The sequence below is a fragment of the Streptomonospora alba genome (genome assembly GCF_000826685.1).
GTDB lineage: Bacteria > Actinomycetota > Actinomycetes > Streptosporangiales > Streptosporangiaceae > Streptomonospora > Streptomonospora alba.
This window is the reverse complement of the sequence record NZ_JROO01000032.1, coordinates 115,344-170,248: the sequence shown is the minus strand read 5'-3', so window position 1 is coordinate 170,248 and position 54,905 is coordinate 115,344. Positions and strand designations below refer to the sequence as shown.

The following is a 54,905-nucleotide window of genomic DNA, read 5'->3' as shown; positions in this document are numbered from 1 at the left end:
CGAGCGAGCGTGCGGTGCGCCCCCCGGGGCGTTCCGCACGCTCGCTCGGCGCGGACTACTCCTCGGGGTTGATGCGCCGGTTCAGCTTGCGCAGGAACTCCGGGTCGTCATCCGGGCCGAGTGGACGATCGCGGTCGGACGCCTGGTTGAAGTCCGCGGGATCGAGGTGGTCCAGCGAGGTGCCGTCCGCGGACTGCCCCGCGGGCTCGGGCGCGTCCGCCTCCCGCGGGCGGCCCAGGAACAGCCAGAGCAGAGGGCCGACCGGTGTGAAGAGCGCGATGACGATCAGCCAGAGGATCTTGGGTAGATTGCGTACTTCCGCAGCGGGGGTGGTGAGCGCGTCGAAGAACGCGTACACCCAGACCGCGATCGTAAGCAGCGTGATTAGGCCAGCGAGCCACACCATGGTTTCAGCCTATCCGGGATGGCTTACGTGTGCGCCGTCTGCCGAGGGAGCCCTGTGCCCGGCGGGAGCGGGGCCGCCAGAGGGCTCCGGGGCGGACGGGGCGCGTTCGGACGTGCGGCGGTCAGGGCGTGGACTCGGTCGGTTCTCCGTGCAGCAGGGCGCGGACTTCGGACTCCCGGAAGCGGCGATGGCCGCCGGGGGTGCGGATGCTGCTGATGCGCCCCGACGCGGCCCACCGAGTCACCGTCTTCGGGTCGACTCGGAAGAGGGAGGCCACCTCTCCTGGGGTCAGCAAGCGTTCGCTTCCTCTTTCCACCTTCACAATCCCCCTTCGGGCCCGCCAGTCGACTTGGGGGGAGGCGGGCGTTTGATCCCCTAGTGTGCATGAGTGGGTGCGTTTCCTCCCAAGTTTTCGTAAAAACAGGGAGGAACCGGGGTGATGGACCCAATATGTGACCGGAACGTAACCTCCAATTCGGAAGTCCGGATCCCATTGGTCCCATCACGGGTTGCCCTTCGCAGCCGGGAGAGTCGTGCCCCGCCGCACCGGGGGTGCGGCCGGACGCCCGCGACCGGCCCGTACCCTGGCATTGAGCCGGACCGCGTGGATTCGCGCACGCCCGGCGCGGGTGCTCGGCGCCCTCGGCTGCTTCGCCCAGACACAATCTATTGCCGAATGATCCGTTGTGAGGCGGTTTTCATGCGTAGCGTCCTCGCTTATACCGCGGCGCGCCTGCTGCTGTTCGCGGTGGCCTTCGCCGTGCTCTATCTGCTGGGCGCCCGCGGGCTGCTCGCCGCCGCGATCGCGGTGGTGGTCAGCGGCCTGCTGAGCTACGTACTGCTGTCCGCGCAGCGCGACGCGATGTCCTCGACCATCGCCGGCGGCATCGCGCGGATGCGGGGTGTCAGGGCGCGCCTGGAGGAGGGCGCGGCAAAGGAGGACGACGTGCAGCAGGCCGGCGCGGCCGAGGCCGGGGGCGGGTCGGACGCCGAAGGCGACGCCGTGCCCCGGGATGCCGCCGAGCCGGCCGAGCGGGGGCAGCAGGCGGTGCGGGACGAGCGGCCCTCCGGCGAGGACGGCGGCGGGGAGGAGCCCCGCTCCGGCGCCCCTCAAGAGGCCCGCTGAGCGCCCGGCGAGCCGCCGGGCGCCCGGCCGCGGGCTCGGCCCCTCAGAGCCGGGGCCACGGCAGCGGGAACATCCCCAGCCGCCCCCGGTAGGTTCCGGCCAGCCCTGTGGTGTCGCTGCCGACGTAGAGCCCTTCCGGCGCGGACGTGAGCGCTTCGGCACCGTGCCCGCGCTTACGGCCCGGGTTCCACGCCAGGGCCCGACCCGTGCGCGGGTCGAGCGCCGCGATCCCGCTGCGCTCCACGGCGCCCGGACCGGCGTCGTGGTCGCCGTCGGGGTTGTCCATCCAGCGCTGGTGACCGCCGACGTATACCGCCGCCCCCGTGGCTTCGACCGCGTACAGCGAGTCGCCGCCGGTGTGGTTGACCCAGGTGGGTTCGGCGCCGGGTCCGGCGTAGGTCTCCCACCGTGCCGCGGTCTTGCACAGTCCCGGCTTGTTCTCGGGCCCGCCCGCGGTGACCACCGCGAAGTACGAGCCGTCGGGCGCGAAGTCGATCCTGCGCATGTAGGTGTGCAGGCGGCTGTAGTCGCACGGTGCCGCATAGGACTCGGTGGACCAGTCGGCCAGAGCGGCGGGCCGCGCGGCCGTGTCGATCACCGCGATCTGGTACCGGCGCCGGTCGTCGACCCGGGTGAAGGTGCCCGCGGCCACCAGGCGGTCGCCGCGGGGCGAGATCGCGAGTTCGTGCACGCGAAGGCTCCCGCGCCGGGCCTCGCCGGGGGAGACGTCGAATCCGGGATCGGGCGCGCCGGTCCGCCGGTCGACGCGGGCCAGTCCGCTGCGCGGCGCCCCGCCGACACTGTCGAAGCTGCCGCCGAGGTAGAGGTGCCCGCCGTAGGCGTCGGCGCGATAGACCGAGCCGCCCGCCACACCGGCGTCGAAGGAGTCCACGGGATCGCCGTCGCCGGTGGACAGCAGCGCGACACCGCGCAGGTTCTCGCCCTCCACGCGGTCGAAGCGGCCCGCGATGTGGACGGTGCCGCCGCCCGGGCCGGGTACCGCACTGGTGACGGTGCCGTCGACGTCGGGTGCGAAGTCGTCGCTGATCTCGCCGGTGCTTCGATCGAAGGCGAAGACGTTGTGCCGATCGACCGTCTCGTTCCGGTCGGGGGCGGCCACCCGGTCGAACCGTCCGGCCACGACCACCAGGTCGCCGACCGGCGCCACGGCTTTGACTCGGCCGTCGAGGACGTGCGGCGTCGAGGAGACCGGCTGCTCGTCGACGACTCCGCCGTGGCGCACGCCCGCCCAGGCCGCGGGCTGGCCCAGGACCGTCGGCCCGACGAAGGCGGCCGCAGCCAGTGCGGCGGTCAGCGCGGTGCCCGCCCGTCGGCGGCGGGCGGAGGACAGGGAGCGGCGCGGCGCGGGGCCGCCGCCATAGTGGTCGGTGGACACGGAACTGCCTCCAGGTGCTGCTGCGGACGCGGAGGCTGCGGCGGCCCGCGGGTGCCTGCGGACGCGCCGCGCCGTCGGCGCATCCGCCGATCGGTACGAAAAGGCACTGTATCGTCACGCAGGGTCATTGCGCGGGGGATCGTGTCCACCGCGTGCCGCGGGCGTGCCCGCGCACTCCGCACCGCGCCCTAAGGTGGATCCATGACCCGCGCTGAGCTCGACAAGCGGCCCGCCGACGTCGCGAGCATGTTCGACGGCATCGCCGACCGCTACGACCTCGTCAACGACGTCATCTCCCTGGGCCAGGACCGCCTGTGGCGCCGCGCCACGGTGCAGGCCGTCGACGCCTACAGCGGCGAGCTCGTGCTGGACCTGGCAGCGGGCACCGGCACGTCCTCGGAGTCCTTCACCGGCAAGGGGGCGCGGGTCATCGCCTGCGACTTCTCGCAGGGGATGCTGCGGGTGGGCGCCCGTCGGCGCGGGGGCGCCTCGCGCCGAGGTGTCACCTTCGTCGCCGGCGACGCGCTGGCCCTGCCGTTCGCCGATCAGACCTTCGACGCGGTGACGGTGTCGTTCGGGCTGCGCAACACCAACGACTGCGACCAGGCGCTGCGCGAGCTGCACCGGGTGACCAAGGTCGGGGGCCGACTGGTGATCTGCGAGTTCAGCCATATCCCCGTCGGCGTGCTGGACCGCGTCTACGGCACCTACCTGATGGGCGCGCTGCCCCGGGTCGCGCGGCTGGTCACCGAGAAGACCGAGCCCTACGAGTACCTCTCCGAGTCGATCATGGACTGGCCCGACCAGCGCGCGCTCGCCCAGCGGCTGATCTCCGCCGGCTGGGAGTCCGTGGCCTGGCGCAACCTCAGCTTCGGCGTGGTCGCACTGCACCGGGGATACCGCCGCCGCTGAGGCGTCGCCTCCGATCAGCATGGCGGCAGGTGCCGGCGGAGCTCCTCCCAGGTGTCGTGCACCAGGACGGTGCGCGGGTCCTCCCGCTGCGCGACGGCGCCGGGCTCGCCGTAGAACCACCAGTCGGGGTAGGCGAGGACCAGGTCGGCGGGCGGCGGCCCGACGCGGTGCGGCGGGCGGTACGGGGCGAAGTCCAAGGGCCCGCGCCGGTCTTCGGCGCGCAGGCACGTGCGGTAGGTGACGGGGGAGGCCGCCACCTGCTCCCGGAGTTCGCGGGCGAGTGCCGCCGCTTCCCGCGCCGGGTCCGAGGCGGCGGCCTGGTGGAATCGCCGGGCCGCGTCGCGGACCATGCGGCGCCGGTGCCACAGCAGCGCGTGGTAGGCGGCGACGTCCGCGCTGCGCACGGCCGGGGGCACGGCCAGGGCGGCCCGCACCGCCCGCAGCAGGGGAGCGGCCGCGGGGGCGGCGGCACGGGGGGTCACCGGGCCGCCGACCCGTCGCCCAGGCGCCGGGCCAACTCGTCCAGGGTGCGGGCCCGGAGCAGGCGGCCGTCGGGGCGGGTGCCCTCGAACACCGGCCCGATCTGGTCGGCGGTGTAGCGGATCGCCCACGCGCGGTGACGGAGGCAGAGCTGCGTAAAGCGCTCGTATTCCTCTGTCGTGAGCCGGTGCGGTGTGTACTCGCGCTGGCGGGGGACGGTCGCCATGGTCATCCCACCTCCAGCAGGTCGCCGTGGCCGACGGGGGCGGGAGGCGCGGCGGGAGGCGCGCCGATGGTCGTGCCGAGGTCGGGCCGGCGGGCGAGGAGCGCGCGGGTCAGCGTCCGCAGCTCGGCGAGATCGTCCTCCGGAGGGGGTTTCTTTCGGGCTTCGTGCGCCTCCAGCCACGGATGCACGATCCGCCGCCGCTGGAACAGCTCGTCGAACGCGACTGTGGTGCCGGGGCTCGTCGGTCGTACAGGTGGCGGTGGGGTCGGTGGGGGCGGCGGTTCGTACGGGCCACCACGCGGTTTCGAGGGCTCGGGTACAGGCGCATACAGGCGGACACGGCGGCGAGTCCAGTCCCTCCTGGTGAAGGTTTTCGTCATGCTCACGCTTGCCAACCTCCATTGTGACTTCGGGCGACTACTAAGAGAAACCTCTTGGCTACACACATCATCAACTGAAGTTTTCGATTTTTCAAGCCGAACATAGAAATCGATGGGCAGTCATGGTCCCGTTACAGTGGGCGCATGCAGCGCTCCCACAGCCCCTCCGTGCGTCGTCGGCGCCTTGCCGCTGAGCTGCGCAAGGCCCGTGAGTCAGCCGGTTATACCGGCGCCGCTGCGGCTCGCCGGCTCGGCTGGCCGCACTCGAAGCTGACGAAGATCGAGGGAGCCCAGCAGGGGATCAAGACCGGAGACCTCACTGCGGCGATGGACCTGTACGGCATCGCTGACGACGACACCCGCGATGCCATGCTGCGGCTCGCTCGGCAGTCGAAGGAGCGCGGCTGGTGGTGGAAGTACCGCGACATATTCGGGGAACGCGCGCTACCGGACTGGGAGGCCGAGGCCTCGGGGATCCGGTGTTGGCAGGCGCAGTTGGTGCCGGGCCTACTTCAGACTCCGGAGTACATCGAGGCGGTGTTTCGCGCTGGGGACGCCCACGATGACTCGCTCGTGGACCGTCACGTCAAAGGGCGGCTGGAGCGGCAACAGATCCTCCACGGTGTGCGGCCGCCGCGCTTCTCCGCGATCCTGGACGAGGGGGCGCTTCGTCGCCGCATCGGTGGCAGAGACATCCTCGTTGAGCAGTTAGAACACCTGTGCAACATGGCGACGCGACACAACGTGGATCTGCGTGTCCTGCCGTTCGAGGGCGGCGAGCACCAAGCGTCGAACGGGTCGTTCACGATCTTGGACTTCCCCGACCCTGCTGACATACCGGTAGCTTTCACCGAGACCGTGACAGCTAGCCTTCTGGTGGAAGAACCGGCCGAGCTCACTACGTACAACACGGTTTGGGCGAATGTTCAGGGCGCAGCGTTGACGGCAGCCCGGTCGGCGGAGTTCATCCAGCAGGTGATCCGAGATGTGGCCGAGTCTCGATAGAGGACGAGTGGTACCGATGGAAGAGCTGCAGTTCCGCAAGTCGAGCTACAGCGGGAACCGTCAGGACTGTGTAGAAGTCGCGTGCCACCCGCAGGTGGGGGCCGCTTTGCGGGACACGAAGCGCCGAGAGGACGGCCATCTGGAGTTCCCGGCCACCGAGTGGACGGCGTTCCTGAACGCGACCCGATCGGAGAATCTGTGATGGCGATCGAGAGTCTCGCCGAACAGCTGGAATTCCGCACGTCCAGCTATAGTGACCGCGTCAACTGCGTGGAGGTGGCCGACACCCCCGGCGCCACCGCGGTCCGCGACTCCCAGCACCGCAAACTCGGGCACTTGGAGTTTCCTACGAGCGAGTGGACTGCATTCGTGTCAGGGCTTCATAGCGACCGGTTCTGAGTCGGCCGGCTTGTGCCGAAGGCTCTTCCGCTCCATGTGGCCTTCTGGAGCGTGGATGTAGACGAGGCACACGCCGGTGCAAGACTGGGATCCGATGAACGAGGGGATCGAGATCCGGCCGCGCGTGGACGGGGACGTCGACGCGTGCGCCCGACTGCTTGTGGAGGTGCACGAGCGCGACGGGTATCCCGTCGAAGGAGTCGCCGATCCCCACGGGTGGCTGGTTCTCGGGGACACCGGACGCGCTTGGGTCGCCGTAGTGGAAGGGAACGTAGCCGGACACGTCGGCCTCGGTCCCGCCGGTGACGGCGGCGCGGTGGAGCTGTGGAAAGCTCGCTACGGCAGCGAGGAACGTCCCTTCGCGTCGATCGGCAGGCTGTTCGTCGCGCCTGCCGCGCGGGGGAGGGGAGTCGCCCGCGCGCTGCTGGAGCGTGCAGTGAGCGCCGGCCGCAGGCAGGGTCGGCAACTGGTCCTCGAGGTGATGGAGAAGGACCGGGCCGCGATCCGCCTCTATGAGCACCTGGGGTGGGAGTGCATCGGAAGGCTCGACCACGTGGTCGGAGCGGGTGCGCGAGTTCCTGCCCTGGCCTACGCGCTGCCCGGCTGACGTTCCGCAAGCCGTCCGACAGCAGCGGTCGCGGCCAGAATTGCGTCGAGGTCGCCGCCCCCGGCGCCACTGCCGTCCGCGACTCTCAGCACCCTGGTGACGGCCATCTGCTGCTGTGGTGGCGGGTTCCCGGTGGAGGACCTCGGCGTGTACTCGGCGGCAGGCCGGCGTCGGCGCCTGTCGCCGTACGACGCGGAATGAACGGGCCGATTTCCACCATCAAATTAGGTTTGCCTTGCTTTACTCGAATGGTGGTTCTGTGTCTGGTTTGTCGCCGAAAGCGGCGAAACAAGATGAATGGGCCCTGGGGGTCGCCCCAGTAGCGGGAAAGGTCTAGACTCTGGATCACACGGGTTTGTGAAGGCCTTCACAAGCCTGCGAGTCGGAAGTAACACCCCTGACCAGCCATGAGCCAGCCACAAGCCAGCCGCAAGCACCGTGCGGCGCACCCCCGAGGCGCCACCGCGCCATGCATGCCAAGGACCAACTCGTGAGCGAGACTGCACCCGCCCCTTTGTCCGGCCGGAGCCGGCCCGAGGCCGAGGCCGACGTCATCGTCGTCGGAGCCGGCCCGTCGGGCTCCACGGCCGCCTACTACCTCGCGCAGGCCGGGCTCGACGTCCTGCTGCTGGAGAAGACCGCCTTCCCCCGCGAGAAGGTCTGCGGGGACGGGCTCACCCCCCGCGCCGTGAAGCAGCTCACCGCGATGGGTGTCTCCCTGGACGACAAGGGCTGGATCCGAAACCACGGGCTGCGCATCATCGGCGGCGGCGTGCGGCTCGAACTGCCCTGGCCCGACCTGGCGGAGTACCCCGGGTTCGGCCTCGTGCGCACCCGTGAGGACTTCGACCAGATCCTCGTCGAGCGCGCCGTCTCGGCCGGCGCCCGGCTGCTGGAGCGCACCAACGTCCGCGAGCCCGTCATCGACCCGCGCACCAACCGCATCGTCGGTGTCACCGCCACCGACCCCGACCGCGAGCCCGTCACCTACCGCGCACCCCTGGTGGTCGCCGCGGACGGCAACTCCTCGCGGCTGTCGGTGGGCATGGGCATCCGCAAGCGCGACGACCGGCCCATGGGCGTGGCCGTGCGCACCTACTTCACCAGCCCGCGCCACGACGACGACTACCTGGAGTCGTGGCTGGAGCTGTGGGACAAGAGCCAGGGCCGCGACGTCCTGCTGCCCGGCTACGGCTGGGTGTTCGGCGTCGGCGACGGCACGAGCAACGTCGGACTGGGCATCCTCAACTCCACCTCCTCCTTCCAAGGCGTCGACTACCGGGCGCTGCTGCGCCGCTGGACCGAGAGCATGCCCCCCGAGTGGGGCTTCACCGAGGAGAACCAGCAGGGCAAGATCCGCGGCGCCGCGCTGCCCATGGGGTTCAACCGCGTGCCCCACTACGCGCGCGGACTGATGCTCGTGGGCGACGCCGGCGGCATGATCAACCCGTTCAACGGCGAGGGCATCGCCTATGCGATGGAGGCGGGCCACATCGCCGCCGACGTCATCGCCCAGGCACACGCCCGCCCCACGCAGCAGTCGCGCGAGCGCACCCTGCTGAGCTACCCGCGCATCCTCTCCGACACCTACGGCGGCTACTACACGCTGGGCCGCTACTTCGTGAAGATGATCGGCAATCCGGAGCTGATGAAGTACGCGACCAAATACGGATTGCCGCAGCGCACCCTGATGCAGTTCGCGCTGAAGATGCTCGCGAACCTGACCGAGCCCAGCCGCGGCGACGCCATGGACCGCGTGATCAACGGCCTGTCCAAGATGGCGCCGGCGGCCTGAGGGCGAAAGGGCTGACACATGAACACCGTTCAGCGACCGCACCGCCGCTCGCACCGCTACGTGAACGCGTTCACAAGCGCGCGTGCAGCGGCGCCGCCCGCGCGCCGGGCGCCGAGGCACGCACGCACAACCGGCACTGAGGGGAACGCCTAGCCATGGAGCTGTACGCACCCGTCTTCGTCCTCGCAGGCATCGGTGCCGCGTTCGTCGCAGTCTCGATGCTCGTCGGTTCCCTCGCCGGGCCCAAGCGCTACAACCGCGCCAAGCTGCAGTCCTACGAGTGCGGCATCGAGCCCACGCCCCAGCCGGCCGGCGGCGGACGCTTCACGATCAAGTACTACCTGACCGCGATGCTGTTCATCGTCTTCGACATCGAGATCATCTTTCTCTACCCGTGGGCGGTCCACTTCGACGAACTCGGTGTGTTCGGGCTGGTCGCGATGGTGCTGTTCCTGGTGAACGTCTCCATCGCCTACGCCTACGAATGGCGCCGCGGCGGACTGGAGTGGGAGTGAGCGCCCGGGCGCGCCCGCGCGGCCACCGGGCGGCGGCGGGACGACAGACGGGAGACGGGACTACGCACGGGAAAGGGGGTTCGCCGGATGGGGATTGAGGAGAAGCTGCCGAGCGGCATCATGCTGACGACGGTCGAGCAGGCCGCCGGACTGATGCGCAAGAGTTCGATGTGGCCGGCCACGTTCGGACTGGCCTGCTGCGCCATCGAGATGATGTCGGCGGGCGGACCGCACTACGACGTCGCCAGGTACGGGATGGAGAAGTTCGGCGCCACGCCGCGCCAGGCCGACCTCATGGTCGTGGCGGGACGGGTCAGCCAGAAGATGGCCCCCGTCCTGCGCCAGATCTACGACCAGATGCCCGAGCCGAAGTGGGTCATCGCGATGGGCGTCTGCGCCTCCAGCGGCGGCATGTTCAACAACTACGCGATCGTGCAGGGCGTCGACCACATCGTTCCGGTGGACATGTACCTGCCCGGCTGCCCGCCGCGACCGGAGATGTTCTTCGACGCGGTGCTCAAGCTGCACGACAAGGTGCAGCACGAGAAGCTCGGCGCCCACCGCAAGCGCGAGATCGAGGAAGAGGAGGAGCGCCGGCTGCGCCGCGAGCTCCCGCTGGTGGACGTGAGCGAGGTGTCGGGCCGGTGAGCGTCAACGGCAACGGAAACGGCCCCGACAGCGGCGGCGAGCAGGAGGAGAACCTCCCGGCCCGCGCCGGCGAGGAGCGGCTCGCCGCGCCGGTCGCCCGCGCCGGCATGTTCGGCGCCAAGACCACCGGCGACACCTCCGGCTACGGTCGGCTGCTGGTGCGCAAGACGCCGCCCCAGGCCTCGGAGCGGCCCTTCACCGACCCCGACGACCCGCGTACCGCCGCGTTCGACGGAGTCGCCGACGCTCTGGAGCGGGCGCTGCAGGGCGAGGGCGCACCCGGCGTCCGCGCTGTGGAGCGGGTCCTGGTCGACCGCGGCGAGATCACCTTCCACGTGCGCCGGGAGCATCTGCGCGAGGTCGCCCGCCTGCTGCGCGACGACCCCGACCTGCGCTTCGAGCTGTGCACAGGCGTCAGCGGCGTGCACTACCCCGACGACACGGGACGCGAGCTGCACGCCGTCAACCACCTGCGCTCGCTCACCCACAACACCGAGATCCGGATCGAGACGGCCTGCCCCGACGCGGACCCCCACATCCCCTCGATCGTCGAGGTCTATCCCACCAACGACTGGCACGAGCGCGAGGCCTGGGACTTCTTCGGGATCGTCTTCGACGGGCACCCCTCGCTCACCCGCATCGAGATGCCCGACGACTGGCACGGCCACCCGCAGCGGAAGGACTACCCGCTCGGCGGGATCCCGGTCGAATACCGCGGTGCCACCATCCCGCCGCCGGACGAGCGGAGGTCATACCAATGACGTACGTCACAGAGGACTACATCGACGCCTCCGGCGGCGACTGGGAGGAGGTCGTCGCCAAGGCCCAGAGCAGCGGCGCCGAACGCCTCGTGATCAACATGGGCCCGCAGCACCCCTCCACCCACGGCGTGCTGCGGCTGATCCTCACCCTCGACGGCGAGACCTGCACCGAGGCCCGGGTCGGCATCGGCTACCTGCACACCGGCATCGAGAAGAACATGGAGTTCCGGACGTGGACGCAGGGCACCACGTTCGTGACCCGCATGGACTACCTCACGCCGATCTTCAACGAGGTGGCCTACTGCCTGGCGGTCGAGAGGCTGCTGGACATCACCGACCGCATCCCCGAGCGCGCCAACGTCATCCGGGTGCTGATGATGGAGCTCAACCGGATGTCCTCGCACTTCGTGGCGATGGCGACGTTCGGCATGGAGCTGGGTGCCACCACGATCATGACCAACGGCTTCCGTGAGCGCGAGATGGTGCTCGACATCTTCGAGCTCATCACCGGCTTGCGGATGAACCACGCCTACATCCGTCCCGGCGGCGTCGCCCAGGACCTGCCCGACGGCGCGGTGGAGCAGATCCGCGAGCTGCTCAAGGAGATGCCCAAGCGCATCACCACCATGCGCAAGCTCCTGGACGCCAACCCGCTCTACCTCGCGCGCACCCGCGACGTGGCCCACCTGGAGCTGCCCGGGTGCATGGCACTGGGCGCCACCGGCCCCATGCTGCGCGCCTCGGGCCTGGCCTGGGACCTGCGCAAGGCCAAGCCCTACTGCGGCTACGAGAACTACGAGTTCGACATCCCCGTCTCCGACGGCGGCGACGTCTACGCCCGCTACCGGGTGCGCATGGCCGAGCTGGAGCAGAGCCTGCGGATCGTCGAGCAGTGCCTGGACCGGTTGCGGCCCGGGCCGATCATGGTCGACGACGCCAAGATCGGCTGGCCCGCCCGCCTGGAGCTGGGCGACGACGGCCTGGGCAACTCGTCCGAGCACATCGCCCACATCATGGGCGGCTCCATGGAAGCGCTCATCCACCACTTCAAGCTGGTCACCGAAGGATTCCGGGTGCCGGCCGGGCAGGCCTACGCCGCGGTGGAGAGCGCCAAGGGCGAGCTGGGCTGCCACGCCGTCAGCGACGGCGGCACCCGCCCCCACCGCGTGCACTTCCGCGACCCCTCGTTCACCCACCTGCAGGCGGTCGCGGCCATGTGCGAAGGCGGATCCGTGGCCGACGTGATCGCCGCGGTGGCCAGTATCGACCCCGTGATGGGAGGGGTGGACAGGTGAGCAGCACCTTTAGCGAGGAAGTCCGCGCGCGACTGGAGGTCGACGCCAAGGACGTCATCGCCCGCTATCCGCAACAGCGCTCGGCCCTGCTGCCGCTGCTGCACCTGGTGCAGGCCGAGGAGGGCTACGTCTCCCAGGCCGGCATCCGGTTCTGCGCCGACCAGCTGGGCCTGACCACCGCCGAGGTCACCGCCGTGGTGACCTTCTACACCATGTACAAGCGCCGGCCCGTCGGCGACTACCACGTCGGGGTGTGCACCAACACCCTGTGCGCGATCATGGGCGGCGACGAGATCTTCGCCGGTCTCAAGGAGCACCTCGGCGTGGGCAACGACGAGGCGACCGAGGACGGCCGCGTCTCGATCGAGCACGTCGAGTGCAACGCCGCCTGCGACTTCGCGCCGGTGGTGATGGTCAACTGGGAGTTCTTCGACAACCAGACTCCCGAGTCGGCCAAGCGACTGGTCGACGACCTGCGGTTGGGCAAGGACGTGCGCCCCACCCGCGGCCCTGAGGGGCTGTGCACGTTCAAGGAGGCCGGCCGCCTGCTCGCCGGATTCTCCGACGGGCACGCCGGCGAGGGCACCCAGGCGGGCGAGCCCTCCCTGCAGGGTCTGCGCCTGGCACACGAACGCGGCTGGGCGGCCCCCGAGCCCGGCGCCGCCTCCGACAGGCGGACCGGCGACGAAGGGAGCGCCAAGTGACCACCCTGACCCCGGTCCTCTCGGCCAACTGGGACCGCCACGACTCCTTCACCCTGGAGGGCTACCGCGCAGACGGCGGCTACGAGGGGCTGCGCACGGCGCTGACCATGGAGCCCGACACGATCGTGGACCTGATCAAGTCCTCGGGGCTGCGCGGCCGCGGCGGCGCCGGGTTCCCCACCGGGATGAAGTGGGGGTTCCTGCCCAAGGACAACCCCAATCCGCGCTACCTCGTCGTCAACGCCGACGAGTCCGAGCCCGGGACCTGCAAAGACGTGCCGCTGATGCTGGCCAACCCGCACTCCCTCATCGAGGGGGTGGCCGTCGCGGCCTATGCCATCCGCAGCCACCAGGCCTTCATCTACGTGCGCGGCGAGGTCCTGCACGTCATCCGCCGACTCAAGCAGGCCGTCGAGGAGGCCCGCGAGGCCAACCTGATCGGCCCCGACGTCCTCGGCAGCGGATTCGACCTGGACGTGGTCGTGCACGCGGGCGCCGGCGCCTACATCTGCGGCGAGGAGACGGCGCTGCTGGACTCGCTGGAGGGCTACCGCGGCCAACCGCGCCTCAAGCCGCCCTTCCCCGCCGTGGCCGGGCTCTACTCCTCGCCCACGGTCGTCAACAACGTCGAGTCCATCGCCAGCGTGCCCCTGATCGTGCGCCACGGCGCCGAGTGGTTCACCGCGATGGGCACCGAGAAGTCCGCCGGGTTCGGCTTCTTCTCGCTGTCGGGCCACGTCGAGCGTCCCGGGCAGTACGAAGCCCCGCTGGGCGTCACGCTGCGCGAACTGCTGGACATGGCCGGCGGCGTGCGCGCGGGGCACAGCCTGAAGTTCTGGACCCCCGGCGGGTCCTCCACTCCGATCTTCACCGACGAGCACCTCGACACGCCCCTGGACTTCGAGTCCGTGAGCGCCGCCGGATCCATGCTGGGCACCCGCGCCCTGCAGATCTTCGACGAGACCACGTGCGTCGTGCACGCCGTCGGCCGCTGGATCGAGTTCTACGCCCACGAGTCCTGCGGCAAGTGCACCCCCTGCCGCGAAGGCAACTACTGGATGGTGCAGGTGCTGGACCGCCTCGAACGGGGCGAGGGCACCGAGGCCGACCTGGAGAAGCTGCTGGACATCTGCGACAACCTGCTGGGCCGCGCCTTCTGCGCGCTCGGCGACGGCGCCGCCAGCCCGGTCATGTCCTCCATCAAGTACTTCCGCCAGGAGTACATCGACCACGTCACCCACGGCGGCTGCCCGTTCGACCACCGCAAGGCGACGGTGTGGGGAGGCACGGCATGACCGCATCTTCAGCGGCAGCAGCGCCGGCGGCGCCGGCAGGAGAGGAGGAGCAGTGACCGTCACGACCAACAGCGCCTCGGGCGGCACCCCTGCCGCGGAGCCCGAGGACCTCGTCACCGTCACCATCGACGGCTTCCAGATCCAGGTGCCCAAGGGGACCCTGGTCATCCGCGCGGCCGAACTGCTGGGCATCCAGATCCCGCGCTTCTGCGACCACCCCCTGCTCGACCCGGTCGGCGCCTGCCGCCAGTGCCTGGTGGAGATCCCCGACGCCGGCAACGGGCGGGCCATGCCCAAGCCGCAGGCCTCCTGCACGATCACCGTGATGGAGGGCATGGTCGTCAAGACCCAGCTCACCTCCGAGGTCGCGGACAAGGCCCAGCGCGGGATCATGGAGTTCCTGCTGATCAACCACCCGCTGGACTGCCCCGTCTGCGACAAGGGCGGCGAGTGCCCCCTGCAGAACCAGGCCATGTCCAACGGCGGCGGCGAGACCCGCTTCCTGGACACCAAGCGCACCTTCCCCAAGCCGATCGCGCTGTCCACGCAGGTGCTGCTGGACCGCGAGCGCTGCATCCAGTGCGCCCGCTGCACCCGCTTCTCGGCGCAGATCGCCGGCGACCCCTTCATCGAGCTGCTGGAGCGCGGCGCCGACGAGCAGGTCGGCATCGCCGAGGGCGAGCCCTTCCAGTCCTACTTCTCCGGCAACACCGTGCAGATCTGCCCGGTCGGCGCGCTCACCGGTGCCGCCTACCGGTTCCGGGCACGGCCCTTCGACCTGGTCAGCACGCCCAGCGTGTGCGAGCACTGCGCCGCCGGATGCGCCCAGCGCACCGACCACCGGCGCGGCAAGGTCACCCGGCGCCTGGCCGGCGACGACCCGCAGGTCAACGAGGAATGGAACTGCGACAAGGGCCGGTGGGCGTTCAAGTACGCCAGCCAGCCCGACCGGCTCAGCCATCCGCTGGTACGCGACGAGGACAGCCGCGCCCTGGAGACCGCCTCCTGGCCGGAGGCCGTGACCTTGGCCGCACGCGGTCTGGCCGGGGCACGCGACCGCGGCGGCCGCGTCGGCGTGCTCACCGGCGGGCGGCTGACGCTGGAGGACGCCTACGCCTACGCCAAGTTCTCGCGGGTGGCGCTGCGCACCAACAGCGTCGACATGCGGGCCCGCCCCCACTCCGCCGAGGAGGCCGACTTCCTGGCCGCCCGCGTGGCCGGGACCGGGCTCGGCGTCACCTACTCCGAACTGGAGACCGCCCCCGCGGTGCTGCTGGCCGGCTTCGAACCCGAGGACGAGTCGCCGGTGGTGTTCCTGCGGCTGCGCAAGGCCCGCCGCAAGAACGGCACACGCGTCTTCGCCGTGGCCCCGTACGAGAGCCGCGGCCTGACCAAGGCCGGCGGACGGCTGATCCCCACCGAGCCCGGAGCCGAGTCCGAGGTGCTGGGCGAGCTGGGCGACGTCGACGAGGAGGCGATCCAGGCGCTGCGCCAGACCGGCGCGATCATCATGGTGGGTGAGCGCCTGGGAGCGATCCCCGGCGCGCTGTCGGCCGCCGCGCGACTGGCCGACCGCACCGGCGCGCGCCTGGCCTGGGTGCCGCGCCGCGCCGGCGAGCGCGGCGCCGCCGACGCCGGCGCCCTGCCCAACCTGCTGCCGGGCGGGCGCCCGGCAGCCGACGCCACGGCCCGCGCCGAAGTCGCCCGTACGTGGAACGTGGGTTCGCTGCCCGACCGCGAGGGCCGCTCCACCGCCGAGATCATCGAGGCCGCGGCCTCCGGCGAGCTGGAGGCGCTGCTGATCGCGGGTGTGGACCTCGACGACCTGCCCGACCCCGAGGCCGCCCGCACCGCGCTGGCGCGCGTGCCCTTCATCGTCAGCCTGGAGATGCGGGCCAGCAACGTCACCGACCGCGCCGACGTGGTGCTGCCGGTGGCCGCCGTGGCCGAGAAGGGCGGCACGTTCGTCGACTGGGAGGGCCGGCGCCGCCCCTTCGGCGATGCGCTGAAGAAGCCCGGCCTGCTGTCGGACCTGCGGGTGCTGTCCGCGGTCGCCGACGAGATGGACGTGCACCTGGGACTTCCCGACGACGCCGCGGCGGTGCGCGAGCTCGACGAGCTGGGCTCCTGGTCCGGTGAGCGTGTCCCCGACCCGCTGACCCGCTCGGCCCGGCGCCCCGCGCCCGGCAAGGGCGAGGCGGTGCTGTCGACGTGGCGCCAGCTCCTGGGCAACGGACGCATGGAGGACGGCGAGCCCTACCTCGCGGGCACGGCCCGCCCGGCCCTGGCCCGGGTCTCGGCCGCGACCGCCGCCGAGATCGGCCTGGCCGACGGCGGCCTGGTGCGCGTCAGCGGCCCCGCGGGCGCGGTAAGCGTGCCCGCCGTCGTCGAGGCGATGCCCGACCGGGTGGTCTGGCTGCCGGAGAACGCCCGCGACTGCGACGTCCACCGCGACCTGGGCGCCGCGGGCGGTTCTGTGGTGTCGATCGCCGCCGACTCCGGCGGGGACGGAGCCGACAGCGGCTTCTCCATAGCGAAAATGTCCGCGACGAGTGCGGGGAGCGATCTCCTGTGATTGCGACGGCGCAGGCCGGTGCGGCGGTGCCCCTGGCCGCCGAGGCCCAGTTGGACGCCTTCGGCTCCGATCCCTGGTGGATCACGCTGATCAAGGCGCTGGCGATCTTCGTCTTCCTGATGGTCTGCGTGCTGATGATGATCATGGCCGACCGCAAGGTCATGGGCCGCATGCAGCAGCGCCACGGACCCAACCGCTTCGGCCCGCTGGGGCTGCTGCAGTCGCTGGCCGACGGGGTCAAGCTGTCGCTGAAGGAAGACGTCATCCCCCGCGGCGTGGACCGGCCGATCTACATCGCCGCTCCCATGATCGCCGCGGTTCCGGCGTTCATGGCCTTCTCGGTGATCCCGGTCGGGCCCGAGGTCTCCCTGTTCGGGGTGCAGACCCCGTTGCAGCTGACCGACCTGCCCATCGCCGCACTGGTGGTGCTGGGCACCGCGGCCGTGGGGGTCTACGGGATCGTGCTGGGCGGCTGGGCCTCGCAGTCGCCGTATGCCCTGCTGGGCGGGTTGCGCGCCTCGGCGCAGGTCATCAGCTACGAGATCGCGATGGGCCTGTCCGTCGTCGCGGTGTTCATGTTCTCGGGCACCCTGACCACCTCCGGCATCGTCGAGGCCCAGCAGTCGGTGTGGTTCGCGGTGATCCTGCTCCCGTCGTTCCTCATCTACCTCGTCACGATGGTCGGTGAGACCAACCGGCTGCCCTTCGACCTCGCCGAAGGCGAAGGGGAGCTCGTCGGCGGGTTCATGACCGAGTACGGGTCGATGAAGTTCACCATGTTCTTCCTGGCGGAGTACGTGAACATGGTGACCGTCGCCGCGGTGTCGGTCACCTTCTTCCTCGGCGGCTACCTCGCACCGCCGCCGCTGACCATGTTCTGGGCGGGCGCGAGCGCCGGCTGGTGGCCGGTCCTGTGGTGGCTGCTGAAGTTCATGTTCGTCATGTTCCTGTTCATCTGGTTGCGCGGCTCGGTGCCGCGGATCCGCTACGACCAGCTCATGCAGCTCGGCTGGAAGATCCTCATCCCGGTGCAGCTCGTGTGGATCACCGCGGTGGCCTGCGTGCGCATCCTCGTCAACGAGGGCGCGCCGGCCGGCGTGGTGGCAGCCGTCGTCGCGGCGTTCGCCGTCGCCACCGTGGCCGTGCTCGCGGGGTGGGTGCGCTCGGCGCGGCGCCGGCGCGAGACCGAGGCCGCCGAACGCCGCGAGGAGCTGCGGAACATGCGCGACGACCCCGCCTACGGAGGATTCCCCGTGCCACCGGCCAGTGCCCCCCACTACGGCAGCAGCGTGCCGGCCGAGGGGCCGCGATACGCGCCCCGTGCCCCCGACGACAAGCGTGAGGAGGTTACCGGTGCTTGACTGGCTCAACCCCGTAAAGGGGTTCGGCGTCACCTTCCACACCATGTTCACGAAGGTGCCGACAACCAACTACCCCGAGGTCAAGCGCGCGACCGCGCCCCGCTTCCACGGCCGGCACCAGCTCAACCGCTGGGCCGACGGTCTGGAGAAGTGCATCGGGTGCGAACTGTGCGCCTGGGCCTGCCCGGCCGACGCCATCTACGTGGAGGGCGGCGACAACACCGACGAGGAGCGCTACTCCCCGGGTGAGCGCTACGGCCGCGTGTACCAGATCAACTATCTGCGCTGCATCCTGTGCGGACTCTGCGTCGAGGCCTGCCCCACCCGGGCGCTGACCATGACCAACGAGTACGAGATCGCCGACGACGAGCGCGAGAGCCTCATCTGGACCAAGGAGCAGCTGCTCGCGCCGCTGCTGGAGGACATGGAAGCGCCCCCGCACCCCATGCGCCTGGGCGAGACCGAGGAGGAGTACTACCGCAACGGCGCCACCCCGGCCCAGGCCGCCGAGGTGCCCCGACCCGAGGGTGAGGCGAGCAGGTGAGCGCCGACATCCTCGCCGGCGCCTCCGCGGCGCCGGGTACTCCCATCGGGGGCGGAGAGGCCACCGCCTTCTGGATCCTCGGCACGGTGATCGTCCTCGCCGCCGTCGGCGTGGTCTTCAGCCGCAAGCCCGTGCACTCGGCGGTGCTGATGGCCGTCGTCATGCTCGGCCTGGCGTGCTTCTACGGCATCAACCAAGCGCCGTTCCTGATGATCGTGCAGATCGTCGTCTACACCGGCGCGGTGCTGATGCTGTTCCTGTTCGTGCTGATGCTCGTGGGCGTCAGCTCGGCGGACTCGCTGGTCGAGACACTGCGCGGGCAGCGCGTGATGACCGCGGTGGTGGCGCTGTGCTTCCTCGGCGCGCTGGCGACGGGGCTCACCCGCATCACCGCCGTGACCCCCGTCGGCCTGGACGCGGCAGTGGCCGCGGCGGGCGGCAGCGTCCCCTGGATCGGCGCCGAGGTGATCTACCGCTACATCATCGCCTTCGAGGCCACCGGCGCCCTGCTGATCACCGCGGTGCTGGGCGCGCTCGTGCTCGCCCACGTCAACCGGATCAAGAAGCGGCGCACTCAGCGGACGCTGCAGCGCGAGCGCATCCGCGGCGACCACCCCACCCCGATGCCGGGCCCGGGCACCTACGCGCGGCACAACGCCATCGACATGCCCGCGCTGCTGCCCGACGGGTCGGTGTCGGAGCTGTCGCTCAACTCGGTGCTCACCGCACGCGACCCCAGCATGCAGTCGGGCGTGCCCAAGGACTTCCAGCTGGGATCCATCCCCGAGGCCGGCAGCGCCTCCGACTCCGCGGCCTCCAAGGAAGCCGACCCGCTGGGCGCCGGCGAGCCCGGCGAGCCCGGTGAGCCCGGCGCGGACACCGAGGAGGCCGCCGGCGACGGCGACGCCAACGGACAGGAGGCCCAGAGCACATGGACCCGATGAACTACATCGTGCTGGCCGCGATCGTGTTCACGATCGGCGCCATCGGCGTGCTCGTGCGGCGCAACGCCATCATCGTGTTCATGTGCGTCGAGCTCATGCTCAACGCCTGCAACCTGGCGTTCGTCGCCTTCGCCCGCATGCTCGGCGACATCGAGGGCCAGGTCATCGCGTTCTTCGTGATGATCGTGGCCGCGGCCGAGGTCGTGGTGGGCCTGGCGATCATCATGCAGATCTTCCGGACCCGCAGGTCGGCGTCGCTGGATGACGCGAACCTGCTCAAGCACTAGAAGGCGACGTGGCTGTGTCTGAGATAACCCTCGCCGCCGAGCAGCACGTGACCGCTGTCACCTCCCAGGCCAGCGGGGCGGTCTTGTCCAACGCCTGGTTGCTGATCGCGTTTCCGCTGGTCGGCGCCGCCATTCTGCTGCTGGGCGGTCGGCGCACCGACAGCTGGGGCCACTGGCTGGGCACCGCCCTGCCCCTGGCGAGCTTCGGCTGGGCGGTCGCGGCCCTGTTCGAGATCCTGGCCGCCGCACCCGAGGAGCGCAGCTTCGCGGTGCCCGTCTACACCTGGTTCTCCGCGGGCGGGTTCGACGCCGAGGTGGGGCTGCTGCTGGATCCCCTCTCGATCAGCTTCGCACTGCTGATCACCGGTGTCGGCTCGCTCATCCACATCTACTCGGTGGGCTACATGGCCCACGACGAGCGGCGGCGGCGGTTCTTCGCCTACCTGAACCTGTTCGTCGCGGCGATGCTCGTGCTTGTGCTCGCCGACAACTTCGTGCTGCTGTTCCTGGGCTGGGAAGGGGTCGGCCTGGCCTCCTACCTGCTGATCGGGTTCTGGCAGCACAAGGACTCCGCGGCGGTCGCCGCGAAGAAGGCGTTCCTGGTCAACCGCGTCGGCGATATGGGTCTGCTGATCGCGGTCATGATCATGTTCACCACCTTCGGCACCGTCGCCTTCAGCGGCGTCTTCGACGCCGTCGGCCAGGCGGGCGCAGGGACGGTCACCGCGATCGGCCTGCTGCTGCTCCTGGGCGCCTGCGGCAAGTCCGCCCAGCTGCCGCTGCAGTCGTGGCTGCTGGACGCCATGGAGGGCCCCACGCCGGTCTCGGCGCTCATCCACGCCGCGACCATGGTCACCGCCGGCGTCTACCTGATCGTGCGCGCCGGTCCGGTCTTCGAGGCCGCGCCCGCCGCCCAGGCGACCGTCGCCGTGGTCGGCGCCGCGACCCTGCTGGCCGGTGCGGTCATCGGGTGCGCCAAGGACGACATCAAGAAGGCGCTGGCCGGCTCCACCATGAGCCAGATCGGCTACATGACCCTGGCGGCCGGACTCGGGCCGATCGGCTACGCCGCCGCCATCGCCCACCTGATCACGCACGGCTTCTTCAAGGCCGGGCTGTTCCTCGGCGCCGGCTCGGTCATGCACGGCATGAACGACGAGGTCGACATGCGCCGCTACGGCGGCCTGCGCAAGGCCATGCCCGTCACCTTCGCCACGTTCGGGCTCGGCTACCTGGCCATCATCGGGTTCCCGCTGCTGTCGGGGTGGTGGACCAAGGAGGGCATCATCGAGGCCGCGTTCGCCTCCGGCGGATCGGTGGGCATCGGACTCGGCGTGGCCGCCCTGGTGGGTGCCGGGCTGACCGCGTTCTACATGACCCGCGTGATGATCCTGACCTTCTTCGGCGAGCGCCGCTGGGCCGAGGACGCGCACCCGCACGAATCGCCCCGCTCCATGACGGCGCCGATGATCGTGCTGGCCGCGGGCTCGGTGGTCCTCGGCGCGGTCCTGGTGTTCGGCTACCGCTTCGCGCACTTCCTGGAGCCCGCCGTCGGCGCGCCCGAGGAAGCCCACGAGTTCCACTTGGCCGCCATGTTCACCAGCCCGTCGAGCCTGGCGGCACTGGGCATGCTGGTGGTCGGCGCGGCCGTGGCGTGGTTCATGTACGGCCGGCGCGAGGTGCCCGCCACCGCGCCCGAGCCCGGCCCGGTCACCGCCTTCGCCCGCAACGAGCTTTACGGAAACGCCCTCAACGAAGGGCTGCTCATGCGCCCGGGGCAAGCCGTCACCGCGGCGCTGTCGGCCTTCGACACCAAGGTGGTCGACGGCCTGGTCAACGGGGTCGGCACGAGCGTGCGCGACAGTTCCCGAGGGCTGCGCGGCGCGCAGACGGGCTTCGCCCGCACCTATGCGCTGACGATGCTGTTCGGCGCCGCCATCGTCGTCGCAACGCTGGCTGTGAGGTTCTAGATGACCGACTTCCCCTGGCTCACCCTCGCCATCGCGCTGCCCGCCGTGGGCGCCGCGGCGGTGGCGTCGCTTCCGCGCGAGCGGATCGAGACCGCCAAGCGTGTGACGCTGGGCGCCACCGTGGCGACCCTGCTGGTCGTCGCGGTGATGGCCGCGCAGTTCACCCCCGCCGGCGCCGAGCGTCTGCAGTTCACCGAGGTCTACCCGTGGATCCCGCGCTTCGGGGTCAACTACGCGGTCGGGGTCGACGGCATCGCGCTCGTCCTGATCCTGATGTCGGCGGTGCTGGTGCCGCTGGTGGTGCTTGCGGCGTGGCGCGAGAACGACGACACTCCGGACGGCGGCAAGGGCTACTTCGCGCTGATCCTCCTCCTCGAAGCGATGATGATCGGCGTGTTCGCGGCAGCCGACGTCTTCCTGTTCTACGTCTTCTTCGAGGCCATGCTGATCCCGGTCTACTTCATGATCGGGCGCTACGGCCGCGGGGATCAGCGGCGCGCCGCCGCGGTCAAGTTCCTGCTGTTCAGCCTGCTGGGCGGGCTGCTGATGCTGGTGTCGGTCATCGGCGTCTACGTCTACGGCGGCACGTTCCTGTGGAGCGAGCTGGTCGGCTCCGAGAGCGCACTGGCCGGGATCGACCCGATGACCGCGCGCTGGCTGTTCCTCGGCTTCTTCGTGGCGTTCGCGATCAAGGCGCCGATGTGGCCCGTGCACAGCTGGCTGCCCGCGGCGGCCGGCTCCTCGCGCCCGGGAACCGCGGTGCTGCTCGTGGGCGTTCTGGACAAGGTCGGCACCTACGGGATGCTGCGCTACTGCCTGGAGATGTTCCCCGGAGCCGCAACCTGGTTCATCTGGCCCGTGGTGGTGCTCAGCCTGGTCAGCATCGTCTACGGCGCGATCCTGGCGATCGCCCAGAGCGACATGATGCGGCTGATCGCCTACACCTCGGTGTCGCACTTCGGGTTCATCACCTTGGGTGTGTTCGTCATGACCTCCCAGGGGCAGTCGGGCGCGGCGCTGTACATGGTCAACCACGGCTTCGCCACCGGAGCGCTGTTCCTGGTGGTCGGCTTCCTCGTCGCACGCCAGGGCTCCACGGCGATCGCCGACTACCGCGGTGTGCAGAGCAGGGCTCCGGTGCTGGCCGGGGTGTTCCTGGTGTCCGGTCTCGCGGGGCTGGCGCTGCCGGGCCTGTCCCCCTTCGTCAGCGAGTTCCTGGTGTTCATCGGCACCTACGCCTTCCACCCCGTCCCGGCGATCATCGCCTCCATCGGCGTGGTGCTCGCCGCGCTCTACATCCTGTGGATGTACCAGCGCACCATGACCGGTCCGCTGCCCGAAGGGCTGTCGCGCCTGCGCGACCTGTCCCCCAGGGAGACCCTGGCCGTCGCGCCGCTGATCGCGCTGCTGGTGGTCTTCGGGGTGTACCCGCAGCCGCTGCTGGACGTCGTCAACCCCGCCGTCGAGGCGACCATGCAGTCCGTCGGCGCCACCGATCCCGAACCGGCGATCGGAGAGGCGGAGACGACGGCGGAAGGGGATCACGAGTGAGCCCGACGAGCAAGCGGAGTGGCCGGCGCCGAGGCGGGGCCGGTGTGTGCCGTCCGCGTAGAGCGCGAGGAGCGGTGAGCGAGTGGGGGGCTCGTGTGAGCCCGACGAGCAAGCGGAGTGGCCGGCGCCGAGGCGGGGCCGGTGTGTGCCGTCCGCGTAGCGCGCGAGGAGCGGTGAGCGAGTGGGGGGCTCGTGTGAGCCCGACGAGCAAGCGGAGTGGCCGGCGCCGATGCGGGGCCGGTGTGTGCCGTCCGCGTAGCGCGCGAGGAGCGGCGATCGAGATGAAGGAGCACGCATGATGTCGTCCGCGCAGCTGATGGCGGCTCCGGCCATCACTCAGAACCCGCCGGAGATCGACTACTGGCTGCTTTCGCCGATGCTGGTGGTCTTCGGCGCCGCTGTCATCGGGGTGCTGATCGAGGCGTTCGTTCCCACGGCCCGGCGCCGCGCGGTCCAGCTCGGTCTGGCGCTGGCCGCCGTGGGAGCGGCGTTCGTGCTCACCATCCTGATCACCGGCTCGCTCCCCGAGGGCGAGGCGGGCGTGGGCGTCGCCTTCGGCAGCGTCGCCGTGGACCCCGTATCGGTGTTCCTCCAAGGCACCGTGCTGGTCCTCGGCTTCATCAGCCTGCTGCTGATCGCGGAGAACCGCAGCGGCGAGAGCGCGTTCGCCGCGCAGGCCGCCGCGGTGCCCGGCAGCGAGGAGGAGCGCGAACACGTGATGGCCGGCTCCCAGCACACCGAGGTCTACCCGCTGGTGCTGTTCGCCCTGCTGGGCATGCAGCTGTTCCCGGCCGCCGGCGACTTTCTGACCATGTTCGTCGCCCTGGAGGTCATGAGCCTGCCGCTGTACCTGCTGTGCGGGCTCGCCCGCCGGCGCCGGCTGTTCTCCCAGGAGGCGGCCGTGAAGTACTTCCTGCTCGGCTCGTTCTCCTCGGCGTTCTTCCTGTTCGGCATCGCCATGATCTACGGCTACGCCGGGTCGGTGAGCTTCGCCGAGGTCGCCGCTGCCGTCGACGAGGGCGGCGGGCCCCTGTTCCCCGACGGCGGCGGGCGACCGCTGCTGCTGCTGGGGATCGGGATGGTCGCCGTCGGCCTGCTGTTCAAGGTCGGCGCGGTCCCCTTCCACAACTGGAAGCCCGACGTCTACCAGGGCGCTCCCACCCCCATCACCGCGCTGATGGCCTCCTGCACCCTCGTCGCGGCCTTCGGCGCGCTGCTGCGGGTCTTCTACGTCCCCTTCGGCCCCTCCGCGGCCGACTGGGCGCCGATGCTGTGGGTGGTGGCCGTCCTGACGATGGTGGTGGCGGCGGTGATCGCGGTGACCCAGCGCGACATCAAGCGGCTGCTGGCCTACTCCTCGGTCGTCCACGCCGGGTTCGTGCTGACCGCGGTCGTGGCGGCCAGCCCCGAGGGCCTGGCCGGCGCGATGTTCTACCTGGCGGCCTACGGGTTCACCACCATCGGCGCCTTCGCCGTGGTCACCCTGGTGCGCACGCACGAGAACGGCCCCGAGGCCAACGAGCTGTCGCAGTGGGCCGGATTGGGCCGCACCTCGCCCCTGCTGGCGGGGTCGCTGGCGCTGTTCCTGCTGGCCTTCGCCGGCATCCCGCTGACGAGCGGCTTCATCGGCAAGTTCGCGGTGTTCGAGGCCGCCATGGCCGCGGGGGCGACCCCGCTGGTGGTGGTCGGCGTGCTCAGCAGCGCGGTGACGGCGTTCTTCTACGTCCGTATCATCGTGCTGATGTTCTTCACCGAGCCGGCCGAGGGCGGCCCGATCGTCGTGCGCGCCGGTGCGTTCACCGGTTCCGCGATCGCCATCGGGGTAGCGGCCACGTTCCTGCTCGGCGTCTTCCCCTCGCCGGTTCTGGACAACCTGGTTCCCCAGCCGGGGCAGCAGCAGAGCGAGTCCCTGTTGTCGGCGGTCGAGGGCGAACGGTAGCCGCTGCCACGCGGTGGGTGGCTTTGGCAGCCGATTCAGGGTCAGATAACTTGGCTAGTCGGTTTTGTTCATCCCGAGAGCGCGCGATACGTCCGGTTTCGGAGGTATCGCGCGCCTGCTGACGTGTGGAGCTTCCAGGTGAGCGGTGCTGTCCCGAGCGATTTCCTCGCTCTGCCGAGTATCGACGCGGGTCTCGCCAAGGAGGTCCAGGAAGCTCTGGACGACGTCGAGAATCTGCTGCGCGAGTCGGTGTCCGCCAGCGACCCGCTGATCACCGAGGCGGCCTCGCACCTGCTCTCGGCCGGCGGGAAGCGGTTCCGCGCCACGCTCGTGCTGCTCGCGTCGCACTTGGGCGACCCGACGGCCCCCGAGCTGGTGCGCGCGGCGGCTGTGGTCGAACTCACCCACGTCGCCACGCTCTACCACGACGACGTGATGGACGAGGCCAAGCTGCGTCGCGGCGAGCCCAGCGCCAACCAGCGCTGGGGCAACAGCGTCGCCATCCTCACCGGCGACTACGTGTTCGCGCGCGCTTCGGAGATCCTGGCCGATCTGGGCACCGACGCGGTGCGGATGCAGGCGCGCACCTTCGGGCGGCTGGTCCAGGGCCAGATCCTGGAGACCGCGGGACCCCAGGAAGGCGGCGACCCGCTTGAGCACTACCTGCGGGTCATCTCCGACAAGACCGCGTCGCTGATCGCCTCCGCCGCCGAGTTCGGCGCGATGTTCTCCGGCGCCGGGCCGCAGATCACCCGCACGATCACCCGCGCCTGCGACGCGCTGGGAATGGCCTTCCAGCTGGCCGACGACATCCTGGACGTGACCGGCACCTCCAGCGAGTCGGGCAAGGTGCCGGGCACCGACCTGCGCGAAGGCGTGCTGACCCTGCCGATGCTGTATGCGCTGCGCCCTGCCGAGGGCGGCGGCGCGGACGGGCGGCTGCGCGAACTGCTGGGGCGTCCGCTCGACGACGCCGAGACCGAGGAGGCGCTGTCGCTGCTGCGTTCCCACGCGGCCATCGACGAGGCACGGGCCACCACTCGCCAGTGGGCCGACCAGGCGCGCGCGGAGCTGGCCACGCTGCCGCAGGGCCGACCGCGCGAGGCGTTCGAGGCACTGTGCGACTACGCGGTGCTGCGCAGCGGTTGACCGGGCTGACCGCACGCCCACGCCGCCGCGCTCCTCCCGAGCTCGGCTAAAGCGCGGGGAACGAATCGGTCATCGGGCGGCAAGGTCGCCCTAGGTGCCGCATGCCCCCCTTCACCTGCGGGAATCTGCCGATTGGCGGCCCCGGTGCGCCCCGAGCGCTCCGGGCGCGGCCGTACAGGCTCGCAGGCGATACGGGGGGAAGTGAGTCGCCGTGGCAACGACGGAGACCCAGCGGCTGATCGGGCACCGCCTGGTCGACAAGGACGGCGCGGCCGTCGGCAAGATCGGGCAGGTCTTCTTCGACGACCAGACCGATGTGGCGAAGTGGATCACCGTGCGCACAGGCCTGTTCGGCTCGCGCGAGAACCTCGTGCCGCTGGTGGGTGCGGAGATGGCCTACGACTCGCTGCAGGTGCCCTGGTCGCGCAACAAGATCAAGGGCGCGCCGAGCTTCGACGTCGACCAGCACATCTCGGCGGAGCAGGAGGACCGGGTCTACGCCCACTACGGCCTGAACCCCGAGATCCCCGGCCAGCGCATCCCCGAGCAGGCCGCCCGCCCGCGCGGCCGGCACGCGCGCCCCGAGCCCGAGGAGTCCCAGCCGACCGGCGGCCCTGCCGGGGACGCGGACGAGCAGCCGCAGCAGGGCGACCCGCGGACGGCGGCTCGGTCCGGGGTCGCCGCGCAGCAGACCGAGCCGCAGCCGATCTGGGAGCCCTCCGGCGAACGTCCCCAGCCGGGGGAGGCCGAGGCCGACCGGATGTGGGAGGGCGCCGGTGAGTACCCGCAGGACCGCCGCGGCGACGGAGCCTGAGGGCCGCCGCCGAAAGGCGGTGCCTACGCCTTCGGGTCGGTCGTCGGCTCCACGGCCCCGTCCGGCCGCTCGGGCGGCGCGGCGCCCCGGCGGCCGCCCGCCGCGCGCTGCGCACCGGCGTTGTGCCGCAGCATGTCGGTGACGAACACCACAAGCGCACACCACACGATTCCGAAGCCGAACCACCGGCTGGGCGGCATCTGTTCGTTGAACAGCAGCCAGGCGAACAGGAACTGCATCACCGGAACGATGAACTGCAGCAGCCCCAGCATGCTCAGGGGGATGCGGCTGGCGGCGGCGCCGAACGCCAGCAGCGGCAAGGCGGTGACGACCCCCGAGCCCACCAGCGCGGCGGTGTGCCAGGGCGAAACGCCGACGAACGTGCCCGCACCGGTGGCCTGCAGGAACAGGATGTAGCCGCTGGCCGGAAGGAACAGCAGCAGGGTCTCGGCCGTGAGGCTCTCCACCCCGTCCAGTCCGATGAGCTTCTTCAGCGCGCCGTAGGTGGCGAAGGAGAACGCCATCCCCAGCGACAGCCACGGCACGCCGCCGTAGGCCACGCTCAGCACCGCGACGGCCGCCGCGCCGAGCACCACCGCGGCCACCTGAGCGCGGCGCAGCCGTTCGGCGAAGAACAGCACGCCCACGAGCACGCTGACCAGCGGGTTGATGAAGTAGCCCAGCGCCGCCTGGCTGGTCTGGCCGCTGTTGACGGTGTAGACGAACAGTCCCCAGTTCACCGAGATCACCGCGGCGGCCCCGGCGAGCATCGCCAGTCGGCGCGGTCGGCGCAGCAGCGGCAGGAGCCACCGCCAGTGCGAGCGCAGGGCGAGCAGCGCCAGCACGGTCAGCAGCGACCACACCATGCGGTGGGCGATCACCTCACTGGCCCCGGCGGCGGACACGAGCGGCCAGTAGAGGGTCGACAGACCCCACATCAGGTACGCGCCGGCTCCCAGGAGCACACCGCGGTCGGATTCAGGCACGCGGGCAAGCGTAAGCCACGATTCATCCCATGACTATTCGGTTCCATTCCCGATCGGCGGCGACCGCCCAGGACGGCCCTTGGCCCGGGAGGTAGCCTGGAGACATGTTCGGGAAGCAGATGTCCATGGTCACTCCGGAGCAGGCCCTGCCCGGCAGGGACGCCCCGATGCCGGTGCCCCGGCGGCACGAGGTGCTCGGCACCTCCCTGGCCCCGCCCTACCCCGACGGCAGCGAGATCGCCGAGTTCGGCATGGGCTGCTTCTGGGGCGCCGAGCGCGCGTTCTGGGAGATCGGCGCCGGCAACGGCATCATCACCACGGCCGTGGGCTACGCCGGCGGCTACACTCCCAACCCCACCTACGAAGAGGTGTGCAGCGGCAGGACGGGCCACACCGAGGCCGTCCGCGTCGTCTTCGACCCCCGCACCGTCTCCTACATCGACCTGCTCAAGGTCTTCTGGGAGAACCACGACCCCACCCAGGGCATGCGCCAGGGCAACGACATGGGCACCCAGTACCGCTCGGCGATCCTCTTCCACGGCGAGGCCCAGAAGGAAGCCGCGGAGTCCTCCCGCGACGCCTTCCAGCAGGTCCTGACGAACGCGGGCTACGGCGCGATCACCACCGAGATCGCCCCGGCCGGCCCGTTCTACTTCGCTGAGGGCTACCACCAGCAGTACCTCTCCGACGCCAAGAACCCCAACGGCTACTGCGGCCTCGGCGAAACCGGAGCCACCTGCCCGATCGGCGTCGCGACCTCGGATGATGCATCTTCAGGGAGCCCGGTCGAGTAGTACGTCCGAGTACACGCGAGTACGTCCGCGCATGCTCGAATGATGGCTGAGTGATGGCTCAGCCATCATTCGACGATGTTGGGCCATCAGGCGTAAGCACCCAGCACCCGGAATCGGGCTGTGCAGTAGAGGGGCGGCCGCAGCTGCTATCAGGCGGTGGGTTGCCTGGATGCTGTGGGGCGGGTCGTGCCTCCCGGCCAGGCAGCTTTCCCCGGTTCGGTGCTAGGTGGACCTCTGCCTCTCGGGTGCTTCCCAGCGGGCCCTTGCGCTACCTGGCGGGCGGGTCCCTGTTCGTCCGTCCGAGCCGGCACGCGCCGGCAAGGCACGTTCTCCGGCTGTCGCCGAGGACAAGCGAGATGAGCATCCTTTTTTCGACGGCCACACGCCTCAGGTGCGTGTAGGCCGGTCTCTGCGATGCCCTGCGTGCGCAGATTCTTTATGGCCAGCTGTCACAAGGTGACTGCTTTCGCTCTTCCTCTGTCGAGGATGGAAGGACGCGAAGCGGCTTCTGGCAGACGAAGATGGGCGTGGGCGTAAGGAAGAGCAGAGGGCTGATCGGTTCATCCGCGGGGCCACCAAGCTCGTGGTCTGCGGGGTCGCTGTGATCGCTGCGAGCGTTTCCTATCGGCACGCATACGCTGTGGTCACGGATTATGGGGAGAGCGGGGCCACCGCGATCATCCCCTTGACGATAGACGGCCTGGTTCATGCGGCGTCGATGGTGGTTCTCCACTCGGCGAGAGTGGGCGTGAAATCTCCTCCGCTGGCTTGGATACCGCTGTGGCTGGGGATCACGGCGACCTTGCCGTACATCGGGGGTCGGCCCTCTCGGTCGGGACATCGACATCCATGCCGTTCATTCAGATGATTCATCATCTGAACTAGGGTTTCCTTTGATGGCGCGCCGGAAAATTCCGAACCCGGAGCCTGTGCGTCCAAGCGAGAGGGGCGCCAACGTGAAGTTGACTCATCATCTACTATCTGAATGACGGTCAATCACTACCGGGATCCGCGCCGAGCCGGGGACGCAAGGCTCCACCTCGGGACGTACCCGACCCAGGAGATGCAGCGAAGGAAGTGAGCACCGGTGACCAGCCCTTCGACGACGAACTGGCCGAGCCTGCGGGTCTCGGACTGGACCCCCACCCGCGACACCGTGCACATGTGGACCCAGATCGTGGGCAAAATCCGCATGGCCCACACCCCGCTGGTCAACCACTGGTGGCAGGTGACCCTCTACCTCAGCCCGCGCGGACTGACGACCTCCGCCATCCCGTACCGCACGGGATCCTTCGAGATCGAGTTCGACTTCCTCGGCCACCGGCTCGATATCCGCAGCAGTGACGGCGGCGTGCGTAGCCTCCCGCTGCGTCCGATGCCGGTCGCCGAGTTCTACGCCCGGACCCTGGAGATGCTCGACCAGCTCGGGATCGAGGCACCGATCCGGCCGCAGCCCAACGAGGTCGATCCGGCGATCCCCTTCGCCGAGGACCACGAGCACGCCTCCTACGACGCCGAATCCGCTACCCTGTTCTGGCGTCAGCTGCTGCAGGCCGACCGGGTGATCGGCGAGTTCCGGTCGCACTTCGTCGGCAAGGTCAGCCCGGTGCACTTCTTCTGGGGAGCGATGGACCTCGCCTGCACCCGCTTCTCGGGGCGGTCGGCTCCGCCGCACCCGGGCGGAGCTCCCAACTGCGGGGACTGGGTCATGGTCGAGGGCTACTCCCGGGAACTGTCCAGCTGCGGGTTCTGGCCCGGCGGCGGCGAGGAGGGTGCCTTCTACTCCTACGCCTACCCCGCGCCCGACGGCTTCGCCGACCAGCCGGTCGGCCCCGAGGGCGCGTACTACAGCCCCGAGTTCCAGCAGTTCCTGCTGCCCTATGAGGCCGCCCGCACCGCGCCCGACCCCGATCGGGCGGTCGCCGAGTTCCTCCGCACCACCTACGAAGCCGCCGCGAATCTCGGGCGCTGGGACCGCACCGCCCTGGAGGACGATCCCCTCCGGTGGCACGGAGCGCCTGAGGCTTCAGGAAACGCCCCTGCCGCTGCGGGAGACGACGGAGCCTGACCCGGGCCGACCCTGATGACGGAATCCGCCGGGAACCGGTCGGACCACGTGCCGCCCTCGCCCATGCCTCGCTGCTCGCCGCCCGCGACGCCGAGGACACCTCCCCGGCAAGTGACGAGGCGCGATGACGAACGCGCGCGGCGAATCCTCGTCCCCGCTCGCAAGGGCCCGCCGGGGTCGTGTCCGTGCCCGAATCCGTGAATCAGGCCGTGCCCGTGAAGCAGGAAGAGCACCGCATTGTGACCAACACAGAGACCCGTCCGGACACTCTCGTGTGCAGCGACGGCGGCCTCCCCGGTCCCCTGGCCGCGTGTGAGGGCGGCGTTCCGGTCGAGACCATCACCGCCCGTTCCGTCCCCCTGGGCGGACCGCGCGCGATCGCCGTGCGCCGCACCCTGCCGCAGCGGCAGCGCTCTCTGATCGGAGCGTGGTGTTTCGTCGACCACTTCGGGCCCCACGACGTGGCGGCCACCGGCGGAATGGACGTGGCCCCGCACCCGCACACGGGGCTGCAGACCGTCAGTTGGCTGTTCGACGGCGCCATCGCGCACAACGACTCCGGAGGGAACGCCGTCACCATCCTTCCCGGGCAGATGAACCTGATGACGGCGGGAGCGGGGATCTGCCACTCCGAGACCTCCACCCCGGACGCGGCCCGGCTCCACGGGGTGCAGCTCTGGGTCGCCCTGCCCGACGAAGTCCGGCACCGCCCGGAGCGGGGGTTCGAGCACTACGTCCCCGAGCCGTTCGAATTCGACGCGGGCTCGGCGCTCGTGTTCCTCGGTTCGTTGCTCGGCTCGCGTTCCCCGGTGCGCATGTACACGCCGCTGCTGGGGGCCGAGCTCAGGCTGCGCCCCGGCGGTGTGCTCGACCTGCCGGTCGATCCCGAATTCGAGCACGGCCTGCTGGTGGACACGGGTGAGCACGTCACGCTCGAAGGCGTACACGTGCCCAAGGACGCCATGGGCTACACCGGGGTGGGGGCTCAGGCCCTGCGTCTGGCCAACGAGGGCGACCAACCGGCCAGGCTCGTGCTCTTGGGAGGCGCCCCCTTCGGCGAGGAGGTCCTCATGTGGTGGAACTTCCTGGGCCGCACGACGGAGGAGATCAGACGCTACCGGGAAGAATGGCAGAACCACGGCGAGCGGTTCGGTCGGGTGGAGGGCTACGTCGGGCACGGGGGCCCGGGCCGGAACCGTGAGGGGATGTCGCGGATCCCGGCCCCGGAGCTGCCGCCGGTGCAGATGCGCCCCAGGAAGAACCCGCCGCCCCATGCACAGTTCGACGGCTGACCGATCCCACGTGTGCGAGTCCTGTCCGGAGCCGGGAACGGCCTGGGTCGGGGCCGGCCGCCTCCACCGCACCCACCACCGACCGGGCCGAACACCGGGCCCGCCGAAAAGCAGAAGAGGTGTCCGACATGAGCGACCAGCACACGGACAGGACCGGTGCTCCCGTGTCCATCGTGCTCGACCGGAATCGCGCCATCAGCGCCTACACCGTGAGTGTGGACGAGGGAACCCTCGCCGGACGCGCGGACTTCGTCGACCCGCGCCAGGCGTCCGACGAGCGCGTCTTCTTCCACACCGAGGTCGCTTCGGAGTTCGGCGGCCGGGGCCTGGCCGGACTGCTCGTCCGGGAGGCGCTGGCCGACAGCATCCGCGAGAACCTCACCGTCGTGCCCGTGTGCCCGTTGTTCGCCAAGTACCTGAAGGAACACGGCGACGGGTACAAGGCCGAGGGCGGACGGTTCCGTCGACCGAGACCGGCCGACCTCGCCCTGGTCAAGGAGACGGTCGAGAATGCGGGTGAGGCGTGAACGCGGAGCGCCCTTACATCGAAACGATCAACAGCGGGCGGGCTCGAGCCGGCGGAGTCCCTGACCGTGATCGATCCGACCATCGACCGGCAGTCCGTCAACGCCCGTGCGGCCGCCCATCTGACCACCGCCCGAATCTTCGCGGCGGAGTGGGCCGTCGCTACAGCACAGTCCGGCGACAAGCTGGTCGTCGGACTGTGGGGATCCGGACGGGTTGGGGGATCGGCCGCCTGGGCGGCCGGTGAACGGCTGACCGTTAGCCGAGGAAGTCGAGGAGTGTGGAGTTCACCTCGTCGGCGTGCGTCCAGAGCAGCCCGTGCGGGGCGTTCTCGATCTCCACGTACCGCGCCTGGGGCAAAAGCTTGTGGAAGCGGCGTGCCGTGGCGTCGATGGGCAGGATGTTGTCCGCGGTGCCGTGCAGGATCAGAGCCGGCTTGCCGCTGGCACGGACCGCCTCGACATCGGCACGGAAGTCCTCGATCCAGGAGGAGACGACCGCGTAGGCTGCCACCGGAGCGCTGGAGACCGCCACGTTCCAACTGTTGGTGACCGCCTCCTGGCTGATCCTGACGCCGAGGGTCTGGTCGAGGTTGTAGAAGTCGGCGAAGAACTGCGTGTACCAGGCGTAGCGGTCCTCCCTGGCCGCGGCCTCGATGCCGTCGAAGACGTCCTGCGGCACCCCTTCGGGGTTGTCGTCGCGAACGACCAGAAAGGGTTCCAGCGCGGCCAGGAAGGCGAGCTTGGCGACCCGCTCGTGGCCGTATCGGGACACGTAGCGGGCGAGTTCGCCGGTGCCCATCGAGAATCCGACGAGGACGACGTCGCGCAGACCGAGGGTGTTGAGCAGGGTGTCCAGGTCGGCGGCGAAGGTGTCGTAGTCGTAGCCGGAGCCGACCTTGGACGACTTGCCGAAACCGCGCCGATCGTAGGTGATGACGCGATATCCGGCCGCGAGCAGTTCCCGCGTCTGGCGCTCCCAGCTGTGACCGTTCAGCGGGTACCCGTGGATGAGCACGACGGGCTGGCCCGTGCCCTGGTCCTCGTAGTAGATCTCGACCGGGGCGCTGTTCTCGTTTCCGACAGTGACGTAACCCATGATCTGCCTTCTCTCTCAGCGTTCGGATTTCGCGGCGGCAGTGCGTGTTCGCGCCGAAACCGCGTATTCACCGGGCACCTCGGGCCAGGTGAAACCCTGTTCCCGGAACCGGGTCACGTGGAACCGCGTCCCAGGCCGGAGCTACCGAGGTCCTCGGGGTCGTGATGCTTCTGCCTACGCGGACCGGCCGGAGGCCTCCGCGGCACCGCTCGCGAGTCGGTATCCCAGCGCACCCGAAGGGCAGCGCCGCACCACCTCGACCGTGGGGTCGACAGCGGCGTTGTCCGGCTGGATCCACGGACGCCGCTCGATGTCGAACACCTCGGGCAGACCGCGGACACACTCGGCGGCGTGCCGGCAGCGCCCGGCCTCGAAGGTGACCGTGAGCGACTGGCCCTCGTACGCCTTCTTCTCTGATCCGCCGCTCATTCCCGCCCCCGTCACCGTGGCGCCCGCCTTCGACCGTTATGGCCCGGCTTGGCGGTCACGCTAGCAACACGCAGTTGATGCATCAACGCCTTTACTGAAAATTGGCCGACCAGACCCGTGGTTTAACATCACGAATTGCCATGTCAAAGCAGCATTTACATGCTTCAGAATCGCCAGTTGTTGGTGATTTATCAATCAAGGGTGTTTAATCATACGCATCGTCACGGCCGGAGCGCCGACTGATCGACCATCGAGAGACTGTGGGGAGGGAAGGACGATCCGACAGACGAGGTCAGCCGAGCTCCGGCTCCCCAGAGCCGCGATCGCCTGGGCACCGAGCCACGATTCAGCTCGCCGGTAGTCCCAGCCGCATCATTGAGCAGGGTGCGCCAGGCAGCGATCCCGAAGCAGAACCAGAGGCGGTCCGCGACCTCCTCGACGTCCAAGCGTTCGGGTACGAACCCCGTCGCGACGAGAATGTCCGCGGCTTCGCGCAGCGCGCCGCGGTAGCTCCCCATGGCCCCGGGCGACGAGCAGCACCCGAGCAAAGTAAGCGACCTGATCATGCTGACGACGGCGGGAGGCCGGGAACGCACCGAGTCGGAGTACACGGCACTCCTGGGCGCTGCCGGATTCGTCGTCGACAGGACCCTCGTGGCCCCGGTCGGCGGTTACTGCGCCATCGAGGCGACTCTCAAAGCCGGTTGAGGTTCATCCGCCGAACCTTCGACGCGACAGCACGACCGCACCTCCGGAAGGACACCCCATGACCGCTCCCGTGAGCGAGAGGCCCGACTTCACCGGGCTGCGCGCGCTCTACATCAACTGCACCCTCAACCGGTCTCCGGAGCGCAGCCACACGCAGGGGGTGATCGACCGCAGCGTGGCGATCATGGATGCGAACGGGGTCAGCGTGGACCAGTTCCGCGCCGTAGACCACGACATCGCCACCGGCGTCCGCCCGAACATGACCGAGCACGGGTGGGAGACCGACGAATGGCCCGCACTGCTGGAGCGGGTCCTGGCCGCTGACATCCTGGTCATCGGCGGGCCGATCTGGCTGGGCGACAACAGCTCGGTGACCCGCCGGGTGATCGAGCGGCTCTACGGCTACTCGGGCGTGCTCAACGAGCAGGGTCAGTACTCCTACTACGGACGCGTCGGCGGCGCCCTGCTCACCGGCAACGAGGACGGCCTCAAGCACTGCGCGATGAGCATCCTCTTCAGCCTGCAGCACATCGGTTTCACGATCCCGCCCCAGGCCGACGCGGGCTGGATCGGTGAGGTCGGCCCTGGCCCGTCCTACCTGGACGAGGGCTCCGGCGGCCCGGAGAACGACTTCGCCAACCGCAACATCAGCTTCATGACCTACAACCTGCTTCACACGGCTTCGATGATCCGTCGCGCCGGCGGATTCCCGGCCTACGGCAACCAACGCGCGGCATGGGACGCCGGCTGCCGCCCCGACAACGCCAACCCCGAACACCGCTGATCACCCGTGAAGGTCCCGCGGGTCCGTACGAATGCCCTGTCGCCGGTTCAGTCCGGCTGTTTCTCCACATGCTCCAGGATGCGCTGGGAGAGCCGAGCGAACGTGTTGAGCTGATTCGGCGTCAGGGCGTCGATGAACAGACGGCGGACGTGCTCGACGTGCATGGGTGCGGCGTCCTGGATCGCCTCGTAGCCGAGCGGAGTGGCGACGATGAACGCTCCGCGCGCGTCCTCGGGGCACTCCTTCTTGACCACGAGTCCGCGCTTCACCATCCGCGTGACCTGGTGGGACATACGGCTCTTCTCCCACTCGATCAGTTTGGCCAGTTCCAGGAAGCGCATCTGCCCGTCAGGTGCCTCAGTGAGTTTGGCGAGCACGATGTAATCGGACGCGGACATTTCGGAGTCCGCCCGAACAAGGCGGGACAGCCGTCCTATGAGTATTTCCTGCATGCGGATGAAGCTCTTCCAGGCGGCCTGCTCATCCGGACTGAGCCCGCGCGGTGTCTCGTGCATGGACGCAGTGTAACGAAAACGTTGACACCTCACCTACTAGAGCTTGCGTGACGGCGCCGATGAAGACCTCGTGCGGCTGCTGCGGATCACGAGGCTGACCTCGGTGCGGGTCTGGGTGTGCCAGGGTGCGGTGTTGGGCCCGACCTATGACAACACCCGACCGCCCTGCACTATCACCAGCAGCACCTCTCCGACGCCGAGAACCCCAACGGCTACTGCGGCCTCGGCGAAACCGGAGCCACTGCCCCGTGGGAGTGGCCCTGCCGGCGACTGAGTCCGGCCGCTGTCCCCGTGGGCGGGGCTCTCGCGAGGCCGCCTGCTTCGAGTCCCCAGGGGGACCGGCGGTGTCCCGGGCGCGGGCGGCGAGGGCGCGATAGCCTCGCCGCATGGCCCGGGTCTCGGATGACGATGCCGCCACCGTCTGGACGCTGCTGTCGGAGCCGCGCACGGCTCCCTATCTGGAGAAGGCGGACGGGGACCGGCAGGATGCGCTGGCGCTGTACGAGTGGAGCGCGCGCACGGCGGCGGCCGCGTTCGAGGACGTCGGTCACCTCGAAGTCCTCCTGCGCAACGCCCTCGACTCCCGCCTGCGCCTCCGCTTCCACGAGGACTCCCGCCGGATCCCGTGGTTCCTCATGCCGCTCCCGGGCGACGTGCACGTCGCCGCATCGGTCCAGTCCGTGCGCGAGCGCCTGCGCGAGGAGGGCAGGGAGTCCCGGGACCAGATCGTCGCGGGGCTGTCCTTCGGTTTCTGGTCGGGGCTGCTGGACGAGGCGTACGAGGAGCTGTGGCGGGAGTGCCTGCACGAGGTGTTCCCGAACTCCTCGGGGCGGCGCGCGCAGGTGTTCTCGGTGCTGGACGGCGTCCGCAGGTTGCGGAACCGCCTCGCCCACCACGACTCCCTGCTCGGCGTCGACATCCCCGCCGAGGCGGAGAGGATCGTCGAGGTGGCGCGCTACATCGACCGCGGCGCGGCGGACTGGCTGGCGGGCCGCAGCCGCGTGCTGGAGGTGTACCGCCAACGCCCCGTCGACGTCGAGCCCCCGGCCGCACCGCCCCGACGGGAGCGCCGAGCCCCACTTCGGGCGGTACTGCGCCTCCGCCGTCGGCGCTGACGGCCGAGACGGGCGGCCGCCGCGCCCGGCCGCCTCCGTCCGCCTCAGCGCAGGCCGGCCGGGCGGACGACGATCTCGTTGACGTCGACGTCGGCCGGTTGCGCGAGCGCGTAGGAGACCGCGCCCGCGATGGCGTCCGGCCCGATCGCGTAAGCCCGGTAGGCCCGCATCGCCTCGGCCGCTCCGGGATCGGTGATGGAGTCGGCCAGTTCGGACTCCACCACCCCCGGCGAGACCGTCGTCACCCGGATCCCCGGATCGGACTCGATGCGCAGCCCTTCGGTGATCGCCCAGGCGGCGTGCTTGGTTCCGCAGTAGACGGCGCCGGTGGGCGCGACCTCGTGCGCGGCGATGCTCGCGACGGTGACGACGTGCCCCGACCCCTGGGCGGTGAACACGGGCAGCGCCGCGGCGATCCCGTGCAGCAGGCCGCGGATGTTCACGTCGATCATCCGGTCCCACTCCTCGACCAGCAGCGAGTCCAGCCGCGAGAGCGGCATCACGCCGGCGTTGTCGACGACGGCGTCCACGCGACCGTGCCGCTCGCGCGCGTCCCGCACGAACGCGTCCACGTCCGCGCGCTCGGTCACGTCGAGCCGCGCGGGATGCACGCCGCCGCCCGCTCGGGCGGCGGTCTCCGCTGTCGATTCGGCGAGTTCCTTGAGGCGGTCGGTGCGCCGCGCACCGGCCACCACGACGTGCCCCTCGGCGGCGAGCCGAGCGGCGACCGCCTCTCCGATACCGCTGCTGGCGCCGGTGACGAGAACGACCTTGCTCCCGGCCGGTTCTTCCTGGGCTGATCGATGTGTCTGCATGGCCCTCAGCCTGTCCCGTCCGCGGTGCCCGCGGGAGGCCGCGGTTCTCCCTGGAGCACCGCACCCAGGAAGGCCGGCGGCCCCGAAAACGTCGGGGCCGCCGGTTGGCCGGAGCCGCCGCTGCCTGCGGTCGTCAGCGGGTGAGGTTGCGGTATGCGCGGGCGGAGAGCGGGACGAACACCGCGAGCAGAAGCGCCGGCCACCCGAGGGCGAGCGCCACAGCATGGTCGGCGAGGACGCCTCCGGTGGTGCCGGTCGGGTTGCCGAACAGGCCGCGGCAGGCGGCCGCGGTCGCCGACACCGGGTTCCATCCGGCGAGAAAGCCGAGCCAGCCCGGCATCGTCTCGGGTGCCACGAAGATGTTGGACAGGAACCCGAACGGCCATACCAGGATCTGCACCGCCATCAGCCCGCCCTCGCCGCGGAGTACGAGTCCGAGGTAGATGCCCACCCAGAGCATCGCCAGGCGCAGCCACAGCAGCAGCCCCGCCGCGAGGAGCGCCGCCCCGATCGAGCCGTCGACCTGCCAACCCACCACCAGTCCGCCGGCCATCAGCACGGCGAGCTGGACGGCGGAGTTCATCAGGTCGGCGGCGGCGCGGCCGAGGGGCACGGCGACCCCGGCGATCGGCATCGACCGGAGCCGGTCGGTGATCCCGCGCTTGGTGTCGTCGGTGATCGCCCCCATCGTGCTTTCGACGCCGAACAGCATGGTGAGGGTGAACATGCCGGGCAGGAGGTACGGAAGGTACCCGCCACCGCCGGGCAGGTCGATCGCGCCGCCGAACAGGTAGCCGAACGTCAGCAGCAGCATCAGCGAGAAGGCGATCCCGATGATCGGGGTCCAGGGTTCGCGCTGCCATCGCTTCAGGTCGCGCAGCGTGAGGACCCAGCCGTGGCGGAGCGTCTGGACGGTCATCGGGATGCTCCTTCGGACCTGAGCTCGTCGCTGTCGCCGGTGAGGTGGAGGAAGACCTCGTCGAGGGTCGGGCGGCGCAGGACGGCGCCGTCGACGTCGGAGCGCGTCCTTGAGTTCCGCGGAGGTGCCCTCCGCGATCACCCGGCCGGCGCCGAGCACGGTGATCCGGTCGGCCAGCTGGTCGGCCTCGTCCAGGTATTGCGTCGTGAGCAGCACCGTGGTCCCCTCTGCGACCACCTGCCGGACGGTCCTCCAGACCTCGTTGCGCCCGCGCGGGTCCAGGCCGGCGGTCGGCTCGTCGAGGAAGAGCAGGCGCGGACGGGTGGCCAGAGCCGCGGCGATGTCGATCCGGCGGCGCATCCCGCCGGAGTACGTCGACACCTTGCGGTCCGCCGCCTCGGCGAGTCCGAAGGCGTCGAGCAGCTCGCCGGCCCGGGTTCGGGCGGCGCCCTTCGCGAGGTTGTGGAGCCGGCCGAACATCACCAGGTTCTCCCTGCCGGTGAGGATCTCGTCCAGCGCGCTCGTCTGGCCGACCAGGCCGATCGCCGCCCGCACAGCACGGGGCGACCGCCGGACCTCGTGCCCGGCGACGCGGGCCTCCCCGGAGTCGGGGCGGGTGAGTGTGGTGAACACGTTGACGGCGGTGCTCTTGCCCGCCCCGTTCGGACCGAGCAGGGCGTGCACGACCCCGGGGGAGACGTCGAGGTCGAGGCCGCTGAGGGCCTGCGTGCCGCCGTAGCGCTTGTGTAAGCCGCGGGCGAGCAGGGGTGTGGTGTCTGTGGACATCGGAACCCTATCTTTGTACGCCGTACGGAATTGGATGGGCCGAGTGTAGCACTAATTCTGTACGGTGTACGAAGAAGTAGGGTGGATGCTGTGCCCCACGACCCGGACCCCTCCCTGCGGCTGCTCTGGCGGCATGCGGCGCCCGAGCAGGAGCGGCCGCGCCGCCGCGGGCCCAAGCAGCGGCTCACGGTCGACGAAGTGGTGGACGCGGCGATCGAGCTGGCCGACGCCGAGGGCCTGGACGCGCTCAGCATGCGCGGGCTCGCAGGGCGGCTCGGTCTGGCGGCGATGACGCTCTACACCTACGTGCCCAGCCGCAAGGACCTCATCGTGCTGATGGTGGACCAGGCCCTCGGGCGCACCGCACTCCCGGAGCTTCCCGACGAGCCGCGGCGGCGCCTGGAACTCGTCGCCCGCGTGGAGTACGACGACTGCCGCGCCCATCCCTGGCTGCTGGATGCCGCCGGAGTCCGGCCGTGGCTCGGTCCGAACGCGGCCGACCGGTATGAATGGCAGCTCACGGCGGTGGACGGGCTCGGGCTCGGCGACCTCGAAACGGACCAGACCGTCGCGCTGCTGGTCGGTTTCGCCGGCAACATCGCCCGCGCCGAGCAGCGGGTCCGCCACGCCGAGCACGAATCCGGCATGACCGAGCGCGAATGGTGGGAGGCCAACGCCGGCACGCTCGGCGAGCTCATGGCGGGACGGTCCTATCCGCTGGCGGGCCGGGTCGGTCAGGCGGTCGGCGAGGCCTACCAGGCGGCCGGCGACCCCGCGCGGGAGTTGGAGTTCGGTCTGGCCCGGATCATCGACGGAGTCCTCGCACACGCGGCAGGGACGGCGCCCCGCCACGAGCCCCCGGCGCCGGAGTCCTACCATCAGCGTTGATCTTGTACCTACGGTCATTGTGAGCGATCACATGTGACTGTAGGTACAAGATCAACGGGGGAAAGCCCGGTCGCCACACGACTGATCAGGACTCCCTGCCGGAGGCGATCCTCCGGCAGGAAGCGCCGGAGCCGCTTTCGGCGCTGACGGACGCGGGCTAGGTCGCGGCGAGCAGTTCGGCGGGATCGGCGCAGTAGGCGGTCATCCAGTGCGGCTCGATGCGGTAGTAGACGACGTCGCCCCATTTCATCGGGGACTCGCCGTAGTGGGCGATGAGGTGGTCGTGGACCGCCGGCCAGGTGTCGGCCTCGGCGTCCGGAGCGTCCGGCGGGGTGATGGGCACCGCCGTGCCGTGGGTGAACACGCCGAGGTCGTCGCCGCGGATGTGGGCCACGCTGACCGCGGGGCGCGCGGCCAGGTGGCGGGCCTTGGCGGCGGTCCGGTCGGTGCCCAGGATCCATCGGCCGTGCAGGAAGTGGCCGTCGGCGCCGCTGACCCGGGGCTCACCCTTGGCCGTCACGGTGGAGATCGCCAGTGTGCACATGCCGGTGAGCACCCGGACGAGCTGTTCCGCGGTGAGGGTGTTCGGGTGTTCCCCCTCCGCCTGGTAGATCGCCCGCAGATGGGCGTTGGCTCCCTCTAGGGAGCGGTCGAACAGGCGCTGGAGCTCGCCGATTTCGGCACTGGTCTCGTACATGGGGCTGATCCTGCCACCGGAGCCTGACATCGAGTGTCAGGAATCCGCGGCGGGTCGGCGCGGCGGAGCCCGGAAGTGTCAGCGGGTGCTGAAATGCTCCGCGTATGATCGACCACATGTCTGTCCAGGTCGCCGACATGGCGGCCAGTACGCGCTTCTACGACGCCGTGCTCGCCCCGCTGGGCGGGCGGCGGGTCATGGACTTCGGCGACAACGCCGTCGCCTACGGCACCGCCGAACCGGTCTTCTGGGTCGGGCCGACCGCCACCGGCGGACAGCCGCGCGAGGTGCACGTGGCCTTCACCGCCGCCGCCCGCGCGGCAGTCGACGCGTTCCACGCCGCCGCCGTCTCCGCAGGCGCCGAGGAGCTGTATCCACCGCGACTGTGGCCGGAGTACCACGAGCACTACTACGGCGCCTTCGTGCGCGATCCCGACGGCAACAACGTCGAGGCCGTCTGCCACGCCCCGGAGTGAGGCCGGCGCATCGGGCCGAGGACGGCTGCGGAAGGGCTGCGGCGGACCCGCTGTCGAAGCGACCGGCCGCGGGTCCGCGCCACGCGGGTCACTCGCCGCCGATGTGCTCCTTCCACGGGCCGTCGGCGGTCAACCAATAGGGGACGATCTTCACAGGGAAGGGCGATTCGGTCTCGAAGACGTCCTCTCCGTACACCTGCGCCGCCTCGACGTACTGGCCGCCGTCCAGCCGGAACTCGATGATCCCCTCCTTCTCCGGAGCGGTGTTGACGATCCAGTACGACTCGATCCCGAACTCCGCGTACTCCCGCCGCTTGGTGTGGTTGTCACGGAACACGCTCTCGGGGGAGACGACCTCCACGGCGAGGGCGGGCGGGCGTGTGAGGTAGGGCTGGTCGGCGTCGCTCAACCGGACCACCGCGAGGTCGGGGATGCGGTGGCGCGTGCGGTCGGCGTTGAGGTTGATGCCTATCCCGGGATGGACCTCGAATTCCTCGGGCGCGTGGTTCCCGAGGTGAAGGCAGAGCCGTCCTTCGATCCTGGTGTGCATGAACACCGGCGCCGGGGACACGTCAAGTTTCCCGTCGGCCAGCTCGTAGCGCCCGCCGTCGTCCGGCATGTGCGCCAGGTCGTCCACCGTCAGTCGCTCGACGGGCGGATCCGGCTTCCCGGTACTCATAATCGCCATACTGCCTCCTTATTCGCATGGAGACCAGTATTCAGACGCGTGTTCGGTTACGGGTGAGTACGCAGTGATTCCCCATGACCGTACGCCGGACTCGTCGGGGTTCGCGGCTGATCGTCCCGGGAACGACGAAGGCCCGGGCGGCCGCGATGCCGCCCGGGCCCGAACACGCCGGTGTCCTGGCGTCAGTTGACGCTGAAGCCCTTCTTCTCGACGTCGATGTTGTTGCAGCCGTCGGGGGCGATGCCCGAGGCCTGGAGAACGTCGACGCAGATCGGAACGGTGATGTTCTGGATCTCGGCGTTGTTGTCGGCGCTGGCGGTGCCGGTCATGGCGCCGAAAGCGAGGGCCGTGGCGGCGACGAGACCGGAGACCTTGGCGATGCGCTTCATGAAAATCCTCTCGGAAGTACGGGAAGCTCCTGGGAGCGGCGTTACTCTCCGCCCCGCGAGTAGAAACTTAACGTAGTCGGCCGGATGCGTCACGTGATTACGGGCAGAACGCCGACGATTATTTAGTCTTTGACCTGCGAGGATCCGGCTTTTCCGTGCAGAACGGGCGGTCTCGCTCCCGGCAGGTGTCTGCGCCGTGCCACGTCGGCCGCGTGTCCGCGGGCCTCGCGGCATCGGCGGGACGGAGAGGCGGCGCCGATCTTCGGACACGCGAACGGCCCGCGTGCTCGGCACGCGGGCCGTGGAACCGTTCAGGCGGCGTGTCGGCCGGATCCGGCCGGGGCACGTCCGCGGGCGCCGCTCCGGCCGAGGCCGGGATCACCAGCTCTGCTGACCGTACCCCGGGTACTGCTGCCCATAGCCGGGCTGCTGCTGTCCGTAACCCGGCTGCTGCTGTTGTCCGTAACCGGGGTACTGCTGCTGTCCGTAGCCCGGGTACTGCTGCTGGTACTGCTGATACTGCTGCTGGTAGCCCTGGCTGTACTGCTGCCCGCTGGGGTACTGGTAACCGGCGTAGGGGTCCTGCTGCTGTGCGCCGGTGGGGTACTGCTGATAGGCCGCCTGCTGCCCCGTCGTGTTGTACTCCGGGGCCTGCTGCCCGCCGCCGGCCTGGCCGTCTGCGGCCTCGGGCCGGAAGAGGAACAGCCGCGCGGCCCCGCCCCCCTCGTCCGGGCTGGGCGTGATCTGATCCAGCCGCCACCCGGCCTCCTCGATCCCCTCGAGGATGCGGGTCAGGCCGGGGCGGACCTTGCTGGACGGCTCGTCGTAACTGTTGACGTCCAGTTGCACGATGAACATCCGGCGCTTCTGCTGCGCGGCGACCTTCGCGTGCTCGACGACGGTGCTGTCCCTCACGACCTGCGTGACGCTCATTTCAACCGTACCTATCTGCTCTGTGCGGCGCTCGCCTGCCCGTTGAGCGTTGCCCACCATTCACGCCGGCCGAGGAGCCACTCCGTCGGGCACGTCCGCACCTATCATGCCTTCTTTGGGGGAGTTCTAGCCAGAAACCCCCGAACGGCTAGGAGCCGGCGGCTTCGACCGCCTCCCTGATCGGCGTGGACCCGCTCACCAGCTCAAGCACCTTGCCCACGGTGGCGGGCTCGTCGAGCAGCGCGACGATGACCGCGGCGACGTCCTCGCGCGGGATCTCCGCCCGCTCCACCTTGGGCGCGAGCCGTACCGTCCCGGTTCCCGGGTCCTCGGTGAGCCGCCCCGGGCGCAGGATCGTCCAGTCGGTCTCCAGGCTGCGCTGGCGCAGGTCGTCGTCCGCGGCGCGCTTGGCCTCGACATAGGCGGCCCATACCGGCTCCGCATCCGGGGCCGGGCCCTCGTCCACCGCGATGGCCGAGACCATGATGTAGCGCCGCACGCCCGCCAGCGAGGCCGCGTCGGCCAGCAGCCGCGCGGAGTCGCGATCGACGGTGGCCTTGCGCTCGGGGCCGCTGCCCGGGCCGGCGCCCGCTGCGAAGACCACCGCGTCGGCGCCCATCACCTTCTCGGTGAGCTGAGTGACGGTGGTGCTCTCCAGATCGATCACGACGGGCTCGGCGCCTGCCGCGCGCACGTCGTCGGCGTGGTCGGGGTTGCGGATGAGGCCGACCGGCGTGTCACCGCGCTCGGCCAGGAGCCGTTCGAGCCGCAACGCGATCTTGCCGTGTCCTCCGGCGATGACAATACGCATACCGGCAGGCTATGCCCTCCGATGAACAGGTGGCGCGGAGCGCCTCGAATCAGGGCGGTGACGGGCGACGGGGCGGGCGCGGCGCGCCTTCGTCGCGCGCCGCGCTTTCGGCTGCGGCCGCTCCCTGCTGCCACAGCAGGGGCCTCCCCCCGAGCCGCGCAGCCGCCGCTCAGGCCGTGCTGAAGCGCTCCCGCAGTACGCGTTTGAGCAGCTTTCCGCTGGCGTTGCGGGGGAGTTCGTCGACCACGTGGACGCGCTTGGGCGTCTTGAATCCCGCGAGGCGTTCGCGCACGAACGCGATCAGCTCCTCCTCGCTCGCCGCGCCCTTCAGTACCGCGACCGCGGTGACCGCCTCGCCCCAGGCGGCGTCGGGGACCGCGATCACCGCCGCCTCGGCGACAGCGGGATGGTGGTAGAGCACGTCCTCGACCTCGCGCGGGGCCACCAGCACGCCGCCGGTGTTGATGACGTCCTTCACCCGGTCCACGATCGTGAAGTAGCCCTCGGAGTCGCGCCGCGCGATGTCGCCCGAGTGGAACCAGCCGTCGCGGAACGCCTCCTTGGTCTCCTCGGGCTTCTCCCAGTAGCCCTCGCACAGCTGCGGGGAGCGGTAGACGACCTCACCGCGCTCGCCGGGGGCGACGTCGGCGCCCTGCTCGTCGACCAGGCGCGCCTCGACGAACAGCACCGGGCGCCCGCAGGAGTCCATCCGCCCGTCGACGTGCTCCTCGGGACGCAGCACCGTGGCCAGGGGACCGATCTCGCTCTGCCCGAAGCAGTTGTAGAAGCCGATGCCCGGATGCCGCTCCCGGATCCGCTTCAGCACCGGAACCGGCATGATCGCGGCGCCGTAGTAGGCCTTGGCCAGCCCGGACAGGTCCCGGGTGGCGAAGTCGGCGTGGTTGGACAGCGCCGCCCAGACCGTCGGCGCGGCGAAGAACGCGGTGACGCCGTTCTCCTCGATGCGGCGCAGCAGGTCGGCGGGCTCGGGCGTCTCGACGACCTCGCTGTAGGCGCCCGCCGCCAGGGCCGGCATCAGGAAGACGTGCATCTGCGCCGAGTGGTACAGCGGCAGGGCATGCAGCATGCGGTCGTTCTCGGTGATGTCCAGGTTGTGCAGGCAGCTGAGGTACTCGTGCACCAGCGCGCGGTGGGTCATCATCGCGCCCTTGGGCTGGGAGGTGGTGCCCGAGGTGTACAGCAGCTGGACCAGGTCGGTGTCGCCGACGTCGGTGAACACCTCGCCGGGGGCGTCGGGGTCGCGCGCGACCTCCAGCACCGATTCCTCGGCGCCGCGCAGCGCAAGCACCTCCCGGGCCGGGATCTGCGAGCGGACCTCCTCGACGCGCCCGGCGAGCTTGGTATCGGCCAGCACGACGATGCTGCCCGACTGGGACAGCAGGTAGCTCAGCTCGGCACCGCCGAGGTTCTGGTTCACCGGGACGTGTACCAGGCCCGCGCGGGCGCAGCCCAGAAACGCCAGCAGGTAGGCGTCGGAGTTGTGGCCATAGGTCGCCACCCGGTCGCCGCGGGTGAGCCCGAGGCCCAGCAGCCACGCCGCGACCCGCGTGGCGCCCTGGTCGAGCTCGGAGAAGGTCCATTCGCGGTCGCCGAAGTGCAGCGCGACGCGATGCGGAACCCGCGCCGCAGTCCTGCGCAGCATGCCGTCGACCGTGCTCGCTCTGGTCAGTGCCGTGTCACCGGCTCCCATACCGCCTCCCACCGCCGTGTCGAGCGCCGGTGCCGCCCCTCCTGCGGCACGGCGTCCCCCCAACCTAGGCCGCATAGCCGCCCGTAGGCCAGACACGACGGATGTCCTGTGGACGGCCGCACGGGATACGGCGCAGGCGGCCGGCCGCGCCGGGGCGGCGCCGCGGCACCGGGGGGGGCGATGAAACGGCGGCGGTCGGCCGCGCGGGTGCGCGGCCGCCCGCCGCCGGCGTATGCCGTCGGGCCCGGCCCGGCTAGTTGACGGTCCAGGTGTCGCCGCTGTTCAGCAGCGACTCCAGCTCGGCGTGGCCGCTGCGCTCGGTGCGCGCGGCGGCCAGCTGATCGTTCATCTGGCCGTCGTAGGTGGGCCGGTCCACGTCGCGGAACACCCCGATCGGCACGTGCTCGAACGCCGGGTAGTCCATGCGCGAGAGCGCGAACGCGTAGCCGGAGTCCTGCCGGTGCGCGTCGTGGCGCACCAGCGCGTCCTCGCCCACCTCGGCGACGTCGGCCGTCCGGAGTTCGCCGTAGTCGCCCTGCACCACACCCCGGTCGGAGCCGATGCGCAGCGGCTCGCCGTGCTCCATGCGCAGCAGCCGCAGGTCGCGCTCGCCCGGGTCCTTCAGCGGGCCGAACGCGTCGTCGTTGAAGATCGGGCAGTTCTGGTAGATCTCCACGAACGAGGCGCCCTGGTGGTCGGCGGCTGCGCGCAACACGCTGGTGACGTGCTTGCGGTCGGAGTCGACGGTGCGCGCCACGAAGCCGGCCTCGGCGCCCAGCGCCAGCGACACCGGGTTGAACGGGGTGTCCAGCGACCCCACCGGCGAGGACTTGGTGACCATGCCGGATTCCGAGGTCGGCGAGTACTGCCCCTTGGTCAACCCGTAGATGCGGTTGTTGAACAGCAGCACGTTGACGTTGACGTTGCGGCGCAGGGCGTGGATGAGGTGGTTGCCGCCGATGGACAGACCGTCGCCGTCGCCGGTGATCACCCACACCGACAGATCGGGGCGGCTGGACGCCAGCCCGGTGGCGATCGCCGGCGCCCGGCCGTGGATCGAGTGCATCCCGTAGGTGCTCAGGTAGTAGGGGAACCGCGAGGAGCACCCGATGCCCGAGACGATCACGATGTTCTCGCGCGGCACGCCCAGCTCCGGCAGGAACCCCTGGAAGGCCGCGAGGATCGCGTAGTCACCGCAGCCCGGGCACCAGCGCACGTCCTGGTCGGACTTGAAGTCCTTCATCTTGTACTCGGTGTCGGTGCTCGGGACCAGGCCCAGGCCCTTGAAGCCGGTGCCCGTCCCGTTGCCGTTGCCCTCAGACACGGTCGATGACCTCCTGAATCACGCCCGCGAGCTCTTCGGCCTTGAACGGCATCCCGCGGACCTTCGTGTAGCCGATGACGTCGACCAAGTACCTGCTGCGCAGCAGCATCCCCATCTGGCCGAGGTTGATCTCGGGGACGATCACGCGGTCGTAGGACCGCAGGACCTCGCCCAGGTTCTCCGGGAAGGGGTTGAGGTGGCGCAGGTGGGCCTGGGCCACCTTTCCGCCGGCGCGCCGCACCCGGCGCACGCCCGCGCCGATCGACCCGTAGGTGCCGCCCCAGCCGAGGACGAGGACCTCGGCGTCACCCGTGGGGTCGTCGACCTCCAGAGCGGGGATGTCGCGGGCGATCCCGTCGACCTTGGCCTGACGGGAGCGCACCATCAGGTCGTGGTTGGAAGGGCTGTAGGAGATGTTGCCGGTGCCGTCGCTCTTCTCGATGCCGCCGATGCGGTGCTCCAGCCCGGCCGTGCCCGGCACCGCCCACGGGCGGGCCAGCGTCTCGGGGTCGCGCTCATAGGGCCGGAACTCGCTCTCGCCGTCCGAGGCGGCGGCGAAGTCCACCGACAGGTCGGGCAGGTCGGCGACGTCGGGGATGAGCCAGGGCTCGGAGCCGTTGGCCAGGTAGCCGTCGGAGAGAACGATCACCGGAGTGCGGTACTTCGTGGCGATGCGGGTGGCCTCGATCGCGACGTCGAAGCAGTCCGACGGCGACTGCGGCGCCACGACGGGCACCGGCGACTCGCCGTTGCGCCCGAACATCGCCATCAGCAGGTCGGCCTGCTCGGTCTTGGTGGGCATGCCCGTGCTCGGACCGGCCCGCTGCACGTCGATCACCAGCAGCGGCAGCTCGGTCATCACCGCCAGCCCCAGGGACTCGGCCTTGAGCACCATCCCCGGACCCGAGGTGGTGGTGGCTCCCAGCGAGCCGCCGAACGCGGCGCCCAGCGCCGCGCCCACGCCCGCGATCTCGTCCTCGGCCTGGAACGTGCGCACGCCCATGTGCTTGTGCCGGGAGAGCTCGTGCAGGATGTCCGAGGCCGGGGTGATGGGGTAGGAGCCCAGGAACAGCGGGAGCCCCGACAGCTGCGAGCCCGCGATCAGCCCGTAGGAGATCGCCAGGTTGCCGGTGATGTTGCGGTAGGTGCCCCCGGGCAGCTTGGCCGGCTTGATCTCGTAGGAGACCGCGAAGTCCTCGGTGGTCTCGCCGAAGTTCCACCCGGCCTCGAACGCCGCCACGTTGGCGGCCAGAATCTCGGGCTTGCCGGCGAACTTGGACTTCAGGAAGCCGAGCGTGCCTTCGGTGGGCCGGTTGTACATCCACGAAAGCAGCCCCAGCGCGAACATGTTCTTCGCGCGCTGGGCGTCCTTCTTGGAGATGTCGAACTCTTCCAGCGCCTTCACTGTCATCGACGTCAGCGGCACCTGGCTGACCTTGTACTCCGACAGCGAGCCGTCGGAGAGCGGGTCGCCGTCGTAGCCCACCTTGGCCAGGCTGCGCTTGGTGAACTCGTCGGTGTTGACGATGATCGTCGCGCCGCGCGGCACGTCTTCCATGTTGGCCTTGAGCGCGGCGGGGTTCATGGCCACCAGGACATTGGGGGCGTCGCCCGGCGTCATGATGTCGTGGTCCGCGAAGTGGAGCTGGAAACTGGAGACGCCCGGCAGGGTGCCCGCCGGTGCACGGATCTCCGCGGGGAAGTTCGGCAGGGTCGACAGGTCGTTCCCGAAGGACGCCGTCTCCTGGGTGAACCTGTCTCCGGTCAGCTGCATGCCGTCGCCGGAGTCGCCTGCGAAACGAATGATGACGCGATCGATCTGCTGGACCTGCTTGGTCACGGGGATCGCCGACCTCCTCGTCGAACCGCCGTATGGGGTCGGCGGCTCAGGTTGGCAGCGTCCTCACCACCACGTTGTCGACCGGCAGGGCCGGAGGGTGGCCGGACACGGGATTTCGAGCGGGGACCTGACCTGGACACCGGCGCGCGGCCGAACCGCGGCTGTGGCGTGCGCACCCGTAGTGTGCCCGCCGGCGAAGCATCAGGGATCCGAGCGGACTCGGCACCCTTGCCGAGGAGCCGTTCGGCCGGCGGTGGCCGGTGCGTGGATGGGCGCTGTGTCAGGGACAACAAGGCTCGCGTGCTATGCGCACGAGGTCCACGTGCCGTCGACCGGTGAGCGGAACTCCCGGTTCGGCGGTCGTCGAAAGAAAAGCGGCCACTCTTGCACTATAGGCGGTCGGCCCCGCCGCCAACGAAGCGAGTGGGGGATGTCACAGGCGCGAGGCCCGCATTCCGAGGAAACGGCGGCCGCGGCCGAGTTGGGGCGGTCCCGCCCCCGCCGCGGCGACCGACCGGAATCGAAGCTTTGGCGGGTTCGCCTGCCGAAACGGGAACGCACGGGATCGATCCGCGCGTTTGCTACTCAGAAGTGGCCTGGAGGGGGCCCGGGACCAAGGGAGGCCGTGAGCCGTGCAGCTCAACACCATCCGTGCAGCGGCCCTGCTGGTCGGGGTCTCGGCTCTGGTCGTGGTGGCGAGCTGGATCGCAGGCGGCGTCCAAGGGCTGCAGATCGGCATCGTCGCGGTGGTCGGGCTCACCGCCGTCGTGTTCCTCTTCGGCGACAGCCTGGCGCTGCGTGCGATGCGGGCCCGCCCGGTCAGCGAGATCGAGCAGCCCGACCTGTACCGGATCGTGCGCGACCTGGCCACCCGGGCGCGTCAGCCGATGCCGCGGCTCTACCTCTCGCCCACCTCGGCGCCCAACGCCTTCGCCACCGGCCGCAGTCCGCGCTGTGCCGCCGTGTGCTGCACCACCGGCCTGCTGCGCACTCTCAACGAGCGCGAACTGCGCGGCGTCATCGCCCACGAGCTCGCCCACGTGCGCAACCGCGACACTCTGGTGTGCTCGGTGGCGGGCGCCATCGCGGCGGCGATCACATCGCTGACCGCGCTCGCACTGCTGCTCCCGCTGGGCGACTCCGAGGACGAGGACGTGCCCAGCGTGCTCGGCGCGCTGCTGTTCCTGGTGCTGGGACCGATGGCGGCGGGTGTGATCCGGCTGGGGGTGCGCCGATCGCGGGAGTACCACGCCGACCGCGCCGCCGCCGAGCTGACCGGCGACCCCCTGGCACTGGCCGCCGCACTGCGCAAGATCGACGTGGGAACCCGCACCCACCCGCTGCCGGCCGAGCGCCCGCTGCTGGCCACGAGCCACCTGATGATCGCGCACCCGTTCCCGCAGCGCGGCCTCAACAAGCTGTTCGCGGCACACCCGCCGGTCCAGGACCGCATCCGCCGCCTGCGGTCCCTCGCCGAGCGCTGGGGCAGCCTCTGACACGCCCGGGCCCGCCGGAGCCGCCCGCGCCAGTGGGGCGCACGACCCGTGCGCGGCCGGACGGGCGGTACGCGCGCCGCCGGTGCGTGGTCCGGCCGCGGGGACCGAGCGGGCGAGTCGGCGGGGCGGCGGCCGCCCCGCCGACGGATCGGGGCTTCAGCGGTAGTTGACGAACTGGACGGGGAAGTCCAGGTCCTTCTCCTTGAGCAGGGTCTGCACGGTCTGCAGCTCGTCCTTCTTCTTGGAGCTGACGCGCAGTTCGTCACCTTGGATCTGCGCCTTCACGCCCTTGGGGCCCTCGTCGCGGATGATCTTGGAGATCTTCTTGCCGTCCTCGGTGGAGATGCCCTCCTTGAGGGAGACCGCGAGCCGGTACTCCTTGCCCGAGGCCTTGGGCTCCTCGTCGGTGTCCAGGATCTTCAGTGAGACTCCGCGCTTGATGAGCTTCTCCTTGAACACGTCGAGGGCGGCCTTGACCCGCTCCTCGGCGTTGGCGCGGATCTCCACCGCCTGGTCGCCCTGCCAGGAGACGGTTGCGCCGGTGCCCTTGAAGTCGAAGCGCTGCGAGAGCTCCTTGGCGGCCTGGTTCAGCGCGTTGTCGACCTCTTGGCGGTCGAGCTTGGACACGACGTCGAAACTGGATTCAGCGGCCACGTGCGCTCACACCTTCGAACAAATGCGGTTCCAGGGCCGCGAGGTCCGCGGCCCGCGTTGTCGTCGGCGCAGCCCTGCGCCGCGGGAGGCCGCAGGCTGCGACACGGACCGAGCTTAGCCGGGCCCGCTCCCGCCCGCGCGGATCACCCGCAAGCGGGCCGCGCGAGGCCGCGTCCCGAACCGATTTCGTATCCGGGGCGCACGTCCGCTAGTCTTTCTCCTGCGTCGCGACGAGGAGTCGCCGCACCCCAGGCAGGTTGCCCGAGCGGCCAAAGGGAGCGGTCTGTAAAACCGCCGGCTCAGCCTTCCAAGGTTCGAATCCTTGACCTGCCACTTCGGCGAGAACGCGCCCTGACCGGGAACCACGGTCAGGGCGCGTTCTGCTGTCCGCCCGCTTGGGCTGAGAGCCCGGCCGTTTGCGGTGAGCACCCGGCGCGGTTCAAGGCCTCCGCCTCCCGCCGTCGGAACCGCGGCTACTCGGCTCCCGCGCCCGCTGAGCGGTTGGGGATCGGCCGACTGCGGTAGCTCTGCCGCAGGAGTGCGATGCCCACGGCGAGCACCCAGATCGTGGCGACTCCCACGAAGGGCAGCAGGAGTTCGAACGAGGCTCCGGGAAGGCGCAGGAACAGCGCCGAGATGAACCATCCGAGGGCCGCGATGAGCCCCACCCAGGACAGCACGCGCCCGTATTGCCCGCTGCGCAGCATCGCCAGGGCGTAGACGGCCAGCGCTAGGCCGAGGAGGGGCTGGGAGAGGGCGGAGGTGCCGCCGACGAGCCCTTCCATCACCCGGATGTCGACCAGTGCCGTGCCGGCGCCGCGTTCGCCGGAGGACCACTGCTGGGCGAGCACGCCGCTGCTGAACCCGTCATGGGCGTAGGTGATCGCGAACACGGCGACCGCCACGATCAGTACCGGCTCGGCCATCTGTGCGATCGCCCTGCTCAGCGGTTCCGTCAGGGTGCGGCCGACCGCCGCGAAGGCCACGGCCCAGCACAGCGCCCCGAGCACGCCGACCAGGGCCGCAGCGAACCACGGATTTCCGGCGATGTGGTCGAGGACTGCGGAGGGGTCGCCGCGCGGGATCTCCGCTCGCTGCTGAAGGACGTTGCAGGCGATCGTCAGTACGCCGCCGGCCAGGGCCAGGATTCCGGCCGACGCCGTCTGGAACCGCTGTGCCCCGCCGTACTCCTCCGCCTTCGCCGGCATGTGTTCCGACATGGCTCATCACCCGCCTTCCGTTTGCGTCGTCGCCGCGGGTGGCGTCTGGGAAAAGGATCGCGCCGACCGGGTACCGCCCCGCATCGGGGCCGTGCCCTGGAGCTCCGGTCCGGGAATCCCGGTCCGGCCCTCAGGGGGCGCCGGTTCGCCGAGGAGTTCGGCGGCGGTGGAAGGACGGTGCGCAGCCCGCCGGCTTCCCCGGCGCGGCCGCGCTCGGCATCGGCGGAGGGATCGTCCGGTACCGGAGCGCGCGTATGCGCCACGCCGTCGGAGCCGCTCGTCTAGGCTCGGGGCGGTCGCGTCCCCGCCGGGGGCGGCCGGGCGTGTTCCGCGGCACCCGGGGGCCGTTCGTTCCTCACCTTTATGCGCCTCGCTGGACTGGTCGCAGCGGGGCGCATTTCGTCATGCCCGGAATCGGACGCAGCGCGACGCACGCGCCACGCGGGCGCGGCGCGGGAGAGCGGGGCGTGCCGGGCGCAGGACGGGGGGACGCGGCGTGTCGGCAGGAGTGTCGGAAATACGTCTGGAATGCCCGGGGCAAATCAGACTGTGCTTCGCCGGGGGAGCGTAACGGACACTCCAAGCCATCCGGAAAGATGGGCAAATTTATCTCGGATGATTCTCGTCCTCTCCCGGTGATTATCGAATCGGCGGACGAATTGGACATATCGATTTCCCTGGTTTCGGCGTTGACAAAAACTGTCGGGGGCGTCGATGATTGCTCCCGTCCACCGCGACAACGGGCGCCTCGATGCGTCTTTCTCCAGCACCTCGTATTGATAATTCCGGGGGAATCGTGATGAAGAAGTTGACCGCTGCCGGTCTGCTCGCCGGCGCCGCGATGGGCGCTGTGCTGATGGCTGGTCCCGCGCACGCCGGCGGCCCTTACGGGGGCGACCAGCAGTTCAATCAGAACCTGCAGGTCGTGCCGGTCCAGCTGTGCAACACCAACGCCTCGGTGCTCGGTGTGACCGTGCCGGTGCTGTCGCCGCAGACCACGGGCGACTGCACCAACGGCCCGAGCAGCGCCAACGTCGACTGACGGCGCGAATCCGCTTCATCCACTTTCCATGCGTTTCATAGTCAGAAGGGAATTCCCCATGCTGCGTAAGCTGGGAATCGCCGGCGTGATCGCCGGTGCGGCCCTCGGGGCCGTTGTCGCCGCCTCTCCCGCCAACGCGGGCGACTACGGGGGCGACCAGCAGTACAACCAGAACCTGCAGGGCGTCGCCGCGCAGTCCTGCAACGCCAACGTCGCCGCCGCGATCGGCGTGACCGTGCCGGTGCTGTCGCCCCAGACCACGGGCGACTGCACCAACGGTCCCGTCGCCGCCAACATCGACCACTAGGAGAGGTGATCCTGATGCTGCGCAAGCTGGGAATCGCCGGTGTGATCGCCGGTGCGGCCCTCGGGGCCGTTGTCGCCGCCTCTCCCGCCAACGCGGGCGACTACGGGGGCGACTACGGGGGCGACCAGCAGTACAACCAGAACCTGCAGGGTGTTGCGGCTCAGCTGTGCAACACCAATGTCGCCGCCGCGATCGGCGTGACCGCGCCGGTGCTGTCGCCCCAGACCACGGGCGACTGCACCAACGGCCCGGTCAGCGCCAACGTCGACTAGGAGCTGGTCGAGAGATGCTGCGCAAACTCGTCGCAGCGGGCGCGGTCACCGGCGCGGCCCTCGGGGCGTTGCTGTTGGCCGGTCCCGCGCAGGCGCAGACCCACGGCGGCGACCAGCAGTTCAACCAGAACCTGCAGGTCGTGCCGATCTCCGTCTGCAACGCCAATGCGGCCGTGCTCGGTGTGACCGTGCCGGTGCTGTCGCCGCAGACCACGGGCGACTGCACCAACGGGCCGTCG

61 protein-coding genes and 1 tRNA gene (1 of these 62 only partly in view) are annotated in these 54,905 nt (G+C 70.2%); 40 read left to right on the top strand and 22 right to left on the bottom strand.

What is annotated here, in order from left to right:
* Positions 1–55: 55 nt before the first annotated feature.
* Positions 56–406 (bottom strand): PLD nuclease N-terminal domain-containing protein, encoded by a 351-nt coding sequence (locus LP52_RS17540; RefSeq protein ID WP_040275034.1) that lies wholly within the window; start codon positions 404–406, stop codon positions 56–58.
* Positions 407–527: 121 nt separating this feature from the next.
* Positions 528–728 (bottom strand): BldC family transcriptional regulator, encoded by a 201-nt coding sequence (locus LP52_RS17535; RefSeq protein ID WP_040275033.1) that lies wholly within the window; start codon positions 726–728, stop codon positions 528–530.
* 378 nt (positions 729–1,106) lie between these two features.
* Between LP52_RS17535 and LP52_RS17530 the strand changes: the two genes are divergently transcribed.
* Complete coding sequence (locus tag LP52_RS17530) at positions 1,107–1,532, top strand: DUF4229 domain-containing protein (RefSeq protein WP_084723283.1); 426 nt, start codon at positions 1,107–1,109, stop codon at positions 1,530–1,532.
* Between the two features lie 43 nt (positions 1,533–1,575).
* Here the strand turns inward: LP52_RS17530 and LP52_RS17525 are convergent, their stop codons facing one another.
* On the bottom strand, positions 1,576–2,847 hold the full coding sequence (locus LP52_RS17525) for a hypothetical protein (RefSeq protein WP_394298212.1): 1,272 nt from the start codon (positions 2,845–2,847) through the stop codon (positions 1,576–1,578).
* A 282-nt stretch (positions 2,848–3,129) separates the two neighbouring features.
* Here LP52_RS17525 and LP52_RS17520 point away from each other — a divergent pair, with 282 nt between their 5' ends.
* Positions 3,130–3,840 carry a demethylmenaquinone methyltransferase gene (locus LP52_RS17520; protein ID WP_040275032.1) on the top strand — a complete coding sequence of 237 codons (711 nt, stop codon included), beginning with the start codon at positions 3,130–3,132 and terminating at the stop codon, positions 3,838–3,840.
* Positions 3,841–3,854: 14 nt separating this feature from the next.
* On the opposite strand, the gene LP52_RS17515 is transcribed toward LP52_RS17520, so the two are convergent.
* Genes LP52_RS17515 through LP52_RS17505 form a run of 3 tightly spaced genes read right to left on the bottom strand, consistent with a single transcriptional unit; the run spans position 3,855 to position 4,734 of the window.
* Positions 3,855–4,322 (bottom strand): hypothetical protein, encoded by a 468-nt coding sequence (locus LP52_RS17515; RefSeq protein ID WP_040275031.1) that lies wholly within the window; start codon positions 4,320–4,322, stop codon positions 3,855–3,857.
* Positions 4,319–4,546, bottom strand: a complete 228-nt coding sequence (locus tag LP52_RS17510) for a hypothetical protein (protein ID WP_157036365.1) — start codon at positions 4,544–4,546, stop codon at positions 4,319–4,321. The genes LP52_RS17515 and LP52_RS17510 overlap by 4 nt, the downstream gene beginning before the upstream one ends.
* A gap of 2 nt (positions 4,547–4,548) precedes the next feature.
* Complete coding sequence (locus LP52_RS17505; RefSeq protein WP_040275029.1) at positions 4,549–4,734, bottom strand: hypothetical protein; 186 nt, start codon at positions 4,732–4,734, stop codon at positions 4,549–4,551.
* A gap of 336 nt (positions 4,735–5,070) precedes the next feature.
* Here LP52_RS17505 and LP52_RS17500 point away from each other — a divergent pair, with 336 nt between their 5' ends.
* From LP52_RS17500 to LP52_RS26740, 22 genes are all read left to right on the top strand, one after another.
* Positions 5,071–5,931 (top strand): helix-turn-helix domain-containing protein, encoded by an 861-nt coding sequence (locus tag LP52_RS17500; RefSeq protein WP_040275028.1) that lies wholly within the window; start codon positions 5,071–5,073, stop codon positions 5,929–5,931.
* Positions 5,932–5,947: 16 nt separating this feature from the next.
* The gene (locus LP52_RS17495; RefSeq protein ID WP_040275027.1) at positions 5,948–6,133 is read left to right on the top strand and encodes a DUF397 domain-containing protein; all 186 of its coding nucleotides are present in this window, start codon (positions 5,948–5,950) and stop codon (positions 6,131–6,133) included.
* Positions 6,133–6,330 (top strand): DUF397 domain-containing protein, encoded by a 198-nt coding sequence (locus tag LP52_RS17490; protein ID WP_193790007.1) that lies wholly within the window; start codon positions 6,133–6,135, stop codon positions 6,328–6,330. The genes LP52_RS17495 and LP52_RS17490 overlap by 1 nt, the downstream gene beginning before the upstream one ends.
* 94 nt (positions 6,331–6,424) lie before the next feature.
* Complete coding sequence (locus LP52_RS17485) at positions 6,425–6,937, top strand: GNAT family N-acetyltransferase (RefSeq protein ID WP_040275026.1); 513 nt, start codon at positions 6,425–6,427, stop codon at positions 6,935–6,937.
* Positions 6,856–7,260, top strand: a complete 405-nt coding sequence (locus LP52_RS29005; protein WP_394298210.1) for a DUF397 domain-containing protein — start codon at positions 6,856–6,858, stop codon at positions 7,258–7,260. Before LP52_RS17485 ends, LP52_RS29005 begins: the two co-directional genes overlap by 82 nt.
* 167 nt (positions 7,261–7,427) lie before the next feature.
* Complete coding sequence (locus tag LP52_RS17480; protein WP_040275024.1) at positions 7,428–8,732, top strand: geranylgeranyl reductase family protein; 1,305 nt, start codon at positions 7,428–7,430, stop codon at positions 8,730–8,732.
* A gap of 155 nt (positions 8,733–8,887) precedes the next feature.
* Positions 8,888–9,247 carry an NADH-quinone oxidoreductase subunit A gene (locus LP52_RS17475; RefSeq protein ID WP_040275023.1) on the top strand — a complete coding sequence of 120 codons (360 nt, stop codon included), beginning with the start codon at positions 8,888–8,890 and terminating at the stop codon, positions 9,245–9,247.
* A gap of 87 nt (positions 9,248–9,334) precedes the next feature.
* Positions 9,335–9,895, top strand: a complete 561-nt coding sequence (locus LP52_RS17470) for a NuoB/complex I 20 kDa subunit family protein (RefSeq protein WP_040275022.1) — start codon at positions 9,335–9,337, stop codon at positions 9,893–9,895.
* Positions 9,892–10,656, top strand: a complete 765-nt coding sequence (locus LP52_RS17465; protein WP_040275021.1) for an NADH-quinone oxidoreductase subunit C — start codon at positions 9,892–9,894, stop codon at positions 10,654–10,656. Before LP52_RS17470 ends, LP52_RS17465 begins: the two co-directional genes overlap by 4 nt.
* Positions 10,653–11,951: an NADH-quinone oxidoreductase subunit D gene (locus LP52_RS17460; protein WP_040275020.1), complete on the top strand. Its 1,299-nt coding sequence runs from the start codon at positions 10,653–10,655 to the stop codon at positions 11,949–11,951. Before LP52_RS17465 ends, LP52_RS17460 begins: the two co-directional genes overlap by 4 nt.
* Positions 11,948–12,655 carry an NADH-quinone oxidoreductase subunit NuoE gene (gene nuoE, locus LP52_RS17455; protein WP_040275019.1) on the top strand — a complete coding sequence of 236 codons (708 nt, stop codon included), beginning with the start codon at positions 11,948–11,950 and terminating at the stop codon, positions 12,653–12,655. Before LP52_RS17460 ends, nuoE begins: the two co-directional genes overlap by 4 nt.
* Complete coding sequence (nuoF, locus tag LP52_RS17450) at positions 12,652–13,950, top strand: NADH-quinone oxidoreductase subunit NuoF (protein WP_040275018.1); 1,299 nt, start codon at positions 12,652–12,654, stop codon at positions 13,948–13,950. Before nuoE ends, nuoF begins: the two co-directional genes overlap by 4 nt.
* A gap of 52 nt (positions 13,951–14,002) precedes the next feature.
* Complete coding sequence (locus LP52_RS17445; protein WP_040275016.1) at positions 14,003–16,525, top strand: NADH-quinone oxidoreductase subunit G; 2,523 nt, start codon at positions 14,003–14,005, stop codon at positions 16,523–16,525.
* Entirely contained in the window at positions 16,525–17,886 is a 1,362-nt protein-coding gene (gene nuoH, locus LP52_RS17440; protein ID WP_040275091.1) for an NADH-quinone oxidoreductase subunit NuoH, read from the top strand. The genes LP52_RS17445 and nuoH overlap by 1 nt, the downstream gene beginning before the upstream one ends.
* Positions 17,879–18,430: an NADH-quinone oxidoreductase subunit NuoI gene (nuoI, locus tag LP52_RS17435; protein WP_040275014.1), complete on the top strand. Its 552-nt coding sequence runs from the start codon at positions 17,879–17,881 to the stop codon at positions 18,428–18,430. Before nuoH ends, nuoI begins: the two co-directional genes overlap by 8 nt.
* Entirely contained in the window at positions 18,427–19,374 is a 948-nt protein-coding gene (locus tag LP52_RS17430; protein ID WP_084723281.1) for an NADH-quinone oxidoreductase subunit J, read from the top strand. The genes nuoI and LP52_RS17430 overlap by 4 nt, the downstream gene beginning before the upstream one ends.
* Positions 19,362–19,661, top strand: a complete 300-nt coding sequence (gene nuoK, locus LP52_RS17425) for an NADH-quinone oxidoreductase subunit NuoK (protein WP_040275013.1) — start codon at positions 19,362–19,364, stop codon at positions 19,659–19,661. Before LP52_RS17430 ends, nuoK begins: the two co-directional genes overlap by 13 nt.
* Positions 19,662–19,684: 23 nt before the next feature.
* Positions 19,685–21,631 carry an NADH-quinone oxidoreductase subunit L gene (gene nuoL / locus LP52_RS17420; RefSeq protein WP_052809969.1) on the top strand — a complete coding sequence of 649 codons (1,947 nt, stop codon included), beginning with the start codon at positions 19,685–19,687 and terminating at the stop codon, positions 21,629–21,631.
* The gene (locus LP52_RS17415) at positions 21,632–23,182 is read left to right on the top strand and encodes an NADH-quinone oxidoreductase subunit M (RefSeq protein ID WP_040275009.1); all 1,551 of its coding nucleotides are present in this window, start codon (positions 21,632–21,634) and stop codon (positions 23,180–23,182) included.
* Between the two features lie 295 nt (positions 23,183–23,477).
* Positions 23,478–25,121, top strand: a complete 1,644-nt coding sequence (gene nuoN, locus LP52_RS17410) for an NADH-quinone oxidoreductase subunit NuoN (RefSeq protein ID WP_052809961.1) — start codon at positions 23,478–23,480, stop codon at positions 25,119–25,121.
* Between the two features lie 138 nt (positions 25,122–25,259).
* Positions 25,260–26,270, top strand: a complete 1,011-nt coding sequence (locus tag LP52_RS17405) for a polyprenyl synthetase family protein (RefSeq protein ID WP_040275008.1) — start codon at positions 25,260–25,262, stop codon at positions 26,268–26,270.
* A 211-nt stretch (positions 26,271–26,481) separates the two neighbouring features.
* Positions 26,482–27,084, top strand: coding sequence for a PRC-barrel domain-containing protein (locus LP52_RS26740; protein ID WP_238580961.1), 603 nt, complete (start codon positions 26,482–26,484; stop codon positions 27,082–27,084).
* 23 nt (positions 27,085–27,107) lie between these two features.
* Here the strand turns inward: LP52_RS26740 and rarD are convergent, their stop codons facing one another.
* The gene (rarD, locus tag LP52_RS17395; RefSeq protein ID WP_052809960.1) at positions 27,108–28,070 is read right to left on the bottom strand and encodes an EamA family transporter RarD; all 963 of its coding nucleotides are present in this window, start codon (positions 28,068–28,070) and stop codon (positions 27,108–27,110) included.
* Between the two features lie 104 nt (positions 28,071–28,174).
* On the opposite strand from rarD, the gene msrA reads away from it, so the two are divergent.
* The 5 genes from msrA to LP52_RS17375 all read left to right on the top strand — a co-directional run bounded on the left by msrA (position 28,175) and on the right by LP52_RS17375 (position 32,751).
* Positions 28,175–28,864: a peptide-methionine (S)-S-oxide reductase MsrA gene (msrA, locus tag LP52_RS17390; protein WP_040275006.1), complete on the top strand. Its 690-nt coding sequence runs from the start codon at positions 28,175–28,177 to the stop codon at positions 28,862–28,864.
* Positions 28,865–29,447: 583 nt separating this feature from the next.
* Positions 29,448–29,732 carry a DUF2637 domain-containing protein gene (locus LP52_RS26735; protein ID WP_274518823.1) on the top strand — a complete coding sequence of 95 codons (285 nt, stop codon included), beginning with the start codon at positions 29,448–29,450 and terminating at the stop codon, positions 29,730–29,732.
* 219 nt (positions 29,733–29,951) lie between these two features.
* Positions 29,952–30,932 carry a DUF5996 family protein gene (locus LP52_RS17385; protein WP_052809959.1) on the top strand — a complete coding sequence of 327 codons (981 nt, stop codon included), beginning with the start codon at positions 29,952–29,954 and terminating at the stop codon, positions 30,930–30,932.
* A gap of 239 nt (positions 30,933–31,171) precedes the next feature.
* Positions 31,172–32,224, top strand: a complete 1,053-nt coding sequence (locus LP52_RS17380; protein ID WP_040275005.1) for a pirin family protein — start codon at positions 31,172–31,174, stop codon at positions 32,222–32,224.
* Between the two features lie 128 nt (positions 32,225–32,352).
* A complete protein-coding gene (locus LP52_RS17375; protein WP_040275003.1) occupies positions 32,353–32,751 on the top strand; it encodes a GNAT family N-acetyltransferase in 399 nt (132 codons plus the stop codon).
* 256 nt (positions 32,752–33,007) lie between these two features.
* On the opposite strand, the gene LP52_RS17370 is transcribed toward LP52_RS17375, so the two are convergent.
* Entirely contained in the window at positions 33,008–33,847 is an 840-nt protein-coding gene (locus tag LP52_RS17370; RefSeq protein WP_040275001.1) for an alpha/beta fold hydrolase, read from the bottom strand.
* Positions 33,848–34,021: 174 nt separating this feature from the next.
* A complete protein-coding gene (locus tag LP52_RS17365) occupies positions 34,022–34,276 on the bottom strand; it encodes a (4Fe-4S)-binding protein (protein WP_040274999.1) in 255 nt (84 codons plus the stop codon).
* 516 nt (positions 34,277–34,792) lie between these two features.
* On the opposite strand from LP52_RS17365, the gene LP52_RS17355 reads away from it, so the two are divergent.
* Positions 34,793–34,984, top strand: a complete 192-nt coding sequence (locus tag LP52_RS17355; RefSeq protein WP_040274996.1) for a methyltransferase — start codon at positions 34,793–34,795, stop codon at positions 34,982–34,984.
* A gap of 58 nt (positions 34,985–35,042) precedes the next feature.
* A complete protein-coding gene (locus LP52_RS17350; RefSeq protein WP_040274994.1) occupies positions 35,043–35,768 on the top strand; it encodes a flavodoxin family protein in 726 nt (241 codons plus the stop codon).
* Between the two features lie 47 nt (positions 35,769–35,815).
* Here LP52_RS17350 and LP52_RS17345 read toward each other — a convergent pair whose 3' ends face one another.
* Positions 35,816–36,283 carry a MarR family winged helix-turn-helix transcriptional regulator gene (locus LP52_RS17345; RefSeq protein ID WP_040274992.1) on the bottom strand — a complete coding sequence of 156 codons (468 nt, stop codon included), beginning with the start codon at positions 36,281–36,283 and terminating at the stop codon, positions 35,816–35,818.
* Positions 36,284–36,669: 386 nt separating this feature from the next.
* Here LP52_RS17345 and LP52_RS17340 point away from each other — a divergent pair, with 386 nt between their 5' ends.
* Positions 36,670–37,398 carry a hypothetical protein gene (locus LP52_RS17340; RefSeq protein ID WP_052809958.1) on the top strand — a complete coding sequence of 243 codons (729 nt, stop codon included), beginning with the start codon at positions 36,670–36,672 and terminating at the stop codon, positions 37,396–37,398.
* 44 nt (positions 37,399–37,442) lie between these two features.
* Here LP52_RS17340 and LP52_RS17335 read toward each other — a convergent pair whose 3' ends face one another.
* Both LP52_RS17335 and LP52_RS28850 read right to left on the bottom strand, forming a co-directional pair.
* A complete protein-coding gene (locus tag LP52_RS17335; protein WP_394298211.1) occupies positions 37,443–38,222 on the bottom strand; it encodes an SDR family oxidoreductase in 780 nt (259 codons plus the stop codon).
* 124 nt (positions 38,223–38,346) lie between these two features.
* Positions 38,347–39,918, bottom strand: a complete 1,572-nt coding sequence (locus LP52_RS28850) for an ATP-binding cassette domain-containing protein (RefSeq protein ID WP_338011647.1) — start codon at positions 39,916–39,918, stop codon at positions 38,347–38,349.
* Positions 39,919–40,008: 90 nt separating this feature from the next.
* On the opposite strand from LP52_RS28850, the gene LP52_RS17320 reads away from it, so the two are divergent.
* Positions 40,009–40,806: a TetR/AcrR family transcriptional regulator gene (locus LP52_RS17320; protein ID WP_052809957.1), complete on the top strand. Its 798-nt coding sequence runs from the start codon at positions 40,009–40,011 to the stop codon at positions 40,804–40,806.
* A 157-nt stretch (positions 40,807–40,963) separates the two neighbouring features.
* Here the strand turns inward: LP52_RS17320 and LP52_RS17315 are convergent, their stop codons facing one another.
* On the bottom strand, positions 40,964–41,503 hold the full coding sequence (locus tag LP52_RS17315; protein WP_040274989.1) for a pyridoxamine 5'-phosphate oxidase family protein: 540 nt from the start codon (positions 41,501–41,503) through the stop codon (positions 40,964–40,966).
* Positions 41,504–41,607: 104 nt separating this feature from the next.
* On the opposite strand from LP52_RS17315, the gene LP52_RS17310 reads away from it, so the two are divergent.
* Positions 41,608–41,979: a VOC family protein gene (locus tag LP52_RS17310; RefSeq protein ID WP_040274987.1), complete on the top strand. Its 372-nt coding sequence runs from the start codon at positions 41,608–41,610 to the stop codon at positions 41,977–41,979.
* A gap of 88 nt (positions 41,980–42,067) precedes the next feature.
* Here the strand turns inward: LP52_RS17310 and LP52_RS17305 are convergent, their stop codons facing one another.
* From LP52_RS17305 to LP52_RS17275, 7 genes are all read right to left on the bottom strand, one after another.
* Entirely contained in the window at positions 42,068–42,667 is a 600-nt protein-coding gene (locus tag LP52_RS17305) for a Uma2 family endonuclease (protein ID WP_040274986.1), read from the bottom strand.
* Positions 42,668–42,849: 182 nt separating this feature from the next.
* Positions 42,850–43,056, bottom strand: a complete 207-nt coding sequence (locus LP52_RS17300) for a hypothetical protein (protein ID WP_040274985.1) — start codon at positions 43,054–43,056, stop codon at positions 42,850–42,852.
* 378 nt (positions 43,057–43,434) lie between these two features.
* Positions 43,435–43,989, bottom strand: a complete 555-nt coding sequence (locus tag LP52_RS17295) for a hypothetical protein (protein WP_040274983.1) — start codon at positions 43,987–43,989, stop codon at positions 43,435–43,437.
* Positions 43,990–44,137: 148 nt separating this feature from the next.
* Positions 44,138–44,800 carry an SDR family oxidoreductase gene (locus LP52_RS17290; RefSeq protein ID WP_040274981.1) on the bottom strand — a complete coding sequence of 221 codons (663 nt, stop codon included), beginning with the start codon at positions 44,798–44,800 and terminating at the stop codon, positions 44,138–44,140.
* 169 nt (positions 44,801–44,969) lie between these two features.
* Complete coding sequence (locus LP52_RS17285; RefSeq protein WP_040274978.1) at positions 44,970–46,511, bottom strand: fatty acyl-CoA synthetase; 1,542 nt, start codon at positions 46,509–46,511, stop codon at positions 44,970–44,972.
* Positions 46,512–46,764: 253 nt separating this feature from the next.
* A complete protein-coding gene (locus LP52_RS17280) occupies positions 46,765–47,754 on the bottom strand; it encodes a 2-oxoacid:ferredoxin oxidoreductase subunit beta (protein ID WP_084723286.1) in 990 nt (329 codons plus the stop codon).
* A 73-nt stretch (positions 47,755–47,827) separates the two neighbouring features.
* A complete protein-coding gene (locus LP52_RS17275; protein WP_040274975.1) occupies positions 47,828–49,675 on the bottom strand; it encodes a 2-oxoacid:acceptor oxidoreductase subunit alpha in 1,848 nt (615 codons plus the stop codon).
* Positions 49,676–50,307: 632 nt separating this feature from the next.
* On the opposite strand from LP52_RS17275, the gene LP52_RS17270 reads away from it, so the two are divergent.
* Positions 50,308–51,171, top strand: a complete 864-nt coding sequence (locus LP52_RS17270; protein WP_040274974.1) for a M48 family metalloprotease — start codon at positions 50,308–50,310, stop codon at positions 51,169–51,171.
* Between the two features lie 156 nt (positions 51,172–51,327).
* Here LP52_RS17270 and LP52_RS17265 read toward each other — a convergent pair whose 3' ends face one another.
* The gene (locus LP52_RS17265) at positions 51,328–51,825 is read right to left on the bottom strand and encodes a YajQ family cyclic di-GMP-binding protein (RefSeq protein WP_040274973.1); all 498 of its coding nucleotides are present in this window, start codon (positions 51,823–51,825) and stop codon (positions 51,328–51,330) included.
* Between the two features lie 251 nt (positions 51,826–52,076).
* Between LP52_RS17265 and LP52_RS17260 the strand changes: the two genes are divergently transcribed.
* Positions 52,077–52,158 (top strand) — tRNA-Tyr (locus LP52_RS17260).
* Positions 52,159–52,298: 140 nt separating this feature from the next.
* Here LP52_RS17260 and LP52_RS17255 read toward each other — a convergent pair.
* A complete protein-coding gene (locus LP52_RS17255; RefSeq protein ID WP_238580959.1) occupies positions 52,299–53,045 on the bottom strand; it encodes a DUF4386 family protein in 747 nt (248 codons plus the stop codon).
* Between the two features lie 799 nt (positions 53,046–53,844).
* Between LP52_RS17255 and LP52_RS17250 the strand changes: the two genes are divergently transcribed.
* The 4 genes in view from LP52_RS17250 to LP52_RS17235 are tightly spaced (at most 58 nt apart) and all read left to right on the top strand, a layout consistent with a single transcriptional unit that may run on beyond the window.
* Complete coding sequence (locus tag LP52_RS17250) at positions 53,845–54,087, top strand: hypothetical protein (protein WP_394298209.1); 243 nt, start codon at positions 53,845–53,847, stop codon at positions 54,085–54,087.
* A 58-nt stretch (positions 54,088–54,145) separates the two neighbouring features.
* Positions 54,146–54,394 carry a hypothetical protein gene (locus LP52_RS17245; RefSeq protein WP_040274969.1) on the top strand — a complete coding sequence of 83 codons (249 nt, stop codon included), beginning with the start codon at positions 54,146–54,148 and terminating at the stop codon, positions 54,392–54,394.
* Positions 54,395–54,408: 14 nt separating this feature from the next.
* Positions 54,409–54,666, top strand: coding sequence for a hypothetical protein (locus tag LP52_RS17240; RefSeq protein WP_040275077.1), 258 nt, complete (start codon positions 54,409–54,411; stop codon positions 54,664–54,666).
* A 14-nt stretch (positions 54,667–54,680) separates the two neighbouring features.
* Positions 54,681–54,905: the 5' portion of a hypothetical protein gene (locus LP52_RS17235; RefSeq protein WP_040274968.1), read on the top strand. Its footprint extends 63 nt past the window's final position; the window shows 225 of its 288 coding nt (coding positions 1–225); the start codon lies at positions 54,681–54,683; its stop codon lies off the right edge, out of view.

Coding starts and splice junctions, on each gene's coding strand:
- LP52_RS17540 (WP_040275034.1), bottom strand. CDS start 406: ATGGTGTGGCTCGCTGGCCTAATCACGCTGCTTACGATCGCGGTCTGG.
- LP52_RS17530 (WP_084723283.1), top strand. CDS start 1,107: ATGCGTAGCGTCCTCGCTTATACCGCGGCGCGCCTGCTGCTGTTCGCG.
- LP52_RS17520 (WP_040275032.1), top strand. CDS start 3,130: ATGACCCGCGCTGAGCTCGACAAGCGGCCCGCCGACGTCGCGAGCATG.
- LP52_RS17510 (WP_157036365.1), bottom strand. CDS start 4,546: ATGGCGACCGTCCCCCGCCAGCGCGAGTACACACCGCACCGGCTCACG.
- LP52_RS17500 (WP_040275028.1), top strand. CDS start 5,071: ATGCAGCGCTCCCACAGCCCCTCCGTGCGTCGTCGGCGCCTTGCCGCT.
- LP52_RS17495 (WP_040275027.1), top strand. CDS start 5,948: ATGGAAGAGCTGCAGTTCCGCAAGTCGAGCTACAGCGGGAACCGTCAG.
- LP52_RS17490 (WP_193790007.1), top strand. CDS start 6,133: ATGGCGATCGAGAGTCTCGCCGAACAGCTGGAATTCCGCACGTCCAGC.
- LP52_RS17485 (WP_040275026.1), top strand. CDS start 6,425: ATGAACGAGGGGATCGAGATCCGGCCGCGCGTGGACGGGGACGTCGAC.
- LP52_RS17475 (WP_040275023.1), top strand. CDS start 8,888: ATGGAGCTGTACGCACCCGTCTTCGTCCTCGCAGGCATCGGTGCCGCG.
- LP52_RS17470 (WP_040275022.1), top strand. CDS start 9,335: ATGGGGATTGAGGAGAAGCTGCCGAGCGGCATCATGCTGACGACGGTC.
- LP52_RS17460 (WP_040275020.1), top strand. CDS start 10,653: ATGACGTACGTCACAGAGGACTACATCGACGCCTCCGGCGGCGACTGG.
- nuoK (WP_040275013.1), top strand. CDS start 19,362: ATGGACCCGATGAACTACATCGTGCTGGCCGCGATCGTGTTCACGATC.
- LP52_RS17415 (WP_040275009.1), top strand. CDS start 21,632: ATGACCGACTTCCCCTGGCTCACCCTCGCCATCGCGCTGCCCGCCGTG.
- nuoN (WP_052809961.1), top strand. CDS start 23,478: ATGATGTCGTCCGCGCAGCTGATGGCGGCTCCGGCCATCACTCAGAAC.
- msrA (WP_040275006.1), top strand. CDS start 28,175: ATGTTCGGGAAGCAGATGTCCATGGTCACTCCGGAGCAGGCCCTGCCC.
- LP52_RS17375 (WP_040275003.1), top strand. CDS start 32,353: ATGAGCGACCAGCACACGGACAGGACCGGTGCTCCCGTGTCCATCGTG.
- LP52_RS17370 (WP_040275001.1), bottom strand. CDS start 33,847: ATGGGTTACGTCACTGTCGGAAACGAGAACAGCGCCCCGGTCGAGATC.
- LP52_RS17365 (WP_040274999.1), bottom strand. CDS start 34,276: ATGAGCGGCGGATCAGAGAAGAAGGCGTACGAGGGCCAGTCGCTCACG.
- LP52_RS17355 (WP_040274996.1), top strand. CDS start 34,793: ATGGCCCCGGGCGACGAGCAGCACCCGAGCAAAGTAAGCGACCTGATC.
- LP52_RS17350 (WP_040274994.1), top strand. CDS start 35,043: ATGACCGCTCCCGTGAGCGAGAGGCCCGACTTCACCGGGCTGCGCGCG.
- LP52_RS17345 (WP_040274992.1), bottom strand. CDS start 36,283: ATGCACGAGACACCGCGCGGGCTCAGTCCGGATGAGCAGGCCGCCTGG.
- LP52_RS17340 (WP_052809958.1), top strand. CDS start 36,670: ATGGCCCGGGTCTCGGATGACGATGCCGCCACCGTCTGGACGCTGCTG.
- LP52_RS28850 (WP_338011647.1), bottom strand. CDS start 39,918: ATGTCCACAGACACCACACCCCTGCTCGCCCGCGGCTTACACAAGCGC.
- LP52_RS17315 (WP_040274989.1), bottom strand. CDS start 41,503: ATGTACGAGACCAGTGCCGAAATCGGCGAGCTCCAGCGCCTGTTCGAC.
- LP52_RS17310 (WP_040274987.1), top strand. CDS start 41,608: ATGATCGACCACATGTCTGTCCAGGTCGCCGACATGGCGGCCAGTACG.
- LP52_RS17305 (WP_040274986.1), bottom strand. CDS start 42,667: ATGGCGATTATGAGTACCGGGAAGCCGGATCCGCCCGTCGAGCGACTG.
- LP52_RS17300 (WP_040274985.1), bottom strand. CDS start 43,056: ATGAAGCGCATCGCCAAGGTCTCCGGTCTCGTCGCCGCCACGGCCCTC.
- LP52_RS17295 (WP_040274983.1), bottom strand. CDS start 43,989: ATGAGCGTCACGCAGGTCGTGAGGGACAGCACCGTCGTCGAGCACGCG.
- LP52_RS17290 (WP_040274981.1), bottom strand. CDS start 44,800: ATGCGTATTGTCATCGCCGGAGGACACGGCAAGATCGCGTTGCGGCTC.
- LP52_RS17285 (WP_040274978.1), bottom strand. CDS start 46,511: ATGGGAGCCGGTGACACGGCACTGACCAGAGCGAGCACGGTCGACGGC.
- LP52_RS17280 (WP_084723286.1), bottom strand. CDS start 47,754: ATGAAGGACTTCAAGTCCGACCAGGACGTGCGCTGGTGCCCGGGCTGC.
- LP52_RS17255 (WP_238580959.1), bottom strand. CDS start 53,045: ATGTCGGAACACATGCCGGCGAAGGCGGAGGAGTACGGCGGGGCACAG.
- LP52_RS17250 (WP_394298209.1), top strand. CDS start 53,845: ATGAAGAAGTTGACCGCTGCCGGTCTGCTCGCCGGCGCCGCGATGGGC.
- LP52_RS17245 (WP_040274969.1), top strand. CDS start 54,146: ATGCTGCGTAAGCTGGGAATCGCCGGCGTGATCGCCGGTGCGGCCCTC.
- LP52_RS17240 (WP_040275077.1), top strand. CDS start 54,409: ATGCTGCGCAAGCTGGGAATCGCCGGTGTGATCGCCGGTGCGGCCCTC.